Raw genomic sequence first — 55,584 nt, forward strand, 5'->3', positions numbered from 1 at the left:
TTCTAACTTATCAGGCTGTTTCTTCCTGTCAAATCCGCTCTTTCGAGTTGATTCTCCCGGACCAGCCCCCGCAGTTCGTTTCGCGCCTTTCGGCGTTTCCCTCGCTGCGATGTTTCTAATTTAGCAGGCTCTTCTGGAGTGTCAAATCAGCGGGTTTTCCCTGCTTCATTTATACGTCCCAGCCCATTTCCACGCACAGCAGTAACCCCGAACTTCGAAGAGTTCGCGATTCGCTACTCAAGTGGAGTCCCACCGGGGCCGGCCGCCTGCGGCGTCCTGCATCCCCTCAACGGGCTGACCGAACCAGGGTAACCCGGCGGATGGCGATCCGCACATGGTTTTCCGTAGGTCGGTTCGCCGAGCTTACGCAGGCCTCCCGACGGCGTCAAACCGAAGTGCCCCAGGGTGGCGGGCGCCACAGGAGTTCAGTACCTTCTACCGACTCAGTCGACGCTCTGGACCGGTGGAGGCACAGTGACGACGCCGACCGTCGCGGGGGCTCTCAACGAGCACAACGCCAGCCGGTTCGTGGTCGCCGGCGCGCTCGCCCCCGCGTTGCACGACATCCATGCCTCCCGGCTCCGGGCGCTGCCCGGACTGGTGGAGGTGCACGCCGATCCGGTCAGGTTCCGCGCGGCGGCCGACCCCCGCGCCCGCGGCCTGCATCTGAGTTGCGGCGCGGCACTCTTCAATCTGCGGTTGTCCTCCGCTCAGGTGGGTTACGAGCCGGTCATCAGGCTGCTGCCGGACCGGGGCCACCCGACACTGCTCGCGTCGGTGCGGCTGGCCGGCCCCCGGCGTTCCCACCCGGAGGAGCGGCTCCTCTACGCGACGAGCCTCCGTCCGCTCCCCAGCCGTCAGCCCTACGGGGATCAGCGGCCTCCGCTTCCCGTGTTGCAGGAGCTCCAGGAGGCGGTGCGGCTGGAAGGCGCGGTTCTGCACCTTCTTCCCCGGAGCGGCGGGCCGCAGACGGCGGCGATCGCGACTTCGGGGGACGGCCCTGCCTCATGGCTCCGCGCCGGGCAGGCGTTGCAGAGCCTTCTGCTGCACGGGGCGGTCCGCGCGGTCTCCGTCTCCTTCCTCTACGAGGTGAGCCAGGTGCCCCGCGCGCTGGAGGCGCTTCAGCCCGGCGAGGTTCCGCAGATCGTGGTGGATCTGGCGCGCACCGGCCTGTGAGGTCAGCGCTCGGGCAGGTAGACGGACAACCGCATCTGCGCCGTGGCCTGGATCTTCGGTCCCAGGGCCGCGAGACCGGCCCGCAGTCGCTCCGCCGGCACGTGGTGTGCGCTGGGCGTCATCCCGACGAGGGTGGCCGCCTCCTCCTCGTTGAGTTCCAGGGGCATGGTCACCGTGTCGGCCGAGTCGAGTCCGAAGACGCCCTCGAACGTTCCGGCCAGCCGTTCGTCCTTGCGCTCGTCGACCGACAACAGGCCCAGCGGCCCGACCAGCTCGGACAGATGGGCCGCCGTCGGCGTCACCACCAGGAGCCGCCCTCCAGGACGGAGAACCCGGCGGAACTCGGGGGCGTTGCGAGGGGCGAAGACGTCGTAGACGGTGTCGATCGTCGCGCTGCGCACCGGCAGATCGCGCCAGAGGTCGGCGACGACCGCGCCGATCTTCGGGTGGGCGCGGGCCGCGCGGCGCATGGCGTGCTTTGACAGGTCCAGGGCGAGTCCCCGCTCGGCCCCTCCGGAGCGAAGAGCCGCGGCGAGGTAGTGGCCGGTGCCGGCGCCCGCGTCCAGCACGGCGCCGGAGGCCGAAGCGGCCAGGGCCGCGGCGAGCGGCGCGTAGTGACCCGCGGCGAGGAAGTCCGCGCGGGCCCGGACCATGGCGGAGGTGTCGGCGGTGCCGGCCCCGGCGTCGCCCGCCAGCAGGGTGACGTACCCCTGGCGGGCGATGTCGAAGGAGTGTCCGGCCGGGCAGCGCAGTGTCCGCTCCCCCAGGGCGAGGTCCGCACCGCACAGCGGGCAGGCCAGCAGATCTTCGACGTCGCTCAGCACCCGACCAGGCTAGGGCGTGCGTCCGGGTGACCGGCCCCGGACGGATCAGCTCTGCCCGAGCTTCTGCCTGATCTCGTCCATGTCCAGGGCGCGCACCTGCTCGATGATGTTCTCCAGTGACTTCTCGGGCAGGGCGCCGGGCTCGGCGTAGACGATGACGCCGTCGCGGACCGCCATGATCGTGGGGATGGAGCGCACGTCGAAGCGGGCGGAGAGGGCCGGCTGGTCCTCGGTGTCGACCTTGCCGAAGGTGATGTCCGGGTGGCGCTCGGAGACCTGCTCGTAGACGGGCCCGAAACGCATGCAGGGGCCGCACCAGGAGGCCCAGAAGTCGATCAGCACGATGCCCTCGCCCTGTGCCACCTCGTCGAAGGTGTCCTCGGTCAGCTGGACCGTCGCCATGCCTGGGTTCTCCCGTTCTGCAGCGTATTGGATGCCCCTGAAGTGGGCACTCCGTAAAGCAACGAAGTCGGCCATGGCTATTCCCGCGCCGATCCGGGAATCACAGAGCCGTAATTAACGTTGGCAGTGTAGGGAACCCTCGACCGAAGAAGGGGCAGGATGGCTGCAACTCGTGGAGCGATCGCGGACAACCCCGACAAGGATCTCGTCGGCGCTTACCTCGACCGGATCGGACGCAGGCCGCTGCTCGACGCCGTCGAGGAGGTCGAGCTGTCCAAGGCGATCGAGGCGGGCCTGTACGCCCAGCAGCTGATCGAGACCGGTGAGTCGCCCATCGGGGTCGAGCCGTCGGAGCTGCGGGAACTCGTCGAGCTGGGCCTGGAGGCCAAGCAGAGGTTCGTCGAGGCCAACCTGAGGCTGGTCGTGTCGATCGCGCGCAAGTACCCCACCGAGGCCCTCCCGCTGATCGACCTGATCCAGGAGGGCAACCTCGGCCTGATGCGGGCCGTGGAGAAGTTCGACTACCGGCGCGGCTACAAGTTCTCCACCTACGCCACCTGGTGGATCAGGCAGGCGATCGGGCGGGGGCTCAGCCACACCGCGCGGGCCATCCGGCTGCCGGTGCACGTGGAGGAGGAGTTGTCCCGGCTGCGCCGGGCCGAGCGCACGCTCAGCCGGGAGCTGGGCCGAGACCCCCTGCGCGAGGAACTGGCCGCGGCCCTCGACACCACTGCCGAGCACGTGGACGAGCTGCTGGGCTGGCGGCGTGATCCGGCCAGCCTCGACGCCAGCGTGGACGACGAGGGCGAGACCCCGATGGGCACCTTGCTGCAGGACCCGGAGGCGATCACCCCGGAGACCGAGGTGGTCGCCGCCGACGATCTGGACGGCCTGGTCCGCATGCTGCAGCGGCTGCCCGCCAGGGAGCAGGCGATCCTGCGGGCCCGGTTCGGCATGGAGAGCGGCGAGCCCCAGTCGTACGCCCAGATCGGCGCCCGGTACGGGCTGAGCCACAACCGGGTCCGCCAGATCACCGACCGTTCGCTGCGGCGACTGCGCCAGCTGGTGCTGGAGTCGGACGCCGAGAGCGGAATCACGGTGCAGGCGGCTGCGCCCGTCCAGACGCGCAAGGCCGTCGCCCGCACGAGCTCCGCCGCCCCGGCCGCCGCGTGACCGGCCCTTTCCCCGAGGTCGGGTCGCCGCGCCCCCCTGGCCTGACGTGGTCGACTCTCCGTGGGAGGACGGTGTCCTCAGGTCGCGGGCTGTTCTACTCTGATATCTCGTGAGCACCCAGAGCAGCACTTCGTTCGATCTCGACGCCTGGCGCGGGCTGACCGCCCTCCAGCAGCCGGAATGGGCCGATCCCGCCGAACTCGAGGCGGTCACCTCCGAGCTGGCCGCCCAGCCTCCGCTGGTCTTCGCCGGCGAGTGCGACCAGCTGAAGGAGAGGCTGGCCGCGGTCGCCCGCGGCGAGGCCATCGTGCTGCAGGGCGGTGACTGCGCGGAGACCTTCGAGGGCTCGAACGCCGACTCCGTCCGCAACAAGATCAAGACGCTGCTGCAGATGGCCGTGGTGCTGACCTACGCGGGCAGCGTCCCGGTGGTCAAGATCGGCCGGATGGCCGGCCAGTTCGCCAAGCCGCGCTCCAAGCCGACCGAGACCCGCGACGGGGTGACCCTCCCCGCCTACCGCGGCGACATGGTCAACAGCGTCGAGTTCACCCCCGAGGCCCGGCGCAACGACCCGCGGCGGCTGCTGCGCGCCTACTACTCGGCGGCCACCACGCTGAACCTCACCCGCGCCTTCACCAAGGGCGGTTACGCCGATCTCCGCCAGGTGCACGCCTGGAACCAGGACTTCGTGGCGAGCAGCCCGGCCGGCCAGCGCTACGAGCTGCTCGCGGGGGAGATCGACCGGGCGCTGACCTTCATGCGCGCCTGCGGGGCCGATCCCGAGGAGTTCTCCGAGGTGGACTTCTACTCCAGCCACGAGGCTCTGCTCCTGGACTACGAACGGGCGCTCACCAGGATCGACGCCCGCACGGGCCTGCCCTACGACGTGTCGGCGCACTTCCTGTGGATCGGTGAGCGCACCCGCCGCCTGGACGGGGCGCACGTGGAGTTCCTGCGCCACATCCGCAACCCGATCGGCGTCAAGCTGGGTCCGACGACCACCCCCGACGACGCGCTGGCGCTGGTCGAGAGGCTCAACCCCGAGGGCGAGCCGGGCAGGCTCACCTTCATCACCCGGATGGGCTCTGGCAAGGTCCGCGACGCGCTGCCTCCCCTGGTCGAGAAGGTCAACGGCTCGGGCGCGCCGGTGGTGTGGCTGTGCGACCCGATGCACGGCAACACCTTCGAGGCCGAGTCGGGCCACAAGACCCGCAGGCTGGGCGACGTCGTCGACGAGATCGCCGGGTTCTTCGAGGTTCACCGGGCTCTGGGCACCCACCCGGGCGGCGTGCACCTGGAGTTCACCGGTGACGACGTGACCGAGTGCATCGGCGGGGGCCACGGGATCGCCGAGAGCGATCTGCACGAGCGGTACGAGACCGCCTGCGACCCGCGTCTCAACCGGCAGCAGTCCCTCGATCTGGCCTTCCTGATCGCGGAGATGTACCGGGGCTGAGCGTGCTCAGCCCGCGACGGCGGCCTGGGGTGTGACCTCGATCTCGGCCCACACGACCTTGCCGCCGTCCGGCGCCGGTTCGGCACCCCAGGACCTGGCGTAGCGGTCGACCAGGAAGATGCCGCGGCCCCCGTCGGAGAGCGGGTGCGGGTCGCGCAGGATCGGCAGCCTGTGGTCGCGGTCGCGTACCTCGACCCGGACGTTGTCCTCGCCCCGCACCAGTCTCAACTCGAACGGGGTGGAGGCGTGCGTGACGGCGTTGGCGACGAGCTCGGCGACGACGGCCGTCACCGGCTCCTCCCCCGCGGTCAGGTTCCAAGCCCGCATCGTCCTGGCCACGAGCCTTCGTGACTGTTCCACGGCCTCGGTCAGCGGGGCGGCGCGCAAGGTGGTCTCGTCGTACATCACAGCTCGCGGATCAGGTATTTGTCCAGGCCGGTGGTGCGCAGGACGTTCTGCACCCGGCCCTGGGCCCCTGTCACGACGAGGGCGGCGTTGGTCACCCGCGCGTGCTTGTAAGCCCTGACCAAGACGTTCAGCCCCGAGGAGTCGCAGAAGTCCACCGCGGCCAGGTCGACGACGATCTGTCGATCACCCTCGTCGAGCAGGCCGATCAGATGACTCTGCAGGCTCGCGGAGGAGTGCAGGTCGATGGAACCGCGTGCTGTCACCAGCGTCCGGTCTTCGTCTTTTCTCGTGTCCAGGGCCAGCCTCACCAGACAAACATAACCCGAGCGTCAATCCAGCGCGCGCAGCACCACTATGGCCATGTCGTCCTGACCGGGCTCGGCTGAGTAGTCCCGGACCGCCTGCTCGACCGTCGCGGCGACGGCCCCGGCGCTCAGCCCGGCGCAGGAGGACAGCAGCTCCTCCAGGCCGTTCCCGTCGCCGAGCAGGACGCCTCCGTTGCGACGCTCGGTGACCCCGTCGGTGCAGGAGAAGAGCACGTCGCCGGGCTCCAGTTTGGTGGTGTCGGTGTCGAACCCGATCCCGTCCATCACGCCGAGCAGCGGCTGCGGGGTGGCGCACTCCGTCACCCTGCCGTCGGGCGAGAGGATCAGCGGCAGCGGGTGGCCCGCGCATACCAGGGACAGTTCTCCCTCTTCGGACAGCTCGCCGTGCAGGAGGGTGAGGAAGCTGCCCCGGTCTCCCTCGGCGATGATCAGCCGGTTCAGGCGCTCCACGACGTCCGGCAGCGGCATGCCCTCAGCGCCCAGGATGCGCAGCGCGTGCCGGGCCAGGCCGGTGACCGCGGCGGCCTCGGGGCCGGTGCCGCAGACGTCTCCGATCGCGAACCGCCACCGGGTGCGACCATCCTCACTGGGCGGGCAGACGAATACGTCGTAGAAGTCGCCTCCCACTTCCGCACCTTCTCCGGCGGGATTGTAGGTTACCGCCAGATCGAATCCCGGAAGGTCCGGCAGCTCCGGAGGAAGGAGGCTGCGCTGAAGCGCTAGGCTTGTGGACTTCTGTTCCGCGTACAGCCTTGCGTTGTCGAGAGCCAGAGCCGATCTCCGGACCAGTTCCTCGGCCAACTCGAAGTAGTCTGGTGGAAACCGCCCGGACCGGCCGATGGCGATCGCGCCGAGCTCCCTACCCCGGGCGACCAGGGGGATCGTGCACGCCAGATCGTTGCCCCATGGAACGGGTGGCCCCGACGGTGGCAGCCCCTCCATCTGCAGGAGGTGTTTCAGGTCATCCGAGCAGTCCTCATCGGTGTGCCAGACATAGACCGGCGGCTGGTTCTCGTCAGTGTAGGCCGCGCACCAGGTGGCCAGCCGCGGAACGACCAGCTGCGCGGTCAGCGCCAGGATGCCCTTGGGGTCGAGAGTGCCGGCGAGCAGCTCACTGGCCTCCGCGACGAAGGTCATCCACCCGCGCCAGGTTCTCTCGGTGAACTCAGCCGAAGAGGGCATTACTCGGTCCTGTCCGTTCGCTCGATCAGTGACAGACTCCCCACCGGATGTACTAGGAGCACCCTATGCCTAGAACGATAAGCGTGAATTCCCGGTTGGATGGAAACCCACGTTACAGCGACGCCGATATGGAGCCGCTGCTCCAGGCGCTTTCCAAGCTGCGCGACGGGGATTTCCGGCCCAACTCGCTCAAGGGCCAGGGTGCCATAGCGACGGCGTTGCTTCTCGTCGACCAGATCCGTGAACGCGCCTCCCACCACCACCAGGAGGCCATCCGGGTGCGCAAGGAGGTCTCGCGCGAGGGCCGGCTGGACGAGCGGATGAACGCGGGGCCGGGCGCGGGTTCCTGGGCCGCCACCATAGACGCCTCCAACGGGTTGATGGACGCGCTCACCGGCCCGACGGTGGCGATGGCTCAGGTGGTGGACGCCGTGGCGTCCGGCGACCTGTCCCACAAGGTGGAGTTGCGGGCGGACGGGCGGGCGCTGCGCGGCGACATGTTGAGGATGGCCCGTTCGGTCAACACCATGGTCGACCAGTTGGACACCTTCACCTCCCAGGTCACCCAGGTGGCGCGGGAGGTCGGCACTGAGGGCCGGCTGGGCGGCCAGGCCCCGCTGCGGGGCATGTCGGGCCGGTGGCGTGATGTGACGAGCGCGGTCAACACCATGGCGGGGCGGCTCACCGCGCAGGTCCGGGACATCGCGGTGGTGACGACGGCTGTGGCCAAGGGCGACCTGACCCGCAAGGTCACGGTGGAGGCCGCCGGAGAACTGCAGGAGCTGAAGCAGACCGTCAACACGATGGTGGACCAGCTGTCGGCCTTCGCCGACGAGGTCACCCGGGTGGCACGCGAAGTCGGCACCGAAGGCAACCTCGGCGGACAAGCCAACGTCCGAGGCGTCAGCGGAGTCTGGAAAGACCTCACCGACAACGTCAACGGCATGGCCACCAACCTCACCTACCAGGTCCGCAACATCGCCCAGGTGGCGACGGCGGTGGCCCGCGGCGACCTGAGCCGCAAGATCACGGTGGACGCGCGGGGCGAGATCCTGGAGCTCAAGAACACCCTCAACACCATGGTCGACCAGCTGTCGGCCTTCGCCGACGAGGTCACCCGGGTGGCACGCGAAGTCGGCACCGAAGGCAACCTCGGCGGACAAGCCAACGTCCGAGGCGTCAGCGGAGTCTGGAAAGACCTCACCGACAACGTCAACGGCATGGCCACCAACCTCACCTACCAGGTCCGCAACATCGCCCAGGTCACCACGGCCGTCGCCCACGGCGACCTCACCCTCAAGATCGACGTCGACGCGCGAGGCGAGATCCTGGAGCTGAAGACGACCATCAACACCATGGTCGACACCCTGTCCTCCTTCGCCTCCGAGGTCACCCGGGTGGCGCGCGAGGTGGGATCGGAGGGCAGGCTCGGCGGCCAGGCCAAGGTCGAGGGCGTCTCGGGCACCTGGAAGGGCCTGACCGAGAGCGTGAACGAACTGGCCTCCAACCTCACCACCCAGGTGCGGGCGATCGCCGAGGTCGCCTCGGGGGTGGCCAGTGGCGACCTCACCCGCAAGATCGACGTCGAGGCCAGGGGGGAGGTCGCCGAACTCAAGGACAACGTCAACCTGATGGTGGCCAACCTGCGGGAGACCACCCGGGCCAACGAGGAGCAGGACTGGCTGAAGACCAACCTGGCCCGGATCGGCCGGCTCATGCAGGGCCAGCGCGACCTGGCCCAGGTCTCGCAGCTCATCATGAACGAGCTCACCCAGACGGTCGGCGCGCAGCACGGCGCGCTGTACCTGGCCAGGGACTCGGAGCTGGTGCTGACCGCCGGTTACGGGCTGGCCCGCGACTCGGTGGGGCGGGTGCGGTTCGCGCTGGGCGAGGGCCTGGTGGGGCAGGCGGCCATGGAACACCGGGTGATCCACGTCCGCGAGGTGCCCCGCGGTTATCTGAAGATCAGGTCCGGGCTGGGGGCCTCGGCCCCGGCGAGCGTGATCGTCATGCCGATCGTCTTCGAGGAGCAGGTGCTCGGCGCGATCGAGCTGGCCTCCTTCGACGGCTTCAACCCGGTGCACCTGGCGTTCTTCGACCAGTTCACCGAGACGATGGCCGTCACCATCAACGCCATCATCGCCACGACCCGGACCGCCTCGCTGCTGGAGGAGTCCCAGCGGCTCACCCACGAGCTGCAGGAACGCTCCGACGAGCTGCAGCGCCAGCAGGCCGAGCTGCGCCGCTCCAACACCGAGCTGGAGGAGAAGGCCGCGCTGCTGGCCAAGCAGAACCGCGCGATCGAAATCCAGAACTTCCAGATCGAGCAGGCGCGGCGGGCGCTGGAGGAGAGGGCCGAGCAGCTGGCGGTCTCCTCCCGCTACAAGTCGGAGTTCCTGGCGAACATGTCACACGAGCTGCGCACGCCGCTCAACAGCCTCCTGGTGCTGGCCAAGCTGCTGTCGGAGAACACCGAGGGCAACCTGACCGCCAAGCAGGTGGAGTTCGCCCGGACGATCCACGACTCGGGCACCGACCTGCTCCAGCTCATCAACGACATCCTCGACCTGGAGAAGGTCGAGGCGGGCAAGATGGACATCCATCCGCAGCCGCTGGAGCTGGCGAATCTGGTGGACTACATGGACGCCACGTTCCGGCCGATGGCGGCGGACAAGGGCCTGGAGTTCGACGTCAGGATCGAGCCCGGCACCCCCTCGACGCTGTTCACCGACGAGCAGCGGGTCGAGCAGGTGCTGCGCAACCTGTTGTCGAACGCGGTGAAGTTCACCTCCGAGGGCAAGGCCGAACTGGTGATCGGTCCGGCCACCCCCGAGGAGGTCGCCGCCTCCCGGCTGCAGGACTCCGAGCCCCTGGTGGCGTTCCGGGTCGTCGACACCGGGATCGGGATCGACGAGGACAAGCTGCAGCTGATCTTCGAGGCGTTCCAGCAGGCGGACGGCACCACCAGCCGCCGGTACGGCGGGACCGGGCTCGGGCTGTCGATCAGCCGGAACATCGCCCAGTTGCTGAACGGCGAGATCCAGGCCGAGAGCGAGGCGGGGGTGGGCAGCGTCTTCTCGCTCCTCCTGCCGGTGGACCACCGGGGGGCGGGCGCCGACCTACCGGTGCCGGCCGTGCCGCAGCAGCAGGCGCAGCCCGTGGAGGACCTGGTGCTCCTTCCGCTGGAGGAGGAAGAGCCCACGGAGTACCTCGACCTGGTCCTGTCGGGGAAGAAGGTCCTGGTCGTCGACGACGACGTCCGGAACGTGTTCGCGCTCACCAGCGTGCTGGAGGGGTACGGCATGGACGTGCTGTACGCCGAGGACGGCCAGGCGGGCATAGACCTGCTGCAGCGCAACCCCGATGTTGCGATCGTCCTGATGGACGTGATGATGCCGGGTCTGGACGGCTACGCCACCACCGAGACGATCAGGAGCATGCCGCAGTTCGCCGAGTTGCCCATCATCATGATCACGGCCAAGGTGATGCAGGGAGACCGGGAGGCGAGCCTGGCGGCAGGAGCCTCCGACTATGTCGCCAAACCGGTTGACATCGACCGTCTGCTGAGTGTCATGCGCACCTGGCTGCAGAACCCGGAGGTGAACTGATCCGATGGAGGACAAGGTGAAGATCCTCCTCGTGGACGACCGCGAGGAGAACCTGATCGCGCTCGAGGCCATCCTCAGTTCCCTGGACCAGGAGCTGGTGCGGGCCCGTTCCGGGGAGGAGGCGCTGAAGGCGCTGCTCACCGACGAGTACGCGGTGATCCTGCTCGACGTGGTGATGCCGGGCATGGACGGCTTCGAGACCGCCCGCGACATCAAGCGCCGGAAGAAGACCCGGGACATTCCGATCATCTTCCTCACCGCGCTCAACAGCGACCCGGACTACGCCTTCCGCGGATACGCGGCGGGGGCCGTCGACTTCATCTCCAAGCCGTTCGACCCCTGGGTGCTGCGGGCGAAGGTGTCGGTGTTCGTGGACTTGTACAACAAGGACAAGCAGCTGCAGCGGCAGGCGGCGCTGATCAGGGAGCAGGCCGAGTTGTTGAGGCAGCGCGGGCTGTTGGACGAGGAAAAAGCCTGATCCTGTGCAAACATCTGGAGATATGTTCGTCGAACGACAAATTGAGCTGGTTTTCGGCACGCTGAGCCGCGAGGCGCAGACCCACACGAACCTTTCGGCGGTGCGGAAGGAGGGTCGGTGCCTGTGGGTGGCCGGTGACGAGACCGCCACCATCGAACGCCTCACCGAGGTGCACGACGCCGACGGCGTCCTCACGGGCTACTCCGACGAGGTGACCTACCGGCTCGCGGACTTCGTCGACCTGCCCGCCGGTCCCGACGAGGAGGCCGACATCGAGGGCCTGGCCAGTGGGGATGGCTGGCTGTGGGCGATCGGTTCGCACAGCCTGAAGCGCAAGCGGGTCAAACCCGAGCACTCCGGCCACAAGTCCCGCCGCCGCCTGGCGACGGTCGTGCGCGAGGAGAACCGCTACATCCTGGTGCGGCTGCCCTTGGAGGAGGGCCCCGACGGGCTTCCCGTGCCGGTGCGCAGGGCCGCCGACGGCCGGACCGCCGCCGTCCTGGGCGGACGCGGCGACTCCATCGCCGACCTGCTGTGCGACGACCCCCACCTCGCGCCCTTCCTGTCGGTCCCGTCCAAGGACAACGGCGTGGACATCGAGGGCCTGGCCCTCCACGGCGACCGGCTGTACGTCGGCTTCCGCGGGCCGGTCCTGCGCGGCTGGGCCGCGATGGTGGAGGTCTGGCCCGAGACCGACCCCGGCGACGAGCACCGGCTGCGGCTGCGCTCTCTGAACGGCGCCCGCTACCACTCCCACTTCCTCGACCTGCGCGGCCTCGGGATCCGCGACCTGTGCCCCGACGGCGACGACCTGCTCGTCCTGGCGGGCCCGTCGATGGCGTTGAGCGGCCCGGTGCGCCTGTTCCGCTGGAAGGACGCCGCGAAGTGCGACGCCCCCGAGTTCGTGCACGATCTCGTGCACCTCGGCGACCTGCCGCACGGTGACGGAGAGGACCACGCGGAGGGCATCGTCGTCATCGGCGACAGGCTTCTCGTCGTCTACGACAGCCCCGCCGAGGAGCGCCACACCCCGGCAGGCGGCATGCTCGCCGACCTCCTCTTTCTCCCCCAGGACGGGTGATCTCTCCCTTTTCCGGGCACTGACCATGCGTGAGCACGGCGACCTCCTTCGTGACCGGCACGGGCATGGGCCTGCTCGCGGGCCTCACCACCTGCGCCGCACTGCACACCGGGCTGCTGGCCGGGCTGGCGGGCCGGCCGGGCGCCAGTCCCGCCCGGCTCGTCACCGGCTTCCTCACCGGTAAGCTCGCCGCCCACGCCGCCCTGGGCGCCCTCCTCGGCGGTGTCGGCGCGGCGGTCCAGCCGGGTCCGCTGATACGCGGCTTCCTGCTGATGCTCTCCGCCGTCCTCCTGGCGTTCTTCGCGCTGCGCCTGCTCAGACCGCGCCCCGCCGCCCACGGCTGCCCGCCGCCCTCCCGGCTCGGCCATCCCCTGCTCATCGGCGCGGCCACCGTCCTGGTCCCCTGCGGCATCACCCTGTCCGCCGAACTCCTGGCCGTGGCCTCGCGTTCCCCCCTGACCGGCGCGGTCATCATGGCGGGTTTCGTCCTGGGCACCGCGCCTCTCACCGGGGTCCTCGGCCTGGGCGTCTCCCTGGTGCGCGGCCTTCCCGCACGCCTTCTCGGCGTGGCCCTGCTGGGAGTGGCGGCCTGGACCGCGGTCGGCGGCCTCCGCCTCGGCGGCTGGCTTCCCGACATCACCCGTCCCCCGCCCCTGGACGTCCGCCATGTCGCCACCGACGCCTCCGGCGTCCAGACCATCACCGTCCACGCCCTGAACGACGGTTACCGCCCCGCCCTCCTGTCGGCCCGCGCGGGAGTCCCCACCGTTCTGGTGCTCAGCACCAAGAACACGACCGGCTGCACCCGGGCCTTCACCCTGCCCCGGCGCGGCACGTCCCTCCTCCTGCCGAAAGACGGACAGACCCGGATCGATCTGGGCGTTCCCCGGCCCGGCCGTCTGAGTTTCGTCTGCTCCGCCGGACACTACTCCGGCTCGGTCAGCTTCCGGTGAAGGGAGGCAGGGCGTCGCGGAGCAGCTGGGCGGCGTCCTCCGGCCGGACGTCGTTGATGAAGGCGCCCATCGCGGATTCGGAGGCCGCGAGGTACTTGAGCTTGGAGGAGGCGCGCCGGATGGAGAAGAGCTGGAGGTGGAGGCGGAAGGTGTCGCGGGCCTGGCGGACGGGAGCCTGGAACCAGCCCGCCATGTAGGGCAGCGGGAGATCGAAGAGGGCGTCGAAGCGGCGGAGGACGTCCAGGTAGAGGGGAGCGAAGGCGTCGCGTTCCTCCTCCGTCAGTGACGGTAGGTCGGGGAGCTGGCGGTGCGGGTAGAAGTGGACCTCGAAGGGCCAGCGGGCGGCGCGGGGGACGAAGGCCGTCCAGTGCTCGTCGGCGGCGACCACGCGCTCGGCGGCCTGCTCGCGGGTCAGGCGGAAGGCGAAGGCGCCCGGGTCCCGTTCCAGGGAGTCCAGGATCCGGCGGACGTGCGGGGGGACGAAGGGGTAGCCGTAGATCTGGCCGTGCGGATGGGAGAGGGTGACGCCGATCTCCTCTCCCCTGTTCTCGAAGGGGAAGACGTGTTCGACCCCGGGCAGGGCCGACATGGCCTCGGTGCGGTCCGCCCACACGTCCAGGACCAGGCGGACGTCCCGGACGCTCAGGTCGGCGAAGGACTCCTCGTGGTCAGAGGTGAAGCACATGACCTCGGCGCGGCCCTCGCCGGGGCGGATGCCGGGCATGGTGCGGCCCTCGGAGGTCCGGTCACTGAAGGAGGGGAACCGGTTCTCGAAGGTCACCACCCGGTAGGGGCCGGGGATCTCCGAGAGGAAGTCCGGGGTGGACGGGCACAGCGGGCAGCGGTCGCCGGGCGGCTGGAAGGTGCGTTCCTGCCGGTGCGCCGCCACGGCGACCCACTCGCCGCGCAGCTCGTCGAAGCGCAGCTCCGAGGCCGGCGGAGGCGCCGGGAGCTCACGGGCGTCTTCGAGTTCGCGGGGCGGGTCGTCCGGCAGGTCGAAGTAGATGAGCTCCCGGCCGTCCGCGAGCCGGGTCGAGGTGCGCCTCATAGGGCAGCCATGTCCCTTTATCTCCCAAAAGGAACTGGTCAGTCGGTCAAACGTGCCCGTGCCGCGGCGATGCGCGCCAGGGTGCGCTCGCGGCCCAGGACCTCCAGGGACTCGAACAGCGGCAGGCCGACGGTGCGGCCGGTGGTGGCGACCCGGACTGGGGCCTGGGCCTTGCCGAGCTTCAGCCCGAAGCCGGCGCCGACCTGCTCCAGGCGGTTCTTGAGCTCCTCCGCGGTCCAGGGGGCGTCGCGGTAGGCCTCCTCGGCGGCGGCCAGCAGCTCGGCGGCGGGCTCCTTCATGCCCTTGTTCCAGGCCTGCTCGTCGAAGACCGGCTCGTCCAGGAAGGCGAAGTCCATCAGGTCGTGCAGCTCCGACAGGACCGCCACGCGCGTCTGGGCCAGCTCGGCGAGCTGGGCGAAGACCTTGCGGTCCCAGGCCGGGTCCAGGTAGGAGTCGCTCTGCTCGATGAACTTCTCCAGCGGCAGCGCGCGGATGTACTCGCCGTTGATGGCGCGCAGCTTCTTGACGTCGAAGAACGCCGGGGAGGTGTTGACGTCCGAGAGCCTGAACTCGGCGACCATCTCCTCCCACGGCACGATCTCGCGGTCGCCCGACGGCGCCCAGCCCAGCAGCATCAGGTAGTTGACCATGGCGTCGGCCAGGTAGCCCTCGGCCTGGTAGTCCTCCAGCGCCACCTTGTCGCGCCGCTTGGAGAGCTTCTGCCGCTTCTCGTTGACGATCACCGGCACGTGCGCCCAGACCGGCGGCGCCACCCCCAGGGTCTCCCACAGCAGCTGCTGCTTGGGGGTGTTGGACAGGTGCTCGTCGCCGCGCACGACCTGGGTGATGCCCATCTCGATGTCGTCGACGACGTTGGCGAGGATGAACAGCGGCGAGCCGTCGCTGCGGGCGATGGCGAAGTCCTCCATGGCCGCGTTGGGGAACTCCACCCGGCCCCGGATCTCGTCCTGGACGACGGTGACGCCCTCGTCGGGGGTGCGGAAGCGCACCAGCCCGTCGGACAGGCCGCGCTCGCGGCAGTGGCCGTCGTAGCCGCGGTTGGGGTCGCCGGTGCGGGCGATGACCTGCTGGCGGTCGCAGTCGCAGTGGTAGGCCTTGCCCTCGGCGAGCATCCCGGCCACCGCGGCGCGCTGCTGGGCGTCCTGGTCGGACTGCATGAGCGGGCCCTCGAAGTGGGAGGAGCCGCTGTTGATGCCGATCCAGGCGAGCGCGGAGATGATGCCCTCGGTCCATTCGGGCCGGTTGCGGTTGGCGTCGGTGTCCTCGATCCGCAGGACGAAGGTGCCCCCTGTCTGTTGGGCGATGGCCCAGTTGAACAGAGCGGAGCGGGCGCCCCCGACGTGGAACATGCCGGTGGGAGACGGGGCGAAGCGTACGCGGACATCGGAAGACATGGTCCAAGCCTAGCGCCGACCAGGGGAAAGAGAATAACCTTTCGAATGTTAGGCTTTTTGCCATAAATTTTTCGATGATCAAGCAGTATTTCGGGAGGTCTGACGTGCGGGGCTTTGCGCAGGTACTGTTCGACGAGGCGCATCGGGAGGCCTGGAGCATCCGGCCCGAGCGGGTACGGACCATGAATCCGGGCCATCCCGCCGACGCCGGCTACGTCCGGGCCGCCGAGCTGCTGCGGGGGGCCGGGCACCGGGTCGACGCCGGCACCGAGGGACCCCTCACCGCCGAGGCCCTCGCAGGGCGGGACGTCCTGGTGATCGCCCACCCCTCCGAGGACCGCTGGGAGCGCACCACCGGACTGGGCGAGCCCCGCTTCACCGCCGCCGAGCTGGACGTGATCGAGGCGTTCGTGCGCTCCGGCGGCGGACTGGTCGTCATGGCCGAGTGCGAGCAGGACAAGTACGGGACCAACCTGGACGAGTTGCTGGCCCGGTTCGGGATCGGAATCCGGAACGTGACGGTCCAGGACCCCCGGCACAACCACACCGGGACGTCGCCCACTGGGTGATGGCCGAGCCCCAGGAGCAGGACGGCCCAGAGGACCCGCTGGCGGGCGTCCGGAACGTCTGCTTCTACCGGGCGGGCGCCCTGGACGCCCCCGACGGCGGCTCGGTGCTGCTGCGCTCCTCCGCGAGCGCCGATCCCGCGGAGGCGCCCCTGGCCGTCGCGGTGTCCGCGGGCGAGGGGCGGGTCGCGGTGTTCGCCGACTCCGACCTCTTCGGCGACGACTCGATCGGCGAGCACGACCACGCCGAGCTGTGGCGCGGCGTCGTCACCTGGGCCGCGGGCGCGCCCCGCGAGACCGGTGAGGCGGCCGCCCCCTCCCCCGCCCTGGCCCACCCCGCCTGGGCCGAGTTGAAGGAGACCGTCGAGCGGCTGCGGCCGCTGCAGGACAAGGACGGGTCCGTCCGCGAGGAAGAGCGCCCCCTCGCCGGGAAGCTCGTCGACCAGGTCGCCTCCTGCGTCGAGCGGCTGGCGCCGCTGTTCCCCCACGACGCCGACTACCTGGACGCCGCCGCGGCCGATCTGCGCCGCTGGTCCGCCGAGGGCCTGGGCGTCCCCGACTTCCTCGGCTCCCTGCTGGCCTTCCAGCCGCAACTGCGGCGCGAGGACGGCCTCGAACACCTGGTCGTCTTCCCCATGTACACCCAGAACGGGAATCCCGCCCGCAACCTCGAGGCGGTGCTGTGCCGGGTCGTCTGGCCGGACTGGCTGGCGGAGCTGGAGGCGTCCAGGTACGACAATCCGATGTTCGTGCCGCTGGCCTTCATCGACTTCACCCCCGGCTACGACACCGACTCCGCGGTGCTGTTCCCCGAGACCGTCGCGGTCCGCGAGGCGCCTTCGAGCTTCACCTGGGGCGGGATCTTCTGCGACCGGGAGGCGGCCCGGTTCCGCCGGGTCGGCCGCGCCGCCGCCGACGCCCTGCGCCTGCCGCTGCCCCCGGACGCCGCCCGCCTGCTGGCCTCCCAGCGGCTGGCCCAGGACACGTTCGCGCTGTGGGACCTGATCCACGACCGCACGCACAGCCACGGCGAGTTGCCGTTCGACCCGTTCATGATCAAGCAGCGGATGCCGTACTGGCTCTACTCCCTGGAGGAGCTGCGCTGCGACCTCAACACCTTCCGCGAGGCCACCCGGCTGACGGACGTGCCGCACGCGCGGCTGCTGCAGTACGCGATCCTCTTCGACCGGCTCTTCCGGTTCCCGATCACCGGTCCCCGGGTACGCAACTACGATGGCCTGGGCGGGCAGCTGCTGTTCGCCTACCTGCACCGGCGCCATGTGGTGCGCTGGTCCGACAACCGGCTGACGATCGACTGGGAGCGCCTGCCCGAGGCCGTCGTCGCCCTGTGCGAGGAGGTCGAGGCGCTGTACCGGGAGGGCATCGACCGGCCCAAGCTCGCCCACTGGCTGGCGGCCCACGCGCTGGTCGCCCGCTACGTCGAGCCGCATCCGGCCTCCAGATGGGCCGCGGGCGTGCGGGAGCTTCCGGCCGGGGAGCCGCCGAAGGCGTGGGTGGACGCGGTCCTGCCGGACGAGTTCCCGCTCAGCATGTTCTACGAAGCCCTGGCCAAGCGGCTGGGCGACGTCATCGATTCTACGAAGGGAATCACAGCGGCGTGAAGACGATCGTGGTGGCGGGAGCGGGCGGCGCGGCCGGTCCTCCCGCGGTACGGGCGCTGGCCGAGGCCGGGCACCGGGTCATCGCCCTGGACGTGCGGCCCACCGAATGGGAGCACCCGGGCGTCACGGGGAAGGCCGTCGACCTGCTGGACCTCGACGCGGTGCGCGCGCTGGCGTCCGAGCTCGGGCCGGTGGACGGCCTGGTGCACCTGGTCGGCGGCTGGCGCGGCGGCAAGACCTTCGCCGAGACGAAGCTGGAGGACTGGGCGTTCCTGCACGACATGCTGGTCCGGACGCTCCAGCACATCACCCTCGCCCTGGAGTTCGCCGACGGCGCCCGCGTCGCCATCGTCTCCCAGACGGGCGTACGCCACCCCACCCAGGGCAACGCCGCCTACGCCGCGGCCAAGGCGGCCTCCGAGGCCTGGACGCTCGCGCTGGCCGACTCCTTCGCCGGTACGAACAGCGCCGCCGTGATCCTGGTGGTGAAGGCCCTGGCCACCGAGGAGCCCAAACCCGGCTGGACGACAGTGGAAGAACTCGCCTCGAAGATCGCCGGGCTGTGGGAGCGGCCCGCCTCCGAACTGAACGGAACCCGTCTTGACCTCACCGCTTGAACTGCACGACCCTTCCTTCCGCGGCTTCGCCAGCGACAACTACGCCGGGATCCACCCCGAGGTCCTGGCCGCGATGGCCGCCGCCAACGGCGGGCACCAGACGTCCTACGGCGACGACGTCTACACCGCCCGGCTCCAGGAGGTCTTCCAGCGCCACTTCGGGCCGGACGCCCAGGCCTTCCCGGTGTTCAACGGCACCGGTGCCAACGTCGTGGGCCTGTCGGCCATGACCAGGCGCTGGTCGGCGGTGGTCGCCGCGGAGACCGCGCACATCAACGTCGACGAGTGCGGCGCCCCCGAGAAGGTCGCCGGCATCAAGCTGCTGACCGTGCCCACCCCCGACGGCAGGCTCACCCCCGAACTGGTGGACCGCCAGGCCTGGGGCTGGGGCGACGAGCACCGCGCCCAGCCGCACGTGGTCTCCCTGACGCAGAGCACCGAACTGGGCACCGTCTACACGCCCGAGGAGGTCCGCGCGCTGGCCGACCACGCGCACGAACGCGGCATGTTGGTGCACATGGACGGGTCCCGGCTTGCCAACGCCGCCGCCTCGCTGGACGTCCCGATGCGGGAGTTCACCACCGACGCGGGAGTCGACGTGCTGTCCTTCGGGGGCACGAAGAACGGCCTGATGCTCGGGGAGGCCGTGGTCGTGCTGAACCCGGAGCTCGCGCCGTCGATCAAGTACCTGCGCAAGTCCGCCATGCAGCTGGCGTCCAAGATGCGGTTCGTCTCCGCCCAGCTCCTCGCGCTTCTGGAGGGCGACCTGTGGCTGCGCAACGCCCGGCACGCCAACGGCCTGGCCGTCCGGCTGGCCGACGCGGTCCGGGACCTGCCGGGGCTGGAGATCACCCGCCCGGTCCAGGCCAACGCCGTCTTCGCGATCCTGCCGAAGGACGTCACCGAGCGGCTGCAGAAGCGCTTCCGCTTCTACACCTGGAACTTCAGCACCGGCGAGGTCCGCTGGATGACCGCCTTCGACACCACGGAGGAGGACGTGGACGTCTTCGCGGCCGCCATCGCGGCGGACCTCACCGGCTGAGACCCCGTCAGCGGGCGGTGCGTTCCCACCCCCTGCGGGGAGCCCGGGTGCCGAGCTGCTCGTCGCGGCTGCGGTAGACGATGTAGGGCCGGGTCAGGTAGCCGACCGGCGCGGTGAGCATGTGCACCAGCCGGGTGAAGGGCCAGATCACGAACAGGCTCAGGGCGCTGAGGGCGTGCAGCTGGAACAGCAGCGGCACGCCCGTCATCAGCTCCGGGTCCGGCTGGAGCACGAACACCGACCGGAACCAGGGCGAGACGGTCTCCCGGTAGTTGTAGCCGCCGCCGACGGTGTTCGCCGCGACGGTGGCGGCCAGGCCGAGCACGATCACCGTCGCGAGGACGGCGTACATCAGCTTGTCGTTGCGGGTGGTGGCGGAGAAGACCGGGCCGACGGTGCGCCGCCGGTAGATGAGGATCGCCAGGCCCGTGAGGGTGCAGAACCCGGCGATCGTCCCGAGCACGACGGCGATGACGTGGTAGGCGTCCTCGCTGACGCCGGCGGCCGCCGTCCAGCTCTCGGGGACGAGCAGGCCTCCGATGTGGCCGAGCAGGACGACCAGGATCCCGAAGTGGAACAGCGGGCTGCCGATCCGCAGCAGGCGGTTCTCATGCAGCTGGGAGGAGCGGGTGGTCCAGCCGAACTTGTCGTAGCGGTAGCGCCAGTAGTGGCCCAGGACGAACACCGCGATGGTGGCGTAGGGCAGGGCCACCCACAGCAGGATGTCCCAGACTCCGGGTCCGGCCTCCTGAGGGGCCGCGAGATACAGGGTCATGCTCGTGCTCCTCTTCGGGTGGCGGGACCGGCTCCCATGCGGACCCTGGGTTCGGGCAGCAGGACCGGTCCGCCGTAGGTCTCCCTGCCGACCTCCTCCTCGGGCGGCCCCTCGGCGGCCAGGCGGAAGACGGCTTCGCGGTCGTTCCCCGCCAGTGGCGGAAGGGTCGCCGAGACCGCTTCCAGCACCGCTCCCCACGGGGAGGCGGCATCGGTCAGCGCGAGGCGGAGCAGTTCGAGCCCCGCCCGGTGCTCGGTCAGCAGCCGGTGTCCGGTCTCGGGGTCGCCGGTGGCGGCGAACTCCAGGACGACCGCGAGGTGGTCGGGCAGTTCCCCGTCGTCCAGGACGAGCCCGGCCTCGCGGTAGGCGGTCTTGAACCGCAGCAGCGCCCTGCCGCGTTCGCGGGTGTCGCCGTAGGCGTAGTACGTCAGGTAGAGACAGCACCGTTTGCGGTGGTCGAACGTGGCGACGTAGTCGGCGGCCAGTTCGGGCGGCGGCGTGGCGTCGAGGTGGTCGAGGAAGCGCCCCAGCGGCCCTCCCACGGCCGCGGGCAGTTCCGCCGCGGCGCGTCTGAGCAGCGGACGGCGCTCCAGGAGGTGCTCGTCGGGATAGCCGAGCAGGAGCGAGGCGGACTGCCAGGCGATGGCGCGGTCGGTTCCGGTGAGCGCGCGGCTCGCGGTCTTCGACTTCTTCATGGCTTGGGCTCCGTCCTGCCGGCGCCGGAGTCGGCGGGCGGGTTGGTGTCTCCGGGTCCGGGGGTGTCGGTCCGTTCGGGGAAGAGCCCCGGCGGGACGCCCTTGCCATCCCAGTTGAGGAGGTTGACCCGGTTGCGTTTGTCGGCCGGGTCGGTGAAGCGGTCGGCCGTCTGCCGCTGCTGGAGCATGTGGAAGTTCTCCACCGCGATCGGCTGGGCGCCGCCCGAGGCCTCGCCGAACGGTCCCCCGCCGCCCATGCCGGGGCCTCCCTCGTAGTCCAGGCTGCACTCGGTGGCCAGTTCCTCGAGCTTGTGGGCCTGTTCGGCGTGGGCGGGCGGGATGACGTACCGCTCGTCGTACTTGGCGAGCGCCAGAAGCCGGTACATGTCGTACATGTCCTCGCCGGTCATGCCGACCTTGACGGGGATCTCCTCGTCGGCGTCGCGACCCAGGTTGAGGTCGCGCATGTAGGAGCGCATGGCCGCCAGCCTGCGCAGGACGGCGTCGACGGGACCGGTGTCCCCCGCGGTGAACAACTCGGCGAGGTACTCCACGGGGATGCGCAGCGCCTCGATCGCGGCGAACAGGTTGCCGCTGTCCTCGGCGTCGTGCCCGGTGTCGCGCACCACGTCCACGACCGGCGACAGGGGCGGGATGTACCAGACCATCGGCATGGTCCGGTACTCCGGATGCAGCGGCAACGCCACCTTGAACCGGTTGATGAGGGCGTAGACGGGGGAACGCTGGGCGGCCACGACCCAGTCCCGGGGAATGCCCGCCCTCTCGGCGGCGGCCACGACGGCGGGGTCGTGCGGATCGAGGAACACCTCGCGCTGCGCCTCGTACAGGTCGGCGTCGTCGGGCACGGAGGCGGCGGCCAGCACCTTGTCGGCGTCGTAGAGCATCAGGCCGATGTAGCGAAGCCGCCCCACGCAGGTCTCCGAGCAGACCGTCGGGATGCCGACCTCGATCCGGGGGAAGCAGAAGGTGCACTTCTCGGCCTTGCCGGTGCGGTGGTTGAAGTAGACCTTCTTGTACGGGCAGCCCGTGACGCACATCCGCCAGCCGCGGCAGCGGTCCTGGTCGACCAGGACGATGCCGTCCTCGGTGCGCTTGTAGATCGCGCCGGACGGGCAGGAGGCGGCGCAGCTGGGGTTGAGGCAGTGCTCGCAGATGCGCGGCAGATAGAACATGAACGTCCGGTCGAACTCCAGCTTCACCTTCTCGGAGACCTTGGCGAGCTCCTCCAGCACCGGGTCCTGCGAGCCGTACTGCGGCATGCCGCCCAGGTCGTCGTCCCAGTTCGCCGACCAGGAGATCTTCATGTCCTCGCCGGTGATCAGCGACTTCGGGCGGGCGACGGGCGTGTGCTCCTGCAGGGGCGCGTTGGTGAGCGTCTCGTAGTCGTACGTCCAGGGCTGGTAGTAGTCGTCCAGGGACGGCAGTTTCGGGTTGGAGAAGATCGTGAGCAGCTTGCGCAGCCGCCCGCCGGCCCTGAGCGCCAGCTTCCCGCGCTTGTTGAGCCACCAGCCGCCGCGCCAGGTCTCCTGGTCCTCGTAGCGGCGGGGATACCCCTGCCCCGGACGGGTCTCGACGTTGTTGAACCAGACGTACTCGACGCCGCTGCGGTTGGTCCACGCCTGCTTGCAGGTGACCGAGCAGGTATGGCAGCCGATGCACTTGTCGAGGTTCATCACCATCGCCATCTGAGCCATGACCCGCATCAGTACGTCACCTCCTGGGAACGGCGGCGGATCACGGTGACCTCGTCGCGCTGGTTGCCGGTCGGACCGAGGTAGTTGAAGGCGAACGAGAGCTGGGCGTAGCCGCCGATCAGGTGGCTGGGCTTGATCAGCAGCCTGGTCAGCGAGTTGTGGATGCCGCCGCGCCGCCCGGTGGTCTCGGTGCGGGGGACGTCGATGAGACGGTCCTGCGCGTGGTGCATGTAGACGGTGCCCTCGGGCATCCGGTGCGAGACGACCGCGCGGGCCACCACGACGCCGTTGCGGTTGACCGCCTCGACCCAGTCGTTGTCCGAAACCCCGATCTTGGCGGCGTCCAGGTCGCTCATCCAGATCGTCGGGCCGCCCCGCGACAACGACAACATGAACAGGTTGTCCTGGTACTCGGAGTGGATGGACCACTTGTTGTGCGGGGTCAGGTACCGGACGGTGATGCCCAGCTCGCCGTTCTCGCCCACCCGGGGCTCGTCGAACAGCTGGTGCATGTTCAGCGGAGGCCGGAAAACCGGGAGTTGCTCGCCCAGCTCGGTCATCCAGTCATGGTCGAGGAAGAAGTGCTGGCGTCCCGTCAGGGTGTGCCATGGTTTGAGGCGCTCCACGTTGATGGTGAAGGGCGAGTAGCGGCGCCCTCCCGTCTCCGAACCCGACCACTCCGGCGAGGTGATGACCGGGACGGGCCGGGCCTGGGTGTCGGCGAAGGTGATCTGCTTGCCCTCGCTCTCGGCCGCCAGGTCCGCCAGCCGGGTCCCGGTGCGCCGCTCCAGCGTCTGGAAGCCCTGGGTGGCCACATGCCCGTTGGTGCTGCCGGAGAAGGCGAGGATCATCTCGCAGGCGTGGACGTCGCTGCGCAGCGAGGGGCGTCCGGCGGCGGGGCCTCCCCTGACTGTGCCGTTCTTGCCGCGCAGGTACTCCAGCTCGCGTTCCAGCTCGAAGGTGACGCCCTTCGTGGTGGCGCCCAGTTTCTCCACCAGCGGCCCGATCGAGGACATCTTCGCCGAGACCGCCCCGTAGTCGCGTTCCACCACGACGAGCTTGGGCATCGTCACGCCCGGGACCGGCTCGCACTCCCCCGCGGTCCAGTCGGCGACCCTGCCGTGCGGGTTGGCCATCTCGTCGGGGGTGTCGTGCAGCAGCGGCACCGCGACGACGTCCTTGCGCACTCCGAGGTGGGTGGCGGCGAGCCTGCTGAACGCCGCGCCGATGGTCTGGAAGGCGTCCCAGTCCGTGCGGGTCTGCCACGGCGGGGCGATGGCGGGGCTGAAGGCGTGCACGAAGGGGTGCATGTCGGTGGTGTTGAGGTCGTGCTTCTCGTACCAGGTCGCGGCGGGCAGCACGATGTCGGAGTAGACGGTGGTGCTGGTCATCCGGAAGTCCAGGGTGAGCAGCAGGTCGAGCTTGCCGGTCGGCGCCTCCTCCCGCCAGGTGACGTCCTTGGGACGCAGCTCGGGCGGGGTCTCCTCGGCACGGAGGTTGGAGTCGGCGCCCAGCAGGTGTTTGAGGAAGTACTCGTTGCCCTTCGCGGAGGAGCCGAGCAGGTTGGCCCGCCAGATGGTCAGCACCCGGGGGAAGTTCTCGGGGGCGTCGGGGTCCTGGCAGGCGAACTTCAGCCGTCCGGCCTTCAGCTCCTCGGCCACGTACTCCCCGATCGGCCTGCCCGAGGCCTCGGCGGCGTCGGCCAGATCCAGCGGATTGCGGTCGAACGTGGGGTAGGAGGGCATCCAGCCCATCCGGGCCGACTGGGCGATGACGTCGGCGGTGGTGCGGCCGGCCAGCGTCCCGCCGGAGGTGGCCGCGGACAGGGTGCCGGCGCTGAAGTGGTCGTAGCGGAACTGGTCGGTGTGCAGGTACCAGTAGGCGGTCTGGATCATCTGGCGGGGCGGGCGCGACCAGTCGAGGGCGCCCGCCAGCTGCGACCAGCCCGTGACCGGCCGGCACTTCTCCTGGCCGACGTAGTGGGCCCAGCCGCCGCCGTTCACGCCCTGGCAGCCGGTCAGCGTGGTCAGGGCCAGGAAGGCGCGGTAGATGGTGTCGGAGTGGAACCAGTGGTTGGTGCCCGCACCCATGATGATCATCGACCGGCCGCGTGACTCCTCGGCGTTGGCGGCGAACTCGCGGCCGATGCGGGCCGCGGCCTGCGCCGGGACGCCGGTGAAGGTCTCCTGCCAGGCGGGCGTGCAGGGCTCCTCGGCGTCGTCGTAGCCCGTGGGCCAGCGGCCGGGCAGGCCCTCCCGCCGCACCCCGTACTGGGCGAGGGTCAGGTCATAGACGGTCGTGACGAGATGCCCGCCGATGCGGCGCACCGGCACCCCGCGCCTCAGAGTCCCGGGGGAGCCGTCGACGGTGTCGAACCTGGGGAGGTCGACCTCCACGGCCTCCCCCGTCTCCGCGGCCGCGCTCAGCAGCGGGTCGGCGTCTCCCAGGTCCAGGTTCCACCGGCCGGCTCCGGACTCTCCGTAGCGGAAGCCCAGCGACCCGTTGGGGACCAGGGGCCTTCCCGTGGCGGAGTCCAGGAGGACGGTCTTGAACGCGGCGTTCTCCGCCTGCGCCTCGGCGCCCGGCAGGTCGGCGGCGGTGAGGAACTTGGCCGGGGCGTAGGCGTCGCCCGCGGCGTTCGGCTCCAGCCGGACCAGGAACGGCAGGTCGCTGTAGCGCTTGACGTAGTCGGTGAAGTAGGGGACCTGCCGGTCGACGAAGAACTCCTTGAGGACGACGTGGCCCATCGCCATAGCGAGCGCGCCGTCGGTGCCGGGCCGGGCGGGCAGCCACTCGTCGGCGAACTTGACGTTGTCGGCGTAGTCGGGCGCGACGGCCACGACCTTCTGGCCCCGGTAGCGGGCCTCAGCCATCCAGTGCGCGTCGGGCGTACGGGTCACCGGCAGGTTCGAGCCCCACATGATCAGGTAGGCGGCGTCCCACCAGTCCCCCGACTCAGGCACGTCCGTCTGGTCGCCGAACACCTGCGGGGAGGCGACCGGCAGGTCGGCGTACCAGTCGTAGAACGACAACATGGAGCCGCCGATCAGGGACGTGAACCGGGAACCCGCCGCGTGCGAGACCATCGACATCGCGGGGATCGGGGAGAACCCCGCCACCCTGTCGGGGCCGAACTCCTTGATGGTGTGCACGTAGGAGGCGGCGACCATCTCGACGGCCTCGTCCCAGGTGGACCGCACCAGGCCGCCCTTGCCGCGCGCCGACTTGTAGCGGCGGGACTTCTCCGGGTCGGAGACGATCTCCGCCCAGGCCGTCACCGGGTCGCCCGTCCTGGCCCTGGCCTCGCGGTACATCTCCAGCAGCACGCCGCGCACGTACGGGTAGCGCACCCGGGTCGGCGAGTAGGTGTACCAGGAGAACGCCGCGCCGCGAGGGCAGCCCCGGGGTTCGTACTCGGGGCGGTCCGGCCCCACCGACGGGTAGTCGGTCTGCTGCGCCTCCCACGTGATGATGCCGTCCTTGACGTACACCTTCCACGAGCAGGAGCCCGTGCAGTTCACCCCGTGGGTGGAGCGCACCACCTTGTCGTGCGACCAGCGGTCGCGGTAGAAGGTGTCGGCCTGCCTGCCTCCCGCCTGGTACATCGTCCGCAGGTCCTCGGAGACCTCCGAACGGGTGAAGAACCGGCGGGTCCCCACCAGCGCCTGGGCCAGCGGGCCGTCCAGCCCGGGGCGTTCCGCCGGGGCTCCGGTCTCGGTGCTCATCTATCGCCTCCTGGGACGTCCTCGGGACGTCCTCTCCAGTTCCGGGGGTCCTGTCCATCGACACGCACGGGTACGCTCAGGCGGCCGCGAGGGCGGTACGCCGCCGCTCCACTCCCTTCCGCACCGTGGTGACGGTGAAGAACACTCCCGCCACGGCGACGAGGGAGAGCAGTGCCAGGCCGAGCGCGTAGCGCCCGTAGGCGCTGTAGATCACGCCCATCACCAGGGGCGGGATGAAGCCGCCGAGCCCTCCGGCGGCGCCGACCACCCCGGTGACCGAGCCGACCTTGTCCTGCGGGGCCAGCAGCGCCACCAGAGCGAAGACCGCTCCGCTTCCGGCTCCCAGCGCCGCGGCCATCGACAGGAAGGCGATGGTCCCCAGCGGCATGAGGGGCGGGGTGAAGGCCTGGACCGCGGCTCCCACGGTCACGACGGCCAGGACGATGGCCAGGACCCGTACCGCGCCGAACCGGTCGGACAGCCAGCCGCCCAGCGGGCGCATCAGCACCGCCAGCACCACGAAGCCGGCCATCCGGTTGGCCGCGTCCGCCTGGGTGAGCTCGTACGCCGTCCGCAGGTAGGTCGGCAGGTACACCGAGAACGCGACGTAGCCGCCGAAGGCGATGGCGTACAGCGCCGATGCCTGCCAGGTCACCGACAGCCGGACCGTGGCGGCCAGGTTCCGCAGGGCCGAGCCGGTGGGGGCGCGGCGGCCGGGGGCCTCCCTCAGCACCAGATAGGCGACCGCGGCGTAGACCGCCAGCAGCACGGCGGTCACCACGAAGGGAGTGGACATGCCAGACATGTCAACCAACTTCACCGTGGTGAGCGCGCTGATCGCGGTGCCGCCCATGCCGGCCCCGAACACCCCGATCGCCAGCCCCCGCCGCTCGGGCGGGAACCACGCGTTGACGAACGGGACGCCGACCGCGAAGACCGTTCCGCCCACCCCGAGGAAGAACCCGCCGACCAGCAGCCCGGCGAACGACTCGTAGCCGGCCAGCCCCAGGTAGAGCACCGGAATGATCGTCACCGCCGAGACCAGCGGGAACATCACCCGGCCGCCGAACCTGTCGGTCAGCACGCCCACCGGGACGCGCCCCACCGAACCCACCACCACCGGGACGGCCACCAGGAGCGCCTGCTGCAGCGCGCTCAAACCCAGGATCTCCTTGAAGCGGGGACCCAGCGGGCTGAGCAGCGCCCAGGCCCAGAAGTTCACCGCGAACCCCACGGTGGCGGTCACCAGCATCACCACCGGCCGGCCCGCCGGACGTCCGCTTCCCTCGCCCACCGCGCTCACAGCACCACGTCCATTCGGCGTCCCCTTCGGTACAGGCCTTGATCCCCGGCCGGTGGACGGAGAAAACCGGCGTCAGCCGTCCCTCCCGTCCCGCGGCTAAGCTGGGGAAGGTGGAGCTCCTCCTGCCTTCGCCCTTGGCCGAGATCTCCGACGAGCGGCTGGGGGACGTCCGGTTGTTTCTTAAAAGGGACGACCTGATCCACCCGGAGGTCCCCGGCAACAAGTGGCGCAAGCTCAAGTACAACCTCGGGGCCGCGGCCGAACAGGGTCACGACACCCTTCTGACGTTCGGTGGCGCCTACTCCAACCACATCCGGGCCACGGCCGCGGCCGGGAGCATCTTCGGGTTCCGGACGGTCGGCGTCATCCGCGGTGAGGAGCACCTGCCGCTCAACCCCGTCCTGGCCTTCGCGACGGCCCGGGGCATGCGGCTGGAGTACGTCTCCCGCACCGCCTACCGCGACAAGCCGGTACCGCCCGGACGGTTCTACGTGCTGCCGGAGGGCGGGTCCAACGCCCTGGCCGTCCGGGGCTGCGTCGAACTCGCGGAGGAGATCACCGAGCCGTACGACGTGCTGTGCTGTCCCGTCGGCACCGGCGGCACGCTCGCGGGACTGGCTCTGGGCCTGCGCGAGGGCGCGCGGGCGCTGGGCTTCGCGGTGCTCAAGGGCGGAGGGTTCCTGCGGGACGAGGTGGCCCGTCTGCAAAGGGAGCACGAACGCGAGAACTCCGCCTGGTCGATCCAGACGGAGTTCCATTTCGGCGGCTACGCCCGCCGTACGTCCGAGCTCGACGCCTTCGTCGAGGACTTCGGCGCCCGCCACGGCGTACGGCTGGACTGGGTCTACACGGGAAAGATGCTCTACGGCCTGTACACCATGATCCGGCGGGGCGAGTTCCCGCCGGGGACCCGGATCGTCGCGGTGATCACCGGCTAGCTCCGTTGGTTTCCTGCGGGGAAGGCGCATACATCGATGATCATGCCATGTCGCATATGTCCCTTAGGGACCATGGTCCCCTTCCCCATGGACCGTGGTCCCCGTACACCGTTTCGTTATCGGTTGAAGTACGTGTAATCAGCGATGTAGAAACCGGCGTCGTCCTGGGCGTGCCACTTGGCCTTCTTGTCGTAGACCAGTTTGCCGTTGACGTAGACGCGCACACGATGCGGCTTGATCGCCGCGGTGTTGATCCAGACCCCGTGCTTGCGGCGCACCTTCACGGTCTGCGTGTATTTCGCGACCTTGCTGGTGCCGTCCTTGGCCGAGGGCTCGCAGTCGTTCTTCTTCACGCAGTAGGAGACGTGGTGGTCCAGGTAGATGCGCTTGCCGCTCAGACTGGTCGCCACCACCTTGACGGTCTTCTTGGCGGGCGCGGCCTGGGCCGGCGCCGCCAGGCCGAGGGCCAGCGCCGCCACGAGCATGATCACACGGAAGGGGAATCGCATACGCCGATGATCGAGCCGCGCCCGCCCCGCCTCCCAGGGACCGTGGTCCCGTTCCGCCCGGACCCGGGCCCCATTCCCCGCCACGACCGACGCGCTCAAGGAGAACTGTTCGAAAAACAAATCGCTTTCTTCCCTCGAACCGGCACGACTAGGGTCGCTCCCCATGAAAGACCTCATCGGACACTGGCGAGAAGTAAACCAGGCGAATTGGGATGAACGGGTACCAATCCATCTAGCAGGGTCGTTCTACGACCTCCCCGGGTTCCGCGAGAAACGGGACGTCCTGCGGGACTTCGAGATCGCCGAGGTCGGCGACGTCACCGGCCGGAGCCTCGTCCACCTGCAGTGCCATTTCGGACAGGACACCCTGTCGTGGGCGGCGCGCGGGGCGAGGGTGAGCGGGCTGGACTTCTCCGGGCCCGCGGTGGAGGCCGCGCGGGAACTCGCAGCCGAACTGGAGATCGAGGCCCGGTTCGTCCAGGCCGACGTCTACGACGCCGTCACCGCGTTCGAAGGCGAGACCTTCGACCTCGTCTACACCGGGTTCGGCGCGCTGCTCTGGCTGCCGGACCTGACACGCTGGGCGCGGGTGGTCTCCGACCTGCTGAAGCCCGGCGGGTTCCTCTACCTGTCGGAGTTCCACCCCATCACCAACGTCCTGGACGACGAGACGGGCACCGTCGTCACCCATGACTACTTCGACGAGGGCGCCAAGGTCTGGGACGAGTCCGGCACGTACGCGGATCAGAAGGCCGAGACGAAGAACAACGTCTCGGTCTCCTGGGACCACACACTCGGGAGCGTGGTGTCGGCCATCGCCGGGGCCGGGCTGCGCATCGAGTTCCTGCACGAGCACGAGAACACGCTCTTCCCCCGTTACCACGACCTCGAGGCCGGGCCGGACGGCGTCTACCGGCGGCCCGAGGGCGCGCCCGGGATCCCGATGATGTACTCGATCCGGGCGTCGAAGTCCTGAACCCCGGGGTCAGCCGATGGCGCGGCCCTCGGCCTCCCAGTAGGGGGCGCGCAGGTCCTTCTTCAGCACCTTGCCGCCGGGGTTGCGTGGCAACTCGTCCAGGAACACCACAGACCGGGGGCGTTTGAATCCGGCGAGGTGCCGCCTTCCGTACTCCAGGACGTCCTCCTCCGTCAGCCCGCCCGGATCCCCCCTGGGCACCACGACGGCCAGGACGCTCTCCCCCCAGCGCCGGTCGGGCACCCCGACGACCGCCACGTCGGCGATCCCGGGGTGCCGGGCCAGCACTTCCTCGACCTCGACCGGGTACACGTTCTCGCCGCCGGTGACGATCATGTCCTTGATCCGGTCGGTGAGGAAGAGGTGGCCCTCGGCGTCCAGGTGGCCGGCGTCCCCGGTGCGCAGCCAGCCGTCCGGGGTGAGCAGCCGCGCGGTCTCCTCCGGGCGGTTCCAGTAGCCGCGCGTGTTCTGGTCCGAGCGCACCCACACCTCGCCGGTCTCCCCCGACGGCAGCTCCCGGCCGCTCTCCGGATCGACGACCTTCAGCTCCACCCACGGGAAGGGCCGGCCCGCCGAGCGCAGCAGTTCCCCGCGTTCGTGGTCGGCCGGGTCGAGCTGCACCATCGTCCCGGTCGTCTCGGTCATCCCGTAGACCTGGTAGAGCGGAGCGCCGATGACCTCCTTCACCCGCCGGAGCAACCCGGTGGTGATGGGCGCGGCCCCGTAGCCGATGGCGCGGACCGCCGAGTAGTCGTACCGCTCCGGCAGGTCGCACAGCGCCTGGAGCACCGCCGGGACGACGAAGCCGTTGGTGATCCGGTGGCGCTCGAACAGTTCCGCCAGCTCGGCGGCGCGGACGTCCCGGACGACGACGTGGTGGCAGCCCGCGTGCAGGCCGGTGAGCGCCCAGCCTGTCCCTCCGACGTGGAAGACCGGCGAGGCCACAAGGTTCACCGAGTCCTCGTCCAGCAGCCAGCGGGAGGCCCTGCGCTCTCCGACGGCGAAGTTCCGGTTGCTCAGCAGCACGCCCTTGGGGACGCCGGTCGTCCCGGAGGTGTAGAGCTGGGCGACGATGCCGTCGGGGGTTCCGGTGAAGCCGGGGTCGGCCGCCTCGTGCGCGGCGAGCCAGCCCTCGAACTCCGGGCCGGTGCGCAGCAGCGGTCCGGGGGCGGGGAAGGCGCCCGCCTCCCGGTCGGCCAGGGTGAGGGCGGCGCCCGCGTCCGTGAGGATCGCCTCGATCTCCCGGCCGGTCAGCCGCCAGTTCACCGGGACGATGACCGCGCCGAGTTTGGCGGCGCCGAAGAGCAGGTCGAAGTACTCGGGGGCGTTCTTGCCGACGTAGGCGACCCTGTCCCCGGCCCGGACGCCCTCGGCCAGCAGGGCTTGTGCGACCCGGCTGGAACGGGTGTCCAGCTCGCCGTAGGAGACGGTCCGCCCGTCGCCCGTCAGCGCGGGCGCCTCCGGACGCTCCCTGCCGTGCCGCCGCACCACCGAGGCCACCCGGAATTCCGGCCCGCCCCCACCATTCCCGTTTTGACGCTCGATGTCCCCAGTGTCCTTGATGACCACGGTTCGGCATCATGCCGTAGTCAGCGGCGGGAGGACACCCCGCGTCCCGGCCATCAGGAGATCCGGAAGACGGGGTAGCCCTGGGCGACGCGCAGCAGCTCCTCATCGGAGGAGGTGTGGTCGAGTCCGTCGAAGAAGACGCCCACCTCGAACTTCCAGCGCTTGAGGTAGGCGCGCAGGACCGGCGGCTTCTCCTCGTCCGCCAGCTCGACCGCGGCGAAGGGGGTCGCCTTCCTGCCCAAACGCAGCTCTCCGTGGCCTCCGGCGGCACGCAGGTTGCGCACCCACTGGGTGTGTCCGCGCGGGGCGACGAGGTAGCGCTCGCCGTCCAGCGCGAGGGGGTTGACGGGGTTGGTGCGCCATTCTCCGCTCTTGCGGCCGCGCACGGCGACCAGGTTGGCGCCCCAGAGGCTCACCCCCTTGCCGGTCAGCCAGCCCACGAAGGTGTTGAAGGCGTTCCCCATCCGGCCGGCCTCGACATAGCGCATGCGGTGTTCTCCTTTGTGAGCAGTGCTCTCTCTTAAGAACATTGAACACCGGCCTTCGGACAAAAGCAAGAGCAGTGCTCTCTTTTCAGTGTGGTGCTCTGGCAGACTGGGAGCATGAACGCGATCCGCACCGCCCGGGAGAGGGCACGCGCCGAGCTGACCCACGAGATCAAGCAGGAGGCCAGGAGGCAGCTCTCCGAAGCGGGCTCGGCCCAGCTGTCACTGCGGGCGGTGGCCCGCGCGCTGGGCATGGCGTCCTCGGCGATCTACCGCTACTTCCCCAGCCGGGACGAACTGCTGACCGCCCTCATCCTGGACGCCTACAACGCGCTGGGCGACGCGGCGGAGAAGGCGGACAGGCCGCAGGCCCCGCCCCGGGAGCGCTGGATGCTGGTGTGCGCGGCGGTGCGGGAATGGGCCACGGCGCATCCGCACGAATACGCGCTGCTCTACGGCACTCCCGTCCCCGGATACGAGGCCCCCGCCGAGACCGTGGACCCCGGGACCCGGATCATCCGGAGGTGCGCGGAGATCCTCCTGGCCGGACAGCCGCTGCGGCGGCCCTTCACCGGCCCGCTGGAACCGGAGCTCGACGACCAGATGCGGGCCGTCACCGAGGCCGCGGGCCTGGACCTCTCTCCGGAGGACGCCGCCCGGCTGCTCATGGTCTGGTCTCAGCTGTTCGGACTGGTCGGGTTCGAGGTGTTCGGCCAGTTCGCCAACAGCGCCGACCCCGCGGGGCCGCTCTTCCGGTACGCCACCGCCCGGATGGCCGACTTCCTGGGCCTGCGCTGACCTCCCCGGCGCGGGCGGTCAGCGCAGGCGGCTGAGCGGGATCACCAGCGGGGTCCCCGCGGAGGGGTCGGTGATGATCTGGGCGTCGAGGCCGAAGACCTCGCGGACCAGCTCGGAGTTGAGCACCTCGGCGGGAGTGCCCTGCGCCGCCACCCGGCCGTCGCGCATGGCCACGAGATGGTCGCAGTAGCGGGCCGCCAGGTTCAGGTCGTGCAGCACCATGACGACGGTGTGGCCGTCGCCGTTGAGCTCGCGGACCAGGTCGAGCACGTCGATCTGGTGGGCCAGGTCCAGGTAGGTCGTCGGCTCGTCGAGCAGCAGCAGGTCGGTGCCCTGCGCCAGCACCATCGCGATCCAGGCCCGCTGGCGCTGGCCGCCGGACAGCTCCTCCACCTGGCGGTCGCGCAGCTCCAGCAGCCCGGTGCGGGCCAGGGCGGCGCCGACCGCGGCCTCGTCCCGCTCCGACCAGGGGCGGTACCAGCTCTGGTGCGGGTGGCGGCCCCGAGCCGCCAGCTCGCCGACCGTCAGCCCGCCCGGGGCCACCGGGGACTGCGGGAGCACGCCCAGCGCCCGGGCCACCTCCTTGGTCGGCAGTTTCTCGATCCGCTCGCCGTCCAGCAGCACCACTCCCCCGCGGGGGCGCAGCAGCCGGCCGAGCGCGCGCAGCGTGGTGGACTTGCCGCAGCCGTTCGGGCCGATGACGGCGGTGACCTTCCCGTCGGGGACGGCCAGGTCGAGCCCGTCGACGACGACCCGGCCGTCGTAGGCCAGCCGGAGCCCCTCGGCGCGCAGCCGGGTGGCGGTCTTCATCATGTGCCGGCCTTCCCTGTGGGGTCAGGTGTGGGTTGACAGATACCTGGACAATAAATTAGGCAAGGCTTACCTAATTTGCAAGCCCTCTCACTCCCCGGGGAACAGCATGACCGCCATCAACGTCAGCCCGTATTCCCCCGCAGACTCCGACCCCTCGCTGCTTCCACTGCTCGCCCTGCTCGAGGAGGCCGCCTCCGCCGGCGGCGTTCCAGGCATCGCTCCCGGCCTGCACCTCCAGGAGGGCGTCACCGTCCGCGAGCTGGCGACCCCGCCCTACACCGCGCTCGGCGAGATGGTCGAGGAGGCCGCGGCCCAGTGGAACGCCCCCCGGCATGTGGCGGCGACCCTGTGGTGGAAGGGCTTCGCCTACTGGTCCACCGCCCCCGTCGCCCTCGGCTGGGCCCTGAACGGCGTCTTCCCCGCGCTGACCGCCGACGACACCCTCGTGCGGCGGCTGCCGCACGAGCCGCGCCTGCTCGTCGGGGCGCGCGACCTCGTCCCGGCCACCGACGTGCGCGCCATCCTGCTGGACCTGCACACCCCGCTCATCGACGCCCTCGCCAGGGTGGCGCGGGCGGGTCGGCGCAACCTGTGGGGGTCGGTCGCCGAGTCCCTCACCCACCCGCTGTCGGCCTTCGCCCCGCTGCTGCCCGGCACACCCGACGCGGCCGGGCTCCTGGCGCGGGCCGGGGCGCCGGTCTCCGGGCTGATGGAGCTCGATCCGGACCGCCGCCGCACCTGCTGCCTCTGGGTCACGCTGCCCGACGCCGAGGCGTGCGCGACCTGCTGCCTCAACTGAGGACGCGGCAGGTCGATCTCCCGCTCCACCCGAGAAGAGATCTTTCGGCATGTCCGAAAGACGGTACCCCGTTAGCTTTTCAGGCCTTATCGTCAGAGAAACAAAAAAACCCGAGGAGTGCCATGACGGTGGTGTTGGTCGTCGCGTGCCTGGCTGTCGCCGGTGCGGAGCTCTACCTGGCCTTCGGCCGGACGAGACGCGACTCGGCCGCACTCTCCGATCTCCGCGCCTCGGGGACCGAACTCGCCGAACGGCTCGAGGCCGCGCTGGCCGAACTGCACGAGTTGCGCGCCGACGTCGCCGGACGCCCCGAGTCCGCCGACCTGGCCCGGCTCACCAAGCGCACCGCCGAACTCGGCCACGCGCAGGAGGAACTGAACTCCACGCTGCGCCGCTACGACGAGCTGGCCGGCTACGTGAGCCGGGTGGAGGAGCAGTCCAGCCGGCTGGAGACCACCCTCATCGAACTGCGCCGCACCCGCGACAACCAGATCACGCACCTGGAGGCGGCGATCAGCGCGCTGCGCCGGGAGCGGGAGGAGCAGGGCTCCTGGGCCGAGGCGCTCGTCGCCGAACTGCGCGCCGAGCACGGCGAGCAGGACGTCCGCCACACGACGGCACTGGCCGCGCTGGAGGAGCGCACCCGGCGGTATGAGGACGTGCTGGCCGAGATCCGCCGAGACCTCGGCGAGCAGGGCGAACACTTCGATCAGGCCCTCGCCGAACTGCGGCGGGCCCGCGAGGAGGACGAGGCGCGCTTCACCGCCGTCTCCACCGATCTGCGACGGGAGCGGGAAGAGCAGGACACCCGGTTCACCGAGGCGCTCGAGGAGCTGCGGCAGGGGCGCGAGGAGCACTCCGCACGGCTGGCCGACGCGCTGGAGGAACTGCGCCGAGTCCGGGAGGAGCAGACCCAGCGGGTCGACACCGCCCTGGAGGAGCTGCGCACCGCCGGGGAGGTCGGCCCCTCGGAGCAGCGCGAGCTGTCCGGGCGGCTCGACCAGCTCGGTGACCCGACGGCGCCGGAGCTGATCCGGGCCGAGCTGGTGGCGCTGCGCGCCCAGACCGACCTGGCGCTGGACCGGCTGGACGAGCTGGACGCCGAACGCGACCGGGACCTGGAGCGCTACCGGGACCTGGCCCAGGCGCTCGACGCCGTCGAAGACCAACTCGCCGGGCAGGTCGCCGAACCCGAGCCCACCACCTTCCGGGGCGGGCTGGTCGGCGCGACCCCGGCCTCCCACGAGGTGCTGACCAAGTCCTACGAGAACTTCGTGGACGTGATGGACCTGCGGGTGCGCATGCAGGTGCCGGCGGGCTCCTCCCCCTGGCACACCCAGTACTACCTGGCGGGCAAGAACACCGCGCGCCTGCGCCGCGACTTCCTCACGCTGCTGGGCGACCTGCGGACGGCGGCCACCGACCCGCGGCGCGACGCCCTGCACGCCCTGGCCGTCGAGCTCCAGGCGTGCGAGCAGGCCTTCGCCCAGATCGGCCCGCTGGTCATGGTGCGGGTGCAGGACGCCCTGCTGTGCGGGGTCCTCACCGTCGCCGAGACCCGCCGCTTCGACACCGAGCGCTTCCTCAGCGACCCGGCCGCCGCCGCGACGGGCCTTCGGCTGCTGCCCGAGCCGCGCTTCCGCGACCTGAGCAGCTGGCCTCAGACGGCCTGACGGCGGCGCAGCGCCTCCAGCGCGCGGTCCGCGTGGACGTTCATGCGGATCTCGCTCTTGACCACCTCGAGCACCCTGCGGTCGGTGTCGATCACGTACGTGACCCTCTTGGTGGGCGCCAGCGCCAGTCCCCGCTTGACCCCGAACAGCTCCCTGACCTTCCCGTCGGGGTCGGCGAGCAGGGGATAGCCCAGGGAGTACTTGTCGCTGAACTCCGCCTGGCGTTCCACCGTGTCCCCGCTGATCCCGACGGGCCGCCCTCCCAACGCGCGGAACTCCTCCACGATGTCGCGGAAGTGGCAGGCCTCCGCGGTGCAGCCCGGGGTGAAGGCCGCCGGGTAGAAGAACAGCACCACGGGCCCGTCGGCCAGCAGCTCACTCAGCCTGCGCACCGTCCCGGTCTCGTCGGGCAGCGCGAAGTCCTCGACCACGTCTCCAGGTTTCATGAGCCCAAGTTAGCCATGGGACGTCCGGTCCGGTAAGCGCCGGGGTACCTGAATCATCATCCCGGCCCGAAGATGCGGGCGTGAAGATCCGCGGCATGGGCCGTGGGCGAGGGGACTCCCGGGTGGAGGCGGAAAGTGCGCTCGCCCCCGTCTCCTCGTCCCGCGGTGAGGAACAGGCACCCCTCAGGCCGTTCCTCCCGCATCCGACGGGCGAATCCGTACAGGTGCGTCACGGACACGACCCGGACTCCGAGCCCGGTCAGCGCCCCGACGACCTCGAGGGAGATGTCCGATCCCTCCCGCTCGTTGGTGGACATGAAGGACTCGTTGCACAACACCAGCGACCCCGGCCGCAGGCGGTCGACGATCGCGCTCATCCTGGACAGCTCCTCGTCGAGCTTGCCGCTGGACATCGAGCGGTCCTCCTCCCGCTTGAAATGGGTGAAGACCCCTTCGGCCACCGACGCCGTGAAACCGCGCGCGGCGGTGAACATGCCGCACTGCATCATCAGGTGGGCCACCCCGACGGCGCGCAGGAAGGTGGACTTGCCGCCCCGGTTCGTGCCGGTGACCGCGATCAGGCCGATGCCGTCGGCGTCGACGTCGTTGCCCACTACGGCGGCGTCGAGCCGCAGCGCCAGGCAGGGCTCGTACAGGCCGCGGGCGGTGAAGGCCGCCGACTCGACGGGGCGCGGCCGGGGAAGGCAGACCGGCAGGCCGAGCCGGGACAGGGTCTCGGCGAGGTTGAGGCAGCCGACGTAGAAGCCCAGTTCGTCCCGCAGGGCGCGGAAGAGATCGCGGACATGGCCGGCGGAGCGGGCCAAGGCGTCGGCGACGGGACCGAGGGCACGACCGCGGAACGCCGCCAGCAGGCGCCAGTCGTCCTCGTAATGGCCCGGGATGGCATAGCTGAGGCCCGACTTCTTCAGCCGCCGGTGGAGGGCCGAGGCGCGTCCCTTCCCCGGAGGCTCGTGCAGCCGGAAGTCGATGCCCTTGTTCCCCTCACCGAGGCGGGCGCTGGCGATGACGCCGTGGTCGAATTCGAGCTGGCGCAGGAGTGACTCCACCGAACTGAGGTACTCCTCGTTCAGCTCGCTTCGGACCATCCGGAACAACCGGGTGAAGCCCTCTGAACGAAACTCCCGGGCGTGCCGTGCGGCCAGCCCGTCCAGACCGCGCAGATGGTCGCAGAACAGCCCCAGCAGGCGCAGCGACCAGTTCAGCAGGGCTTCTGCGCTTCCGCCGGCCCCTCGGATCGTCTTCTCCCCGGCGGTGACCGCCTCGTCGGCCAGCGCGTGGAGCGCCCGGACGACCGGGGCGTTCCGCAGGCAGTCTTCCAGCACCTCCTGCCGGTAGGCGACGGCCGCCGGATCCGTCAGCGGGGCCAGGGTCGCGGCCCTGGCCAGGGCGAACAGGCGTCCGTCTCCGCGCGCCATGCCCGCCCACAACGTCTCCAGGTCCAGGTCCTCCACCAGTTCACCGGCGAGGGAGGGCTCGTGCGCCCGGGGGTCGAAGTCGCCGTCGGCGAACATCAGCCGCGGCCTCATCGGCGTACCCGTTCGGTGAGGCGGGCGCGGGTCAGGCCGTGTCTCTCCACGAGCGCGAACGCGTAGGCGTGCCCGTCCGGAGGTCTGCGCACCACCTTGTAGGTGCGGGTCGCGCCTCCGTCGGCGACCGTGCCGACCATGCTCACCGCCTTGGGATCCAGTTCCGACAACTCGTCGACGAAACTCACCCACAGGCACAACGCGTCGAGCCGGGAGATCGACGCGAGGACCGCCTCGCTGAGCACCCGGGCGTCGTCCATGGTCGTGGAGGTGAAGACCTCGTTCAGGATGATGACGCTCTCAGAAGTCGCCTGGTCGAGGATCGCGCGCATCCGGAGCAGTTCGTCCTCCAGCTTGCTCGTGAGCCATTCGGGGCTCTCCGCGCGCTCGTAGTGGGTGAAGATCCGGTCCGGCAGGAAGACGTGCGCCTCCCGGCCCGGCACGGGACATCCCAGGGCCGCCAGGTGGTGCAGTTGGCCGAAGGCCCGGGAGAGAGTGGTCTTGCCGCCCTGGTTGGGCCCGGAGACGACGATGATCCGTTCGGCGCCGGTGAGCTCCACATCGTTGGCCACCACCGGATCGCCCTGGCGCACCCGTTCGGCGGCCAGCGCGAGGTCGAACACGTCACGTGCGAGGAGGGTCTTGTCGGTGGCGGAGACGACCGGGTAGCAGACGGGCAGGCCCGCCTCCCGCAGCGGTGCGAGATAGGCGAGGTAGCCGAGGTAGAACCTCAGCTCGTGCTCCGCCCGGACGACGTCGGCGGGCAGGAAGCGCTCGTTGCCCGCGCGGAACGCCGCGAGGTCGTCGAACACACCGGGGAACAGTTCGACCACGAGGTCCAGCACCCCGGCCTCGACCCGGTCCAGTCCCGGATCCGGAGGCGGCTCCCAGGGCGGCTCCTCCCCCGCGTCCCGGCGGAAGCGCTCGAACACCGCCAGCACCCGCTCGGTGTAGTCGAACCGGGCCTCCGGGTCGTGGCGGGCGACGGTGATCCTGTCTCCTTGCATGAGGAGGTCGTAGCGGGTCTCCTCCAACCGGTCGCGCAGCCCGCGTGCCCGTTCACGGAGCCTCGTGAAGGACTCCTCCCGGACGTATCCGGCCATGTCGTCACGCAGCGCTCGCAGCCCCGCAGAGGCGACCTCCGTCTCCTCCAGGCCCTCGGCGAACGCCGTCGCCGCGGCGGCGTGTTCCAGTACGAGATCGAGGAACCAGCGGTTCGCCTGCGGGGGGTGCTTCATCCGGCCCACCAGTTCCGACCGTCGCCGGATCCTGGACATCGCCGCCGTGAACCGTTCCGCGGCCTCCCGCACGGCGGGCTTCTCCAGGTCCCGGAAGACCTGGTGGCGGAAGCCGATGAGCCGGACGTCCCGCGAGGGGAGGCGGAAGAGCGAGACCAGCCCTGGATCCTTCCCCGCCTCGGCGACCGCCGTCGCGATCCGATCGAGGTTCAGGTCCTGGAAGTACCCGGGTTCCGCCGGGTGTTCCGGCCCGGCGGGGGGCTCCCCCATCCCGGACAGGATGCTCCGGATGGCCATGCGTCCCCCCGTCCGATGCGGCAGCCGGTCGGGCCCACCGAACCACACCCGCCATGAATGCACAACCACTCAAATTTCATAGTGATTACAGATTCTTGCTGTTACCGTGCTCGGGTGACTCCACCGACGGGCCGCCGGGAACGCAAAAAGACACAGACCCGCAGAGCGCTCAGCGACGCCGCACTGCGCCTCTTCCTGGAGCGCGGCTACGACCGGGTGAGCGTGAAGGAGATCGCCGACGCGGCGGACGTCTCGGTGACCACGCTCTTCACCTACTTCCCCGAGGGGAAGCACACCCTTGTCTTCGACGAGGACGCCTCCCGCGAAGAGTCCCTCCTCGCGGCCGTCCGGCAGGCGGAGGAGTCCGTTCCCGGGGTTCTGGACGCGCTCCAAGCCCATCTGCGGGAGCGCTTCCGCTTCCTGGAGGAATCCCGGGACCTGAAGCCCTTTCTGGAGCTGGTGGAGTCCACCCCGGAACTGGCCGCCCACGCCGGGCGGATGTGGCTGCGCCACGAGACCGCGCTGGCCGAGGCCATCGCCCTGCGCACCGGGCGCGGCCCCGACGACATCGCCGTCGTCGCGCTGGCCCGGTACGTCCTGGACCTTCCCCAGCTGGCCCGCCGGAGCCCCGACCCCCTGGCGGCCCTCGACCACGTCATCGGCCTCCTCAAACGCGGCTGGGGCCCTGACCGTCCCGCTCCCCGGGATCCCGGCCCGCCGCCGTCCGCGGCGGACGGTCAGGTCAGGCCGCCGTAGAGGAGGTCCAGGTACTGGTCGGCGACGGTCTCCGGCCGCAACTGGCCTCCGGGCCGGTACCAGCGCACCGCGGACCAGATGGCGTCCCGGATGAACAGGTAGGCGAGCTTCACGTCGAAGTCCGCTCTGACCGCTCCGGATTCCTGGCCCGCGGTGAGCACCCGGAGCCAGATCTGCTCGACCCGGGCGCTGTAGTCGCCGACATAGGCGAACGCCTCCTGGTGCAGGAGGTTGCCGCTCTCGTTCTGATAGACCGCGACCGCGTGCGTTGAGTCGTGGATGCGGGCGAAGGAGATCCGGATCAGCTCGCTGAGCGTCTCCCTGGGGTCGCCGCCCTCCCGCTCGACGGCCGCGAACCGTTCGTGCAGGGGGATGAGGAACCCGCGGAGGATCTCGTCGAGCATGGCCTCCTTGGAGCTGAAGTGGTGGTAAATGCTCCCCGCCAGGATGCCCGTCGCCTCGGCGATGTCGCGCATCGTCGTCTCGGCGTAGCCCTTGGTGGCGAAGAGCTCGACCGCGACCTCCAGGAGCTGCTCGCGCCGGCCCCGTCTGGCACCGGACCCCGCGGGCTCCCGCCTCGCGGTCGCCTCACCCGGCTTCGCCACCCCCATACGGGACTTCCTCTCCGTTGAAGGAACGCACGGACGCGTCCCTGATCGATCGCCCATGAGTATGCCGGGATCTGCCCGGATCCGCCTCTCAGTGGAGCACGGATCCCGGTGATCCTCCCTCATCCCGCGGAACAAACGTTCGCCGTGAGATCCGGGCCGCCTTGGTGCGGGCCCGGATCAGGAGGACAGGGCGGCGCAGATCTCCGGCACGGCGGTGCCGATGGGCTCTCGGATGATCTCCGTGGCGAGGTCGTCGTAAGGCGTGGGATCCCGGTTGACGATGACGAGCCGGGCGCCGTGTTCGACGGCGAGCGCGCACAGCGAGGCGGCGGGCTCGACCTGCAGCGAGGAGCCGATCGCCAGGAACAGTTCGGACGCCGCCGCGATATTGCGGGCCAGCGACAGCACGTCCCCGTCCAGATACTCGCCGAACATGACGACCGACGGTTTGAGCGTCCCGCCGCAGGCGCAGGTCGGCTCTTCGGGCAGCCTGGCGATCGCTTCGGCGGCGGGAGTCCGCTCTTTGCAGCTCAGACATGTCGCGGTCGCGAGCGAACCGTGCAGTTCCACGACCTTGCGAGGCGTCGATCCGGCCTTCTGGTGCAGTCCGTCCACGTTCTGTGTGATGATCCGCAGCGCCCCGCCGCCCGCTTCGAGCCCCGCGAGCGCCCGGTGCGCGGCGTTCGGTTCCACGCCCATCCGACGTCCCGCGAACACCTGCCAGAACCGGAGGCGCACCTCGGCGTCCGCGAGGAAGTTGTCGTAGGTGAACAGATTCGCCAGAGAGGGATCCTTGGTCCAGATCCCCTGAGGCCCCCGGTAGTCGGGCACACCCGAATCAGTGGAGATCCCCGCCCCGGTGAAAGCCGTCACCCTCCGCACGCCCTCGGCCCACGACAAGCGACCCATGCCGATCTTCATACCGGTAAAGTAGGCGCCGGATCACCGCGCACGCCAACGTTTATCGGCGGCCTTCAGCGGGCCGGGGCCAGGAAGGCTCCGAGAGCCGAGAGGCGGTCGTGGTCGAGGGCGTACCAGGCCCAGGTGCCGCGCTTGCTGCGGGTGAGGAGACCCGCGTCCACCAGGATCTTCAGATGGTGGCTGATGGTCGGCTGGCTGAGGCCGAGGGGTTCGGTCAGGTCGCAGACGCAGGCCTCGCCGGAGGGGCTCGCCTCGATCATGGCCAGAAGCTGGATGCGGGTGGGGTCGGCGACGGCCTTGAAGACGCGGGCGACCCGTTCGGCCTCCGCGCGCGACGGGGGCGCGAGGGCTGCGGTCGGCGGGGAGCAGACGTCTTCGGCGGAGGGCATCTGGGCGATGATCGGCACGCTGCCATCGTTCACCACCTCAGTGTACGAGCGGTGAACGAAGGTGAAGGGGGGATGAACGGCGGTCAGGGGCAGACGAGGCGGTAGCCCACTCCCCGGACGGTGAGAATGATCCCGGGGTTCTCCGGATCGTCACCGAGCCTTTCCCTCAGTCGCCGAACATGGACGGCGATGGTGTTGGTCATGACCTTGTCGCTGCGCCAGACATGGGTCTGGATCTGCCGGCGGCTGACCACCTTGTCGGCGTTCAGCATGAGGTAGTGGAGCAGTTCGTACTCGCGCAGGGGCAGGTGGACGGGACGCGCGTCGACCCGCACGACGTGCGAGACGGGGTCGAGGTCGATGGTCCCGCAGGTGAGGAGCTTGGCCACGGCCGGGGATTCCGGGCGGACCCCGGTGATGAGCGGCAGCAGCTCGTCGAGCCGGTAGGGGCGGGCCACGCAGAGGTTGGCCCCCGCGGCCAGGGCGCGGACGGCCTCCTCGGCGTCGTCCGCGCCGACGCCGAGGATCAACGGCATCTGGTACCGCTTCCGTACGGCCTTGACGAAGGTGACGGCGCCGACCGTGGGCAGGCCGGCGCTGATCAGCAGCACGTCCGGGTCGAGGGAGCCGACGCGCAGCAGCGCCTCGGCTCCGTCGGTGCAGACCGACACCTCGACCCCGCGCCCGGAGAGCGCGAGGACGAGGTCGTGACCCAGTGTCTCGTCAGGGTCGGCGACCAGGAGCAGGGGCACGGAGATGTCCTCGCGGAGGGGAACCTGATCGTGGACGGCGGTCACGGCGGGGCCCTATCCGAACCGGCCGGTGATGTAGGCCTCGGTGCGCTCGTCGGCCGGGGTGGTGAACAGCTTGCTGGTCTGGTCGTACTCGATCAGCTTGCCGTAGCGCACCCCGGCGGGGTCGACCTCGGCGGTGAGGAAGGCGGTGCGGTCGGAGACCCGGGCCGCCTGCTGCATGTTGTGGGTGACGATGACGATCGTGTAGCTGCGGGCGAGGTGCTGCATCAGGTCCTCGATCTTCGCGGTGGCGATCGGGTCGAGCGCCGAGCAGGGCTCGTCCATGAGGATGACCTCGGGCCTGATCGCGATGGTGCGGGCGATGCACAGCCGCTGCTGCTGGCCGCCGGACAGCGACAGCGCGTTCTGCTTCAGCTTGTCCTTGACCTCGTCCCACAGGGCCGCCTGGCGCAGGGTCTCCTCGACCAGGTCGTCCAGGCCCTTGCGGACGCCGTTGACGCGCGGCCCGTAGGCGATGTTGTCGTAGATGGACTTGGGGAACGGGTTGGGCTTCTGGAAGACCATGCCGATCCTGCGGCGGACCTCGATGGGGTCGACGTCGGGCCCGTAGAGGTCCTCGCCGCGGAAAGAGATCTTCCCGCCGACCCGGGTGCCGGGGATGAGGTCGTTCATCCGGTTGAAGCAGCGCAGCAGGGTGGACTTGCCGCAGCCGGACGGGCCGATCAGCGCGGTGATCTGCTTCTGCCCGATCTTCATGTCGACGCCTCGGACGGCCTCGTAGTCGCCGTAGAAGACGCTGACCGCGTCGACCTCGAAGATCGGGTCGATGAGGTCGGGCGCGTCGTGGAACTCCTGCTTGACGGAGGTGGGGAGGCCCGGAGCCCTTTGGCCGACCTGTCCGGAGGGCGGGTTGTTCACGAAATCCCTTGTCGTCGTCATGCGTCACCAGCGCCTTTGGTAGCGGTTGCGGAGCCAGATCGCCACGGAGTTCATGGCGAGCAGGATGAACAGGAGGATCACGATCGCCGCTGAGGCCAGGACGTGGAACTCCGCCTCGGGCTGCTTGATCCAGTTGAAGATCTGGATCGGCAGGACGGTGTAGGCGTCGGTGAGGCTCTCCGGGTTGAACGTGATGTGGGTGACCGCGCCGAGCAGCAGCAGCGGCGCGGCCTCGCCGATCGCCCGGGACAGGGCGAGGATGGTGCCGGTGGCGATGCCGGGGACGGCGGCGGGCAGCACCTGGCGGGCGATCGTCTGCCACAGGGTGGCGCCCAGCGCCAGCGATGCCTGGCGGATCGAGCCGGGGACCGCTCGGATCGCCTCGCGCGCGGAGATGATGACGACCGGCAGCACCAGCAGCGACAGGGTGAGCGCGGCCGCCAGCAGGGTCCGGCCGACGCCCAGGCCGCGGGCGATGATGCCCAGGCCGAGGATGCCGTAGACGATCGACGGAACGCCGGCGAGGTTCTGCACGTTCAGTTCGATCATCCGGTTGTACCAGCGCTCGCCGTCGGCGTACTCCTCCAGGTAGATCGCGGTCATGACGCCGACCGGCACGCAGAACACGGCGGTCAGGCCGATGACGTAGAGCGTCCCGACGATCGCGGACTGCGCCCCGGCCCTCTCGGGGTAGAGCTTGGACGGGAAGTTCTCCCACAGCCGCGAGTCCAGCCGCCCCCAGCCCTCGATGAGGACGTAGGACAGCAGGACGACCAGGAAGATGACCGCGATGACGAGGCTGGCCAGCAGCAGACCGCGGAAGACCGGCTCGAGCGGGCGGGACCGGCCGCGCAGCGGGCTCCCGGTCCTCCGCCGGGGCAGGGTGGCCGTCATTCGTAGACCTCCCGGTACTTGCGGACCAGCCGGATGCTGAGGAAGTTCATCGCGAACGTGGCGAGGAACAGGAGCATCCCGACGGCGAAGATGGTCGTGTAGTCGAAGGAGGACACCGGCAGGTCGCCCTCTCCGGCGGCGGCGATGAACCCGGTCATGGTCTGCATCGCCTCCAGCGGGTTGAGGGTGAAGTTGGGCCTCAGGCCCGCCGCGACCGCCACGATCATGGTCTCGCCGACGGCCCGGGAGATCGCCAGGACGACGGCGGCGACGATGCCCGACAGCGCGGCGGGCAGCACGACGTTCAGCGCGGTGATGCGCTTGGTCGAGCCGAGCGCGTAGGCGCCCTGGCGCAGCGACTGAGGGACGGACGCCATGGCGTCCTCCGACAGGGACGCCACCGTCGGGACGATCATCATGCCCATGACCAGGCCGGCCGACAGCCCGTTGAAGATCTCCGGCGGCTCGCCCACCGGCCAGAGGTCCTGCAGCAGCGGGGTCAGGAAGGACAGGGCGAAGAACCCGTACACCACGGTCGGGATTCCGGCCAGCACCTCCAGCACCGGCTTGAGGATCGAGCGGGTGCGCGGGGTGGCGTACTCGCTGAGGTAGATGGCGGCGGCCAGGCCGACCGGCACCGCGACAGCGATCGCGATGACCGTGATGGTCAGGGTGGCCGTGACCAGCGGGAGCACTCCGTAGGAGGCCGGCTCGAACAGGGGGGACCAGTCCGTCCCGGTCAGGAACTCGCCGAACCCGACCTTCTCGAAGAACCGGATCGTGGGCGGCACGAGTGAGGCGACGATGCCGATCGTCGTGGCCACCGACACCAGGGAGGCGGTCAGCAGGAGCCCCTTGATGACCGCTTCGCCGTAACGGGGACGGCTCCGCCGCAGGGGAGAACCCGCGGCGGAGCGTGAAGCAGTGGCCGCCACTCAGCCCGCCTGCGTCTTCAGCGTCTCGAGGGCCTGCTTGAGCGCGCCTTCCTGAGTGGAGTTCAGGGGCACGAACTTGGCCTTGGTGGCGATGTCGGCGTGGTTGGCGACGTAGAACTCCACGAACGCCAGGACCTCGGGCCGCTTCAGCGAGGCGGCGGACGGGTAGATGAACAGCGGCCGAGACAGCGGCTTGTAGGTGCCGTCCTGCGCGGCGGCGACGCTGGGGGCGACGCAGCCGTTTCCGCCGTCGATCTCCACGGCCTTGAGCTTGTCGGCGTTCGCCTCGAAGTAGGAGAAGCCGAAGTAGCCCAGGCCGCCCTTGGAGCCGGACACGCCCGTCACGATGACGTTGTCGTCCTCGGACGGCTGGTAGTCGGTGCGGGACGCGCCCTCCTCACCGTTGATCTCGTCGGTGAAGTAGTCGAACGTTCCCGAGTCGGTGCCCGGGCCGAACAGCTTGAGCGGCTCGTTGGGGAACTTGGGGTCGATCTGGTTCCAGTTGTTCACCTTGGAGCCGGGCTCCCAGATCTTCTTGAGCTGCTCGACGGTGAGGCACTGGGCCCAGGTGTTGTCCTTGCTGACCACGACGGTGAGGGCGTCGTTGGCGACGGCGAACTCGGAGTACTTGATGCCCTTGGCGTCGCAGGCGGCCTTCTCCTCGTCCTTGATCGGACGGGAGGCGTCGGAGATGTCGGTCTCCCCGGCGCAGAACTTCTCGAACCCGCCACCGGTGCCGGAGGTGCCGACCGGGATCTGCACCTTGCCGTTCTCCTCGGTGAACAGCTCCGAGGCCACCGTGCTCAGCGGCGCGACGGTGCTGGAACCGTCGATCTTGACCGTGCCCGACAGCTGCGTGTCGTCCCCCGAGGAATCCTCACTGCCTCCACCGCAGGCGGACAGGGCCAGGGCCAGGCCGGTCAGGACCGCGGCGGTCCGCGCGGTGCCTCTCATCGAGATGGTCACGTGAATTTCCTCTGCTTCGTTCAGCCCGCGGCGTCGCGGGCGGTCTTCGTCGGCGCCCGATCCGGGCACCGCCTAGATCGAAGTCCGTCTATATGAACGGAAGGGGAACAAGATGTGGCCCGCGCCATAACATCGACGTTCGTCTATTAATAGATGTCACGAAAGGATATATCAGCATGGCCTGATAGCATCAGGCCATGCTGACATCAGTACAGACTGATCTGATGCGGGTACTCGCGGACCCGCTGCGACTGCAGATCATCACACTGCTCGCACGGGAGACCCTGTGCACCACGCACCTCGTCGCCGAGACCGGGGCTCGGCAGACGAACCTGTCCAACCACCTGCGGGTGCTGCGCGAGGCCGGAGTGGTGGAGACCGAGCCGTGCGGGCGGTTCACCTACTACCGGCTGCGGCCCGAGGTCATCGACCGGTTGGCGGGCGCGCTGGGCGAACTCGCCGAGACCGCCCGGACCACCGCCGAGACCGGACGGAAGAGGTCCTGCTGATGACATCCGTGCAATCCCCCGCCGCGGACGGCTCCGTCGTCGCGAAGCTCTCCACGCTCGACCGGTTCCTGGCGGTGTGGATCCTGCTGGCCATGGCGGCCGGGCTCGGCCTGGGCAGGGCGGTCCCCGGGCTGAACGACGTGCTGGCGGCCGTGGAACTCGGCGGGATCTCCCTGCCGATCGCGCTCGGGCTGCTGATCATGATGTACCCGGTGCTGGCCAAGGTGCGCTACGACAGGCTGGACGCCGTCACCGGGGACCGAAGGCTCATGGCCTCCTCGCTGGTGATCAACTGGGTCGTCGGGCCGGCCGTGATGTTCGCCCTCGCCTGGCTCTTCCTGCCCGACCTGCCGGAGTACCGGACCGGGCTGATCATCGTCGGGCTGGCCCGCTGCATCGCCATGGTCATCATCTGGAACGACCTGGCCTGCGGCGACCGCGAGGCCGCCGCCGTCCTCGTCGCCCTCAACTCGGTGTTCCAGGTGCTGGCGTTCGGCCTGCTCGGCTGGTTCTACCTCGACCTGCTGCCCGGCTGGCTGGGCCTCGGCGACGGCGAGAACCTCGACATCTCCATGTGGAAGATCGCGATGAACGTCGTGGTGTTCCTCGGCGTCCCCCTCGCCGCGGGCTTCCTCACCCGCCGCCTCGGCGAGAAGAAGCTGGGCCGGGAGCGCTACGAGAACGGCTTCCTGCCCAAGATCGGCCCCTGGGCGCTGTACGGGCTGCTGTTCACCATCGTCGTCCTTTTCGCGCTGCAGGGAAAGACGATCACCTCCCAGCCGCTGGACGTCGCCCGCATCGCACTCCCCCTGCTCGCCTACTTCGCGATCATGTGGTTCGGCACCTTCGCCCTCGGCAAGGCCATCGGCCTGAACTACGACCGCACCGCCACCCTCGCCTTCACCGCCGCGGGCAACAACTTCGAACTCGCCATCGCGGTGGCGATCGCCACCTTCGGCGTCACCTCCGGCCAGGCCCTGTCCGGTGTCGTCGGCCCGCTCATCGAGGTGCCCGTCCTGGTCGCGCTCGTCTACGTCTCCCTGGCCTGGCGGCGGAAGTTCTCCTCGGAGAAGGCGTGAAACGACCCCCGGACGCCCTGCTGACACGGATCTCGCACACGATCGCGCCGCGTTTCGACGGCCTCTTCAGCCTGGAGACGGTGGAGCGGTACGTCCGGGAGTCCTACCGTCTGCTGGCCTGTGAAGCCGTGGACGGCCGACACCTGCCCGTCCTCGCCGAGCGGTTCGCACGGGAGCGGCTCGTCGCCCTGGCCCAGGCCCAGGGACTGAGCGGCAGGCCGGTGCCCGAGGTCCTGTTCGTCTGCGCCCGCAACGCCGGACGTTCCCAGATGGCCGCGGCGCTGATGGCCCGCCACGCCCGGGGCCGGGTGCACATCCGCACGGCGGGGACCACGCCCGCCGAGCGGATCGACACCGTCGTCGTCCGGGCCCTCGCCGAGATCGGCCTCGACCCGGCCGAGGAGTTCCCCAAGCCGCTGACCGACGAGATCGTCCGGGCCGCCGACGTCATCGTCACCATGGGGTGCGGCGACGCCTGCCCCGTCTACCCGGGCAAGCGCTACCAGGACTGGCTCCTGGACGAGCCCGGAGGCGCCTCCATCGAACGGGTGCGCCGGATCCGCGACCACATCGACGAACGCGTCCGCGAACTGCTGTCCGAACTGACCACCACCGCGCCGGGCCCCCGGCCGATCTGAGGAGACCTCGCATGTCCGACAAGCCCAGCGTCCTGTTCGTCTGCGTCCACAACGCCGGACGTTCCCAGATGGCCGCCGCCTTCCTCTCCCACCTGGCCGGCGACAGGGTCGAGGTCCGCTCCGCCGGATCCGCCCCCGCCGACGGCGTCAACCCGGCGGTGGTGGAGGCCATGAAGGAGGTGGGCATCGACATCACCGACCAGAAGCCCAAGATCCTCACCCCGGACGCCGTCGAGGCCTCCGACGTGTGCATCACCATGGGCTGCGGCGACGTCTGCCCCGTCTTCCCCGGCAAGCGCTACCTCGACTGGACCCTCGAGGACCCCGCGGGCCAGGGCGTCGAGGCCGTCCGCCCCATCCGCGACGAGATCAAGACCCGCATCGAGGGCCTGATCAAGGAACTCGGCGTCTGACCGGCCGGAGGGTCGGCGACGGGCCGCCCCGCGTCCCGGCGCCGGCCCTCATCCCACCGGCTCGGCGACGATCTCACCGGTCACCGAGCAGACGGCGGCAAGGGTGTTGAAGATCGTGCCGTGGCGGCGGATGTTGGTGTGGAGCAGCTGGAGGCGGCGTTCCGGCTCATCGGTGACGACGCGCAGAACGTAGTGCACGGAGGTGATCTTCGGTGGTGAGCTCTGCCTCTGCGCCTCCACAGTGAGAAAAGCACGTTCATAGCGGAACGGCAGGGACTCGGAGAAACGTTCGACGTTCTTGAGTACGCAGGCGGCGAACGCGGAGGCGAGCAGGTCGGCCGGTCCGGGGATCTCCTCGCTCTGGCCGGCTGACGCGTCGAACACGATCGTCGCCTGTTTGGCGGACGCCCGGGCGGCGCCTCCGACCGTCGATTCGGCCTGGACCCGGTAGAGGGCGGGAGCGGTGTCGGACATCAAGACCTCGTTTCTCTCCGGCTTCTCTTGCCAGTCTTCCTCATCGAGCTCACCGCACCGCCCGAGGCCGCCGGTGACAGCTCAGCATCTGATTTGACATGCATCGATGCAGAGCGCCAAGCTCGCACTGCTTCGGTGAGCCTCGAATCAGAGCCGAGGGAGATCCCATGTTCGTCCTCCGCTCCATGCGGCCCGATGACGCGGCACAGGTCCTCGCCGTCTATCAGGCGGGGCTGGACACCGGAAACGCCGGGTTCGAGGTCACGGCCCCCGCCTGGCGGGAGTTCGACGCCCACCGGCTCCCCGGTCACCGCCATGTCGCCGTCGCCCCCGACGGCGTCCTCCTCGGCTGGACGGCGGTCAGCGCCGTGTCCGCCCGTCCCGTCTACGCCGGGGTGGTCGAGCACTCCGTCTACATCCACCCGGACGCCCGGGGCAAAGGCGTCGGCTCCGCCCTGCTGCGGGCCCTCATCGCCTCGACCGAGGCCGCCGGGATCTGGACGGTCCAGTCCGGTGTCTTCCCCGAGAACACCGCCAGCCTCGCGCTCCACCGCAGGGCCGGCTTCCGCACCGTCGGCGTCCGGGAACGCGTCGGCCTCCACCACGGACGCTGGCGCGACGTCGTCCTCCTCGAACGCCGCAGCCCCGTAGTCGGCCGATCCATCTGATTCCCCTCGGCGGGTCGTGGCCGGGGCGTGTTTCGGGCTCTGCCTCAGCAGGTAGGAGCCTGGTGACGGAGAGCGACCGCCCTGGTGTTCGAGGAGGGGATGTGGAAGGCAACGAGATCCGGAGCCTGCTGCATCCGTTCCTCCTGCTGCTGATCTACGAGCGGCCGGGGCACGGGTACGACCTGATCGACCGGCTGGCCCGCATGGGGGTGCCGGGGGTGGAGCCCGGGCACGCCTACCGGGTGCTGCGGAGCCTGGAGCGGGCCCGTCTGCTCCGGTCCGCCTGGGAGCCCTCGGGCACCGGGCCCGCGCGCCGCCGCTACGAACTGACGGACGAGGGCATGGCGGACCTGGAGGCGTGGGTGCCGCGGATGGGCGCCTTCGCCGAACTGCTCGGCTCCTGCGTGGAACGGTGGGCCAGGGCGTCCGGGCCCGGACGGCTCGCCGGCCGGGCGCGTTGAGGAGGCGGCCGTGCCCCCGTGGGAGACACCCGAGGACAGGGCCCTGGCCCTGTTCGGACGCAGGTCGCGGGCCGGTCTCGCGCTGAGGCGGGAATCCGGCGCGGTCGGCCGCGCCTGTCACGCCATGGCCGGGCGGTTCCGCCGCGGCGGGTCCCTCTACACCTTCGGCGGCGGTGTCGCGGCTGCGGACGCCGCGCACATCGCGGTCGAGTTCGTGCATCCGGTGATCGTCGGCAAGCGTGCCCTGCCGGCGGTCTCGCTGGGGTGCGGCACCGTGCCCCCGGACGGCTCCGCCGAGGTGTTCGCCACCCGGCTGGAGGCGATGGCCGGCCCCCATGACATAGCCCTCGCCCTGTCCGCCGACGGCCGGTGCGAGGCCGTGCTGCGCGGGCTGGAGAAGGCGCGGGAACGCGGCGCGCTCACCGTGGCCCTGACGGGCGGGGACGGCGGGGACCTGGCGCGCAGCCCCGCCGTCGACCATCTGATCGTCGCCGCCTCGGACGACCCCCGCGTGGTCAGGGAGATGCACGTGACCGTCTACCACGTGCTCTGGGAGCTGGTCCACGTGTTCCTCGAGCGGCCGGGTGGCCTGGACACGGAGGTGCCCTCATGACGGAACGCCGATCGCACTGCCACGAGGAGGTCTGCGTCACCTGCTCGGACTCCGCCGTCGCGGTGCGGGTGCGGGAACTGCTGCCCGGCGGGCTGGCGATCGTCGACACCGAGGCGGGGCCCGAGGAGGTCAGCGTGGCGTTGGTCTCCGCCGACCCCGGCGACATCGTGCTGGTGCACGCCAAGGAGGCCATCGCGGTCGTCGAGGAGCCGTCGTGACCTCGGCTGCCGAGCCCGGAGGCGTGGAGGCGCTCTACCCGTTCCTGTACTCAGGTCAGGACGATTCCGAATCCCTCCTGGCCGATGTTGAGAGGTCCACGGCCGAGAAGTCCGAGGAGATCGCCGCGCTGCGCGGTTCTCTCGCCGCCCGCTTCACTTGGCCGCTCGCCGAGTGCGCCCGGGCGCTGGCGGACTCCTTCTCCTCGGGCGGGCGCGTACTGGCCTTCGGCAACGGCGGCAGCAGCACCGACGCTCAGGCGTTCACAGAGCTGTTCTCCGCTTCTCCTCCGCCCTGCGGGCCGCTGCCCGCTCTCTGCCTGCCGCAGGACACCGCGTCGCTCACGGCCCTGGCGAACGACGTGGGGTTCGAGGTCGTCTTCGCCCGCCAGCTCGCCGCCCTGGGACGGCGCGGAGACGTCGCCGCGGCCTTCTCCACCAGCGGAGGCTCGGCGAACCTGCTGCGTGGGCTGAAGGAAGCGGCCCGCCTCGGTATGACGACGATCGGATTCGCCGGCTACGACGGCGGCCCCATGGCCGAATCCGGTGACGTGGACCATCTCTTCGTCGTCCCCTCCGCGTCCGTGCACCGCATCCAGGAGGCTCAGACGACCCTGTACCAGGTTCTCTGGGAGCTCACATTCCAGGAGCTGGAGGACGCCCGGTGACGGGCATGCCCGTCCGCCACCGGATCCGGATCAAGGTCGAGGGCATCGTCCAGGGGGTCGGGTTCCGGCCGTTCGTCCACGAGCTGGCCGGACGCTACGGCCTGGCGGGGTTCGTCGGCAACGACGGCGACGGCGTCTTCGCCGAGGCAGAAGGGGAGGCGGATTCGCTGGACGCCTTCGTCGCCGATCTCGGGCTGCGGGCTCCGCCCCTGGCCCTCGTCGAACGGGTCACCACTTGTCCGGCCGATCCCGTCGGGGAGTTCGGATTCCGGATCGTCGACAGCGTCCCGGGAAAGAAACGTTCGACTCTCGTGTCCTCGGACATGGCCACCTGCGCCGATTGCCTCCGTGAGGTGATGGATCCCGGTGACCGGAGATTCGGGTACGCCTTCACGAATTGCACTCACTGCGGGCCTCGGTTCACCATCACCCTCGATGTGCCCTATGACCGGCACAACACCACGATGAGCGGCTTCGCGCTTTGCGCCGATTGTGAGCGGGAGTACCACGATCCGTCCGATCGGCGCTTTCACGCCCAGCCCGTGTGCTGCCCGTGCTGCGGGCCGTCACCGCGGTTGCTGGGCGCCGACACCGCGGCCGTTCCGGGCGACCCGATCAGGACGGCCGCCGCGTGGCTGAAGGAAAGCCGGATCCTCGCCGTCAAGGGGATCGGCGGCTACCACCTCGCCGCGCTCGCCGGAGACGAGGAGGCCGTCCGCCTGCTGCGCGCCCGCAAGCGCCGGGAGGCCAAACCGTTCGCCGTCATGGCACCGGATCTCGCCGCCGCCCGCGCCCTGGCCGACTTCGACGAAGCCGCCGCCGGCCTGCTCACCGGGCCCCGCCGCCCCATCGTGCTCGCGCCGCGCCGCGCCGGAGCGCCGGTGGCCGAGGCCGTCGCGCCCGGTGCCGGAGAGCTGGGCGTGATGCTGCCGTACACGCCCCTGCATCATCTGCTCGCCGCGCGGCTCGGCGAGGCGTTCGTGCTGACCAGCGGCAACCTCTCGGACGAGCCGATCATCCACCGTGACGACGACGCCCTGGAACGCCTTTCGGGGATCGCCGACGGATTCCTCACCCACGACCGGCCCGTTCACGTCCCCGCCGACGACTCGGTGGTCCGCGTCTTCCTCGGCAGGGAGATGCCGTTGCGCCGCTCACGCGGTTACGCACCCGTCCCCCTGACGGTGCACCGGCCCTTCCCCAGGCCCGTCCTCGCCTGCGGCGCCGGGCTGAAGAACACCTTCTGCCTGGCCGAAGGCACGCGGGCGTTCCCCTCGCATCACATCGGCGACCTGGAGAGCCACGAGACCCTGCGCGCGTTCACCGACGGGGTCGCGCATTTCCGCCGCCTGTTCGGCATCGAACCCGAGGTGCTGGCACACGATCTGCACCCCGACTACCCGTCCACGAAGTACGCGCTGGACCTCGCCGAGGCCGAGGGACTCCCGACGATCGGCGTGCAGCACCACCACGCCCACCTCGCCTCGTGCCTGGCCGACAACGGCGAGAGCGGCCCGGTGATCGGTGTGGCGTTCGACGGGCTGGGCTACGGCCCCGACGGGACGCTGTGGGGCGGTGAGTTCCTGGTCTTCGACCTGGCCTGGTACCGGCGCGCGGGCCGCTTGGAGACCGTGCCGATGCCGGGTGGAGCCGCCGCGATCCGGCAGCCGTGGCGGATGGCCGCGGCCCACCTGCACGCCGCGTACGACGGGCGGCCTCCGGAGCTCGACGTCATCCGGCGGCACGGTGACCGCTGGGAGGCCGTGACCGCCCTGATCCGGTCCGCGCTGAACGCGCCGCTCACCTCCAGCGCCGGACGGCTGTTCGACGCGGTCTCGGCGATCGCGGGCGTCCGGGACGAGGCCTCCTACGAAGGACAGGCCGCCGTCGAGCTGGAGCGGCACGTCGACCCGCACGAGAGCGGGGCCTACCCGGTGACGCTCTCGTGCGGGGACCCGCTGGTCGTCTCCTGCGCGGACCTGGTGCGGTGCGCGGCCGAGGACGTCCGGGCGGGAGCCTCCGCCGGGCGGGTCGCGGCCCGGTTCCACCGCGGCCTGGCCGCCGCCGTCGTCGAGGCGGCCGTCGTCCTGCGCGAGCGCACCGGGCTCGCCGCGGTCGCGTTGTCCGGCGGGGTCTTCCAGAACGTCACCCTGCTCGGCCTGGTCGTGTCGGGCCTGGAACGGGCGGGCCTGCGCGCACTGACCCACACGCGGGTCCCGCCGAACGACGGCGGCGTCTCCTTCGGCCAGGCCGTGGTCGCCGCCGCCCGCGACCGCGGGGAGGAGCCCGCGCCCCTCCCCTGACGGCGGGGTCAGCAGATGCGGGGCAGCGGGTCCCCGACGAGCAGGTCGGCGATGCGCGTGCCTCCGAAAGCGGTCTTGAGGAGCACCAGGCCCGAGGGTCCTCCGTCCACCGTCCCCACCAGCGCGGCGTCCTCCCCCAGAGGGTGGCCGCGCAGAGCCGCCAGGGCCTCCTCGGCCCGGTCCCCGGCGACTATCGCGACGAAACGCCCCTCGCAGGCCACGTACAGCGGGTCTATGCCGAGCAGTTCGCACGCGCCGGTCACGGCGGCCCGCACCGGCACCGCGGCCTCGTCCACCGTGATCGACACCCCGGCGGCACGCGCCACCTCGTTCAGGACGGTCGCGACGCCGCCGCGGGTGGCGTCGCGCAGCATCCGCACCCCGCCGGGCACGGCGTCCAGGAGCGCGGCGACCACGCCGTCGAGCGGGGCGGTGTCGGAGACCAGGTCGGCGGCGAGGTCCAGTTCGCCGCGCGCCAGCATGACGGTCACCCCGTGCTCGCCGATCGGCCCGGAGACCAGCACCGCGTCCCCCGGGCGGACCCGCGCGGCTCCGAACGCCTCGGGGCGCTCCAGCACGCCGACGCCGGTCGTGGTGATGTAGCAGCCGTCGCCCTTGCCGTGCTGGACGACCTTGGTGTCGCCGGTGACGACCGCGACGCCCGCGCGCCGGGCCGCGGCGGCCATGGACGCCGTGACG

General features: G+C 70.3%; 55 protein-coding genes and 1 pseudogene (1 of these 56 only partly in view). 27 read left to right on the plus strand and 29 right to left on the minus strand.

What is annotated here, in order from left to right:
• Positions 1-474: 474 nt before the first annotated feature.
• Complete coding sequence (locus tag ABGB12_RS31695) at positions 475-1,176, plus strand: hypothetical protein (RefSeq protein WP_347683650.1); 702 nt, start codon at positions 475-477, stop codon at positions 1,174-1,176.
• 2 nt (positions 1,177-1,178) lie between these two features.
• Here the strand turns inward: ABGB12_RS31695 and ABGB12_RS31700 are convergent, their stop codons facing one another.
• Both ABGB12_RS31700 and ABGB12_RS31705 read right to left on the minus strand, forming a co-directional pair.
• Positions 1,179-2,000 (minus strand): putative RNA methyltransferase, encoded by an 822-nt coding sequence (locus ABGB12_RS31700; RefSeq protein WP_347683651.1) that lies wholly within the window; start codon positions 1,998-2,000, stop codon positions 1,179-1,181.
• Positions 2,001-2,045: 45 nt separating this feature from the next.
• Positions 2,046-2,402 (minus strand): thioredoxin domain-containing protein, encoded by a 357-nt coding sequence (locus ABGB12_RS31705; protein ID WP_347683653.1) that lies wholly within the window; start codon positions 2,400-2,402, stop codon positions 2,046-2,048.
• A 159-nt stretch (positions 2,403-2,561) separates the two neighbouring features.
• Between ABGB12_RS31705 and ABGB12_RS31710 the strand changes: the two genes are divergently transcribed.
• Positions 2,562-3,575 (plus strand): sigma-70 family RNA polymerase sigma factor, encoded by a 1,014-nt coding sequence (locus ABGB12_RS31710; protein ID WP_347683655.1) that lies wholly within the window; start codon positions 2,562-2,564, stop codon positions 3,573-3,575.
• Between the two features lie 109 nt (positions 3,576-3,684).
• Entirely contained in the window at positions 3,685-5,031 is a 1,347-nt protein-coding gene (locus tag ABGB12_RS31715) for a 3-deoxy-7-phosphoheptulonate synthase class II (RefSeq protein ID WP_347683657.1), read from the plus strand.
• Between the two features lie 6 nt (positions 5,032-5,037).
• Here ABGB12_RS31715 and ABGB12_RS31720 read toward each other — a convergent pair whose 3' ends face one another.
• The 3 genes from ABGB12_RS31720 to ABGB12_RS31730 are packed head-to-tail and all read right to left on the minus strand — an operon-like array spanning position 5,038 to position 6,947.
• On the minus strand, positions 5,038-5,436 hold the full coding sequence (locus tag ABGB12_RS31720) for an ATP-binding protein (protein ID WP_347683659.1): 399 nt from the start codon (positions 5,434-5,436) through the stop codon (positions 5,038-5,040).
• Positions 5,436-5,747: an STAS domain-containing protein gene (locus ABGB12_RS31725; protein ID WP_347683661.1), complete on the minus strand. Its 312-nt coding sequence runs from the start codon at positions 5,745-5,747 to the stop codon at positions 5,436-5,438. The genes ABGB12_RS31720 and ABGB12_RS31725 overlap by 1 nt, the downstream gene beginning before the upstream one ends.
• A 21-nt stretch (positions 5,748-5,768) precedes the next feature.
• Entirely contained in the window at positions 5,769-6,947 is a 1,179-nt protein-coding gene (locus ABGB12_RS31730) for a GAF domain-containing SpoIIE family protein phosphatase (protein ID WP_347683663.1), read from the minus strand.
• Positions 6,948-7,075: 128 nt separating this feature from the next.
• On the opposite strand from ABGB12_RS31730, the gene ABGB12_RS31735 reads away from it, so the two are divergent.
• The 4 genes and pseudogenes from ABGB12_RS31735 to ABGB12_RS31750 all read left to right on the plus strand — a co-directional run bounded on the left by ABGB12_RS31735 (position 7,076) and on the right by ABGB12_RS31750 (position 13,067).
• Positions 7,076-10,555 carry a HAMP domain-containing protein gene (locus ABGB12_RS31735; RefSeq protein WP_347683665.1) on the plus strand — a complete coding sequence of 1,160 codons (3,480 nt, stop codon included), beginning with the start codon at positions 7,076-7,078 and terminating at the stop codon, positions 10,553-10,555.
• Between the two features lie 4 nt (positions 10,556-10,559).
• Positions 10,560-11,012, plus strand: a pseudogene (locus tag ABGB12_RS31740) (response regulator); the annotation flags it as partial.
• Positions 11,013-11,133: 121 nt separating this feature from the next.
• Entirely contained in the window at positions 11,134-12,114 is a 981-nt protein-coding gene (locus ABGB12_RS31745; protein WP_347683667.1) for a DUF3616 domain-containing protein, read from the plus strand.
• Positions 12,115-12,143: 29 nt separating this feature from the next.
• Entirely contained in the window at positions 12,144-13,067 is a 924-nt protein-coding gene (locus tag ABGB12_RS31750; RefSeq protein ID WP_347683669.1) for a sulfite exporter TauE/SafE family protein, read from the plus strand.
• Here ABGB12_RS31750 and galT read toward each other — a convergent pair.
• Positions 13,054-14,115 (minus strand): galactose-1-phosphate uridylyltransferase, encoded by a 1,062-nt coding sequence (gene galT / locus ABGB12_RS31755; protein WP_347683671.1) that lies wholly within the window; start codon positions 14,113-14,115, stop codon positions 13,054-13,056. The two genes, ABGB12_RS31750 and galT, sit on opposite strands and share 14 nt — an antisense overlap.
• Positions 14,116-14,153: 38 nt before the next feature.
• Entirely contained in the window at positions 14,154-15,530 is a 1,377-nt protein-coding gene (gene gltX / locus ABGB12_RS31760; protein ID WP_347683673.1) for a glutamate--tRNA ligase, read from the minus strand.
• Positions 15,531-15,634: 104 nt separating this feature from the next.
• Here gltX and ABGB12_RS31765 point away from each other — a divergent pair, with 104 nt between their 5' ends.
• The 4 genes from ABGB12_RS31765 to ABGB12_RS31780 are packed head-to-tail and all read left to right on the plus strand — an operon-like array spanning position 15,635 to position 19,377.
• The gene (locus ABGB12_RS31765) at positions 15,635-16,099 is read left to right on the plus strand and encodes a hypothetical protein (protein WP_347683675.1); all 465 of its coding nucleotides are present in this window, start codon (positions 15,635-15,637) and stop codon (positions 16,097-16,099) included.
• Positions 16,099-17,718 carry a DUF6421 family protein gene (locus ABGB12_RS31770; RefSeq protein WP_347683677.1) on the plus strand — a complete coding sequence of 540 codons (1,620 nt, stop codon included), beginning with the start codon at positions 16,099-16,101 and terminating at the stop codon, positions 17,716-17,718. Before ABGB12_RS31765 ends, ABGB12_RS31770 begins: the two co-directional genes overlap by 1 nt.
• Positions 17,715-18,335, plus strand: coding sequence for an SDR family NAD(P)-dependent oxidoreductase (locus ABGB12_RS31775; RefSeq protein ID WP_347683679.1), 621 nt, complete (start codon positions 17,715-17,717; stop codon positions 18,333-18,335). Before ABGB12_RS31770 ends, ABGB12_RS31775 begins: the two co-directional genes overlap by 4 nt.
• Positions 18,319-19,377, plus strand: a complete 1,059-nt coding sequence (locus tag ABGB12_RS31780; protein ID WP_347683681.1) for a low specificity L-threonine aldolase — start codon at positions 18,319-18,321, stop codon at positions 19,375-19,377. Before ABGB12_RS31775 ends, ABGB12_RS31780 begins: the two co-directional genes overlap by 17 nt.
• Before the next feature lie 7 nt (positions 19,378-19,384).
• Here ABGB12_RS31780 and narI read toward each other — a convergent pair whose 3' ends face one another.
• The 5 genes from narI to ABGB12_RS31805 all read right to left on the minus strand — a co-directional run bounded on the left by narI (position 19,385) and on the right by ABGB12_RS31805 (position 27,590).
• Entirely contained in the window at positions 19,385-20,152 is a 768-nt protein-coding gene (gene narI / locus ABGB12_RS31785) for a respiratory nitrate reductase subunit gamma (RefSeq protein WP_347683683.1), read from the minus strand.
• Positions 20,149-20,847, minus strand: coding sequence for a nitrate reductase molybdenum cofactor assembly chaperone (gene narJ, locus ABGB12_RS31790; RefSeq protein ID WP_347683685.1), 699 nt, complete (start codon positions 20,845-20,847; stop codon positions 20,149-20,151). The genes narI and narJ overlap by 4 nt, the downstream gene beginning before the upstream one ends.
• Positions 20,844-22,571 (minus strand): nitrate reductase subunit beta, encoded by a 1,728-nt coding sequence (gene narH / locus ABGB12_RS31795; RefSeq protein WP_347683687.1) that lies wholly within the window; start codon positions 22,569-22,571, stop codon positions 20,844-20,846. Before narH ends, narJ begins: the two co-directional genes overlap by 4 nt.
• Entirely contained in the window at positions 22,571-26,287 is a 3,717-nt protein-coding gene (locus ABGB12_RS31800) for a nitrate reductase subunit alpha (RefSeq protein ID WP_347683689.1), read from the minus strand. Before ABGB12_RS31800 ends, narH begins: the two co-directional genes overlap by 1 nt.
• Before the next feature lie 76 nt (positions 26,288-26,363).
• A complete protein-coding gene (locus tag ABGB12_RS31805) occupies positions 26,364-27,590 on the minus strand; it encodes an MFS transporter (protein ID WP_347683691.1) in 1,227 nt (408 codons plus the stop codon).
• Positions 27,591-27,700: 110 nt separating this feature from the next.
• On the opposite strand from ABGB12_RS31805, the gene ABGB12_RS31810 reads away from it, so the two are divergent.
• Positions 27,701-28,528, plus strand: coding sequence for a pyridoxal-phosphate dependent enzyme (locus ABGB12_RS31810; RefSeq protein ID WP_347683693.1), 828 nt, complete (start codon positions 27,701-27,703; stop codon positions 28,526-28,528).
• A 116-nt stretch (positions 28,529-28,644) separates the two neighbouring features.
• On the opposite strand, the gene ABGB12_RS31815 is transcribed toward ABGB12_RS31810, so the two are convergent.
• Positions 28,645-29,037, minus strand: coding sequence for a hypothetical protein (locus ABGB12_RS31815; RefSeq protein ID WP_347683695.1), 393 nt, complete (start codon positions 29,035-29,037; stop codon positions 28,645-28,647).
• Between the two features lie 163 nt (positions 29,038-29,200).
• Between ABGB12_RS31815 and ABGB12_RS31820 the strand changes: the two genes are divergently transcribed.
• The gene (locus tag ABGB12_RS31820; RefSeq protein ID WP_347683697.1) at positions 29,201-30,013 is read left to right on the plus strand and encodes a class I SAM-dependent methyltransferase; all 813 of its coding nucleotides are present in this window, start codon (positions 29,201-29,203) and stop codon (positions 30,011-30,013) included.
• Positions 30,014-30,022: 9 nt separating this feature from the next.
• Here the strand turns inward: ABGB12_RS31820 and ABGB12_RS31825 are convergent, their stop codons facing one another.
• On the minus strand, positions 30,023-31,513 hold the full coding sequence (locus tag ABGB12_RS31825; protein ID WP_347683699.1) for an AMP-binding protein: 1,491 nt from the start codon (positions 31,511-31,513) through the stop codon (positions 30,023-30,025).
• A gap of 122 nt (positions 31,514-31,635) precedes the next feature.
• Positions 31,636-32,070 carry a nitroreductase/quinone reductase family protein gene (locus ABGB12_RS31830; RefSeq protein WP_347683701.1) on the minus strand — a complete coding sequence of 145 codons (435 nt, stop codon included), beginning with the start codon at positions 32,068-32,070 and terminating at the stop codon, positions 31,636-31,638.
• A 114-nt stretch (positions 32,071-32,184) separates the two neighbouring features.
• Between ABGB12_RS31830 and ABGB12_RS31835 the strand changes: the two genes are divergently transcribed.
• Positions 32,185-32,865 (plus strand): TetR/AcrR family transcriptional regulator, encoded by a 681-nt coding sequence (locus ABGB12_RS31835; RefSeq protein ID WP_347683703.1) that lies wholly within the window; start codon positions 32,185-32,187, stop codon positions 32,863-32,865.
• Positions 32,866-32,883: 18 nt separating this feature from the next.
• Here ABGB12_RS31835 and ABGB12_RS31840 read toward each other — a convergent pair whose 3' ends face one another.
• Positions 32,884-33,675 (minus strand): ABC transporter ATP-binding protein, encoded by a 792-nt coding sequence (locus ABGB12_RS31840; RefSeq protein WP_347683893.1) that lies wholly within the window; start codon positions 33,673-33,675, stop codon positions 32,884-32,886.
• Positions 33,676-33,784: 109 nt separating this feature from the next.
• Between ABGB12_RS31840 and ABGB12_RS31845 the strand changes: the two genes are divergently transcribed.
• On the plus strand, positions 33,785-34,477 hold the full coding sequence (locus ABGB12_RS31845; protein WP_347683705.1) for a (2Fe-2S)-binding protein: 693 nt from the start codon (positions 33,785-33,787) through the stop codon (positions 34,475-34,477).
• 122 nt (positions 34,478-34,599) lie between these two features.
• On the plus strand, positions 34,600-36,150 hold the full coding sequence (locus ABGB12_RS31850; protein ID WP_347683707.1) for a hypothetical protein: 1,551 nt from the start codon (positions 34,600-34,602) through the stop codon (positions 36,148-36,150).
• Here the strand turns inward: ABGB12_RS31850 and ABGB12_RS31855 are convergent.
• Genes ABGB12_RS31855 through ABGB12_RS31865 form a run of 3 tightly spaced genes read right to left on the minus strand, consistent with a single transcriptional unit; the run spans position 36,138 to position 39,651 of the window.
• Entirely contained in the window at positions 36,138-36,596 is a 459-nt protein-coding gene (locus ABGB12_RS31855; RefSeq protein ID WP_347683709.1) for a peroxiredoxin, read from the minus strand. The two genes, ABGB12_RS31850 and ABGB12_RS31855, sit on opposite strands and share 13 nt — an antisense overlap.
• Before the next feature lie 56 nt (positions 36,597-36,652).
• Complete coding sequence (locus ABGB12_RS31860) at positions 36,653-38,143, minus strand: hypothetical protein (protein WP_347683711.1); 1,491 nt, start codon at positions 38,141-38,143, stop codon at positions 36,653-36,655.
• Positions 38,140-39,651 carry a hypothetical protein gene (locus ABGB12_RS31865; protein WP_347683713.1) on the minus strand — a complete coding sequence of 504 codons (1,512 nt, stop codon included), beginning with the start codon at positions 39,649-39,651 and terminating at the stop codon, positions 38,140-38,142. The genes ABGB12_RS31860 and ABGB12_RS31865 overlap by 4 nt, the downstream gene beginning before the upstream one ends.
• Before the next feature lie 141 nt (positions 39,652-39,792).
• Between ABGB12_RS31865 and ABGB12_RS31870 the strand changes: the two genes are divergently transcribed.
• Positions 39,793-40,434, plus strand: coding sequence for a TetR/AcrR family transcriptional regulator (locus ABGB12_RS31870; RefSeq protein ID WP_347683715.1), 642 nt, complete (start codon positions 39,793-39,795; stop codon positions 40,432-40,434).
• Here the strand turns inward: ABGB12_RS31870 and ABGB12_RS31875 are convergent.
• The 8 genes from ABGB12_RS31875 to ABGB12_RS31910 form a co-directional block, all read right to left on the minus strand.
• Positions 40,416-41,045, minus strand: coding sequence for a TetR/AcrR family transcriptional regulator (locus tag ABGB12_RS31875; protein ID WP_347683717.1), 630 nt, complete (start codon positions 41,043-41,045; stop codon positions 40,416-40,418). The two genes, ABGB12_RS31870 and ABGB12_RS31875, sit on opposite strands and share 19 nt — an antisense overlap.
• A 177-nt stretch (positions 41,046-41,222) precedes the next feature.
• Entirely contained in the window at positions 41,223-41,954 is a 732-nt protein-coding gene (locus ABGB12_RS31880; protein ID WP_347683719.1) for a Sir2 family NAD-dependent protein deacetylase, read from the minus strand.
• A 65-nt stretch (positions 41,955-42,019) separates the two neighbouring features.
• Positions 42,020-42,388: a metalloregulator ArsR/SmtB family transcription factor gene (locus ABGB12_RS31885; RefSeq protein WP_347683721.1), complete on the minus strand. Its 369-nt coding sequence runs from the start codon at positions 42,386-42,388 to the stop codon at positions 42,020-42,022.
• Positions 42,389-42,438: 50 nt separating this feature from the next.
• On the minus strand, positions 42,439-43,107 hold the full coding sequence (locus tag ABGB12_RS31890) for a response regulator transcription factor (RefSeq protein ID WP_347683723.1): 669 nt from the start codon (positions 43,105-43,107) through the stop codon (positions 42,439-42,441).
• A gap of 54 nt (positions 43,108-43,161) precedes the next feature.
• Positions 43,162-44,049: a phosphate ABC transporter ATP-binding protein PstB gene (gene pstB, locus ABGB12_RS31895; protein WP_347683725.1), complete on the minus strand. Its 888-nt coding sequence runs from the start codon at positions 44,047-44,049 to the stop codon at positions 43,162-43,164.
• A 3-nt stretch (positions 44,050-44,052) separates the two neighbouring features.
• Entirely contained in the window at positions 44,053-44,943 is an 891-nt protein-coding gene (gene pstA, locus ABGB12_RS31900; protein WP_347683727.1) for a phosphate ABC transporter permease PstA, read from the minus strand.
• On the minus strand, positions 44,940-45,878 hold the full coding sequence (gene pstC, locus ABGB12_RS31905) for a phosphate ABC transporter permease subunit PstC (RefSeq protein ID WP_347683729.1): 939 nt from the start codon (positions 45,876-45,878) through the stop codon (positions 44,940-44,942). The genes pstA and pstC overlap by 4 nt, the downstream gene beginning before the upstream one ends.
• On the minus strand, positions 45,879-46,844 hold the full coding sequence (locus ABGB12_RS31910) for a PstS family phosphate ABC transporter substrate-binding protein (protein WP_347683731.1): 966 nt from the start codon (positions 46,842-46,844) through the stop codon (positions 45,879-45,881). It abuts the gene before it with no gap.
• A gap of 224 nt (positions 46,845-47,068) precedes the next feature.
• Between ABGB12_RS31910 and ABGB12_RS31915 the strand changes: the two genes are divergently transcribed.
• From ABGB12_RS31915 to ABGB12_RS31930, 4 genes are read left to right on the plus strand one after another with little or no spacing between them, the layout of a single operon-like run.
• On the plus strand, positions 47,069-47,353 hold the full coding sequence (locus tag ABGB12_RS31915; RefSeq protein ID WP_347683733.1) for a metalloregulator ArsR/SmtB family transcription factor: 285 nt from the start codon (positions 47,069-47,071) through the stop codon (positions 47,351-47,353).
• A complete protein-coding gene (gene arsB, locus ABGB12_RS31920; protein WP_347683735.1) occupies positions 47,353-48,432 on the plus strand; it encodes an ACR3 family arsenite efflux transporter in 1,080 nt (359 codons plus the stop codon). The genes ABGB12_RS31915 and arsB overlap by 1 nt, the downstream gene beginning before the upstream one ends.
• A complete protein-coding gene (locus tag ABGB12_RS31925; protein ID WP_347683737.1) occupies positions 48,429-49,070 on the plus strand; it encodes an arsenate reductase ArsC in 642 nt (213 codons plus the stop codon). Before arsB ends, ABGB12_RS31925 begins: the two co-directional genes overlap by 4 nt.
• An 11-nt stretch (positions 49,071-49,081) precedes the next feature.
• A complete protein-coding gene (locus ABGB12_RS31930; RefSeq protein WP_347683739.1) occupies positions 49,082-49,483 on the plus strand; it encodes an arsenate reductase ArsC in 402 nt (133 codons plus the stop codon).
• 48 nt (positions 49,484-49,531) lie between these two features.
• Here the strand turns inward: ABGB12_RS31930 and ABGB12_RS31935 are convergent, their stop codons facing one another.
• Positions 49,532-49,957, minus strand: a complete 426-nt coding sequence (locus ABGB12_RS31935) for an OsmC family protein (RefSeq protein ID WP_347683741.1) — start codon at positions 49,955-49,957, stop codon at positions 49,532-49,534.
• A 167-nt stretch (positions 49,958-50,124) separates the two neighbouring features.
• Between ABGB12_RS31935 and ABGB12_RS31940 the strand changes: the two genes are divergently transcribed.
• From ABGB12_RS31940 to hypF, 6 genes are all read left to right on the plus strand, one after another.
• The gene (locus tag ABGB12_RS31940; protein WP_347683743.1) at positions 50,125-50,625 is read left to right on the plus strand and encodes an N-acetyltransferase family protein; all 501 of its coding nucleotides are present in this window, start codon (positions 50,125-50,127) and stop codon (positions 50,623-50,625) included.
• A 101-nt stretch (positions 50,626-50,726) separates the two neighbouring features.
• Positions 50,727-51,086 carry a helix-turn-helix transcriptional regulator gene (locus ABGB12_RS31945; protein ID WP_347683745.1) on the plus strand — a complete coding sequence of 120 codons (360 nt, stop codon included), beginning with the start codon at positions 50,727-50,729 and terminating at the stop codon, positions 51,084-51,086.
• Between the two features lie 10 nt (positions 51,087-51,096).
• A complete protein-coding gene (locus ABGB12_RS31950) occupies positions 51,097-51,699 on the plus strand; it encodes an SIS domain-containing protein (protein ID WP_347683747.1) in 603 nt (200 codons plus the stop codon).
• Entirely contained in the window at positions 51,696-51,917 is a 222-nt protein-coding gene (locus tag ABGB12_RS31955; RefSeq protein WP_347683749.1) for a HypC/HybG/HupF family hydrogenase formation chaperone, read from the plus strand. The genes ABGB12_RS31950 and ABGB12_RS31955 overlap by 4 nt, the downstream gene beginning before the upstream one ends.
• On the plus strand, positions 51,914-52,582 hold the full coding sequence (locus ABGB12_RS31960; RefSeq protein WP_347683751.1) for an SIS domain-containing protein: 669 nt from the start codon (positions 51,914-51,916) through the stop codon (positions 52,580-52,582). Before ABGB12_RS31955 ends, ABGB12_RS31960 begins: the two co-directional genes overlap by 4 nt.
• A gap of 5 nt (positions 52,583-52,587) precedes the next feature.
• Entirely contained in the window at positions 52,588-54,885 is a 2,298-nt protein-coding gene (hypF, locus tag ABGB12_RS31965; RefSeq protein WP_347683895.1) for a carbamoyltransferase HypF, read from the plus strand.
• An 8-nt stretch (positions 54,886-54,893) separates the two neighbouring features.
• Here hypF and hypE read toward each other — a convergent pair whose 3' ends face one another.
• Positions 54,894-55,584, minus strand: the 3' portion of a protein-coding gene (gene hypE, locus ABGB12_RS31970) for a hydrogenase expression/formation protein HypE (RefSeq protein ID WP_347683753.1). It continues 383 nt past the right edge of the window; only the last 691 of its 1,074 coding nucleotides appear in the window; the start codon falls outside the window, past its right edge; the stop codon is at positions 54,894-54,896.

The sequence above is a fragment of the Actinocorallia sp. B10E7 genome, from assembly GCF_039871655.1.
Taxonomy (GTDB): Bacteria; Actinomycetota; Actinomycetes; order Streptosporangiales; family Streptosporangiaceae; genus Actinocorallia.

Coding starts and splice junctions, on each gene's coding strand:
- ABGB12_RS31705 (WP_347683653.1), bottom strand. CDS start 2,402: ATGGCGACGGTCCAGCTGACCGAGGACACCTTCGACGAGGTGGCACAG.
- ABGB12_RS31710 (WP_347683655.1), top strand. CDS start 2,562: ATGGCTGCAACTCGTGGAGCGATCGCGGACAACCCCGACAAGGATCTC.
- ABGB12_RS31720 (WP_347683659.1), bottom strand. CDS start 5,436: ATGTACGACGAGACCACCTTGCGCGCCGCCCCGCTGACCGAGGCCGTG.
- ABGB12_RS31730 (WP_347683663.1), bottom strand. CDS start 6,947: ATGCCCTCTTCGGCTGAGTTCACCGAGAGAACCTGGCGCGGGTGGATG.
- ABGB12_RS31735 (WP_347683665.1), top strand. CDS start 7,076: ATGGAGCCGCTGCTCCAGGCGCTTTCCAAGCTGCGCGACGGGGATTTC.
- galT (WP_347683671.1), bottom strand. CDS start 14,115: ATGAGGCGCACCTCGACCCGGCTCGCGGACGGCCGGGAGCTCATCTAC.
- gltX (WP_347683673.1), bottom strand. CDS start 15,530: ATGTCTTCCGATGTCCGCGTACGCTTCGCCCCGTCTCCCACCGGCATG.
- ABGB12_RS31770 (WP_347683677.1), top strand. CDS start 16,099: ATGGCCGAGCCCCAGGAGCAGGACGGCCCAGAGGACCCGCTGGCGGGC.
- narI (WP_347683683.1), bottom strand. CDS start 20,152: ATGACCCTGTATCTCGCGGCCCCTCAGGAGGCCGGACCCGGAGTCTGG.
- narJ (WP_347683685.1), bottom strand. CDS start 20,847: ATGAAGAAGTCGAAGACCGCGAGCCGCGCGCTCACCGGAACCGACCGC.
- narH (WP_347683687.1), bottom strand. CDS start 22,571: ATGCGGGTCATGGCTCAGATGGCGATGGTGATGAACCTCGACAAGTGC.
- ABGB12_RS31800 (WP_347683689.1), bottom strand. CDS start 26,287: ATGAGCACCGAGACCGGAGCCCCGGCGGAACGCCCCGGGCTGGACGGC.
- ABGB12_RS31815 (WP_347683695.1), bottom strand. CDS start 29,037: ATGCGATTCCCCTTCCGTGTGATCATGCTCGTGGCGGCGCTGGCCCTC.
- ABGB12_RS31820 (WP_347683697.1), top strand. CDS start 29,201: ATGAAAGACCTCATCGGACACTGGCGAGAAGTAAACCAGGCGAATTGG.
- ABGB12_RS31830 (WP_347683701.1), bottom strand. CDS start 32,070: ATGCGCTATGTCGAGGCCGGCCGGATGGGGAACGCCTTCAACACCTTC.
- ABGB12_RS31835 (WP_347683703.1), top strand. CDS start 32,185: ATGAACGCGATCCGCACCGCCCGGGAGAGGGCACGCGCCGAGCTGACC.
- ABGB12_RS31840 (WP_347683893.1), bottom strand. CDS start 33,675: ATGAAGACCGCCACCCGGCTGCGCGCCGAGGGGCTCCGGCTGGCCTAC.
- ABGB12_RS31845 (WP_347683705.1), top strand. CDS start 33,785: ATGACCGCCATCAACGTCAGCCCGTATTCCCCCGCAGACTCCGACCCC.
- ABGB12_RS31850 (WP_347683707.1), top strand. CDS start 34,600: ATGACGGTGGTGTTGGTCGTCGCGTGCCTGGCTGTCGCCGGTGCGGAG.
- ABGB12_RS31855 (WP_347683709.1), bottom strand. CDS start 36,596: ATGAAACCTGGAGACGTGGTCGAGGACTTCGCGCTGCCCGACGAGACC.
- ABGB12_RS31860 (WP_347683711.1), bottom strand. CDS start 38,143: ATGAGGCCGCGGCTGATGTTCGCCGACGGCGACTTCGACCCCCGGGCG.
- ABGB12_RS31865 (WP_347683713.1), bottom strand. CDS start 39,651: ATGGGGGAGCCCCCCGCCGGGCCGGAACACCCGGCGGAACCCGGGTAC.
- ABGB12_RS31875 (WP_347683717.1), bottom strand. CDS start 41,045: ATGGGGGTGGCGAAGCCGGGTGAGGCGACCGCGAGGCGGGAGCCCGCG.
- ABGB12_RS31880 (WP_347683719.1), bottom strand. CDS start 41,954: ATGGGTCGCTTGTCGTGGGCCGAGGGCGTGCGGAGGGTGACGGCTTTC.
- pstB (WP_347683725.1), bottom strand. CDS start 44,049: ATGACGACGACAAGGGATTTCGTGAACAACCCGCCCTCCGGACAGGTC.
- pstA (WP_347683727.1), bottom strand. CDS start 44,943: ATGACGGCCACCCTGCCCCGGCGGAGGACCGGGAGCCCGCTGCGCGGC.
- ABGB12_RS31915 (WP_347683733.1), top strand. CDS start 47,069: ATGCGGGTACTCGCGGACCCGCTGCGACTGCAGATCATCACACTGCTC.
- arsB (WP_347683735.1), top strand. CDS start 47,353: ATGACATCCGTGCAATCCCCCGCCGCGGACGGCTCCGTCGTCGCGAAG.
- ABGB12_RS31930 (WP_347683739.1), top strand. CDS start 49,082: ATGTCCGACAAGCCCAGCGTCCTGTTCGTCTGCGTCCACAACGCCGGA.
- ABGB12_RS31935 (WP_347683741.1), bottom strand. CDS start 49,957: ATGTCCGACACCGCTCCCGCCCTCTACCGGGTCCAGGCCGAATCGACG.
- ABGB12_RS31940 (WP_347683743.1), top strand. CDS start 50,125: ATGTTCGTCCTCCGCTCCATGCGGCCCGATGACGCGGCACAGGTCCTC.
- ABGB12_RS31955 (WP_347683749.1), top strand. CDS start 51,696: ATGACGGAACGCCGATCGCACTGCCACGAGGAGGTCTGCGTCACCTGC.
- hypF (WP_347683895.1), top strand. CDS start 52,588: ATGCCCGTCCGCCACCGGATCCGGATCAAGGTCGAGGGCATCGTCCAG.